Origin of the sequence: Octadecabacter sp. SW4 (assembly GCF_008065155.1) — a bacterium.
Taxonomy (GTDB): Bacteria; Pseudomonadota; Alphaproteobacteria; order Rhodobacterales; family Rhodobacteraceae; genus SW4.
This window is the reverse complement of sequence record NZ_CP042819.1, coordinates 1,530,521-1,587,239: the sequence shown is the minus strand read 5'-3', so window position 1 is coordinate 1,587,239 and position 56,719 is coordinate 1,530,521. Positions and strand designations below refer to the sequence as shown.

The window sequence follows — 56,719 nt, the reverse complement described above, 5'->3', positions numbered from 1 at the left end:
TGCCAGAAAATCAGGGCGATAGGCCATCGGTTTTGGCGCCTTGTCAAAGCGGCGCACCAGTTCTGCGGTGTGTGCATCGCTGCCTTTGATCCAGACCATCAGGCAGTTCTGCGATAGCATCTGCATCAGAGGATCATCATCCGTGCCATTGACCCATTCACAGATCGACCCGCCGGTATCGCAGATGAAATGCGGATAGCCATAAAGCGCGCCCGCACGGTCAATGAAATGCGGTGTGTCATTGAGCGCGGCAATCTCGGCGGCCTGAAACTGCGCCTGGCGCCGCTTGAATTCCGCCATTGGCAGGCCACCTTGGGCCGGATCGCCCGGTTTGCCCAGATAGGTGGACACAGGTGTCAGATTATCAAACGTGATGTTCGAGCCGATATAGATGCTGTCCGACAGCAGCAAATCGCGCAAGAACGGCACCTGCATCGCTTCGCGCTTGGCGTTGTCGGCGATCAATTCGCCCATATAGCGCGTGCCGATCCGGTAATCGACCGAGTAGTGAAACCAATCGCCGCTGGCGCGCAGCATGTTGGACACATGGGTTTTCCCAAGGCCGGACATGCCGAACAAAAGCACCCGCTTTTGCGGGGCATTCAACCAATCGGATGCGGTTTCATAAATCATGCCCGTTAGGTAGCGCGCGCGCCCCAGCCCTGCAACGAAAAAGCCCCGCCGGTTGGGCGGGGCTGATGTTGTGTGATATTGACGTGGCTTAGAAGTTGTAAGCCATCTTGAGGCCTACGGCCACGGCAGTATTGTCGTTAAACACGCCGCCGATGGGTGGCACGGTTACTGCATCACCGATCCAGACGTAACGCAGGCCGCCGGAAATCTCGAGGCCGTTGCCAAGGTCATAGGCCCCACCAAGCTGAAGGCTGGTATAACCGTCCGTTGGCCCCAGATTCCCTGTTGGCGTGCCGGTGCTGCGCTCGTGGCCAATCGAAACCGAGGCCGCGAAATTGTCCGAGAAACGACGCCCAACGCCAACGTTATAAGTGATGACATCGTCAGTATATGACACAATGTCGCCAACGGGCGGGGTGCTGTCGGTCAGTGTCACACCGTCCCAGGCGGCATAGCGGATCGAGCCAAACAAGAGCGTGTCGGCGGCGATACCTGTCTGGAAATCGAGGTTGACGGATTCAGGCATGTTCGCAGTCAGGTCGCCTGCGCTTCCATCGAGCGAAAAATCAAGCGCGCTGGAATAGGTCAGGGCGATGCGCATTGCGATATCCGGACGTTCGTATGCGGCACCGATAACGTAGCCTGTTGCACTATCAGGTGAATAAACCGATGAATAAGCACCTGCGGGCAGTGGGGCAGATGTAATGCCGGTGTATTCACCGCTGGCGGTCACATGACGCACGCCTGCATGGACGCTAAAGTTCTCATTGATCCGGTAACGGCCAATCACCGTTGTTCCTAGGGACTCCACCTTGGCAGAAGACCCCGCAAGAGCATAGCCAGGATCGTCATATGAAACCGACGCGCCAAATGGCTGGTCAAGAATGACCGCAAGCGACAGCGCATCGGACAGATCGGTCTTCAGCGCAAAACCGATTTGCGTATAATCGACGCCGATATTGCCCGAAGCCTGACCGAAGGCTGTGCCGCTGATGCTTGGCGAAACCATCCCAAACGTCAGTTCGACGTAATCGCCGTCTTCAAAGATTGCTGTGATCGGCTGACCAGAACGGTCAATCCCACCCGCGGTGGCCATCGTGGTGGTCGCAAGCAGGGCGGCGCCTGCGGTCATAAACTTGTTCATACTCTCTTCCCTGTGTGTTGCGCGTTGCCTGCGCAGATCCTCGTCCCGGCACCATTGCTAAAGTCCGGATCACGTTTCGGTCAATTCTTTACGCAACGTCAAAGTTGTATTCGCGCCGTAGCGTTACTTTTGCGTTACTAAGGGCGCTTTTGCCTGTCCGAACCGGATGTTGAGGTAGTTGCCGCCAAAGATCAGCGCCGCCCCGACAAACACCAGCGGATCAAGCACTTCGCCGTAGAACTGCGCACCGATCAGGGCGATTACCGGCAGGCGCACGAAATCCATTGGCATCACCACGCTGGCCGGTGCAATCCGCAAGGCCGAGGTCAGGCAGAAATGCGCCAGCAAGCCCGCACAGCCGATCAGCAAAAGCCAGGGCAGTGTTTGCGCGCTTGGCAAGGCCATATCGCCGTCAAATCCCGCAAAGATCAGGCCAAAGACCGCCTGCATCGCCGTGAGATAGAACAGGATACAGGTGATCGTTTCGCTGCGGGTCAAGCGGCGTGTCAGGATGGCCGAAATGGCAAACCCCACGGCGCTGAGCGCGGCGGCGATTACCCCTGCGCCAAGCGGCGTCGCACCGGGCTGGGCAACCAGCAGGATGCCCGTAAAACCGATCAGCGCGGCAATCACGCCGATCCGGGTCAGCCGTTCCCCAAGGATCAGCGGCGAAAGCATGATCACCCAGAGTGGTGTCGTGAATTCCAGCGCGAAAACCTGCGCCAGCGGGATCACGGTGATCGCAAAGAACCACAGATTCTGCCCCGAAAAATGCGCCAGATTGCGGATCAGGTGGATGCCAAGATGGCGGCGGCTGATCTGGCGCAGGGTGCCTGCCGCGCTGGCCACGATCAAGACGATGCCCAGCCCGAACAGGCTGCGGTAGGTCATGATTTCAAAGGTATCAAGGTCGAAGCTGACAGCGCGTCCGGCAATCGCCATCGCCGTGAATGACGCAATTGCGCCGGTCATCCACAGGGCTGCTTGCAGGGTTGGTGACATGGTGGAACCTTGACTGTTTCAAAGCATGTGACACAGCCCGCACATTAAGAAAAGGCTGCGTGGGGGTAGGGGGGCGCTGCCCCCGTCCTCGCGGACTCCCCCGGAGTTGTATTGAACGGAAGACGACCGGGTTATCGCAGCCAGTCCAGCCGATCCGCGGGGGCCATACCGAATGCCCCACCAAGGCTGTAGGCCATCGCGCGGGCAGCATTGAACCACAGCGCCAGCGTTTCGCGCAGGATGATCCGGTGGTTGATCCGCCCCGATACGGGATCGCGCCGCACGGTGTTCGACATGACCAGTGAAATATCGGGCTGGTCGCGCCCCAACTGCCATGCCGCCCAGCGCAGCGATGCCCAGCTACGGGGCAGGTGAAAGCCCTCGCTGACGATGATGATCCGTTGTGCATCACTGATCAGTGGCAGGGAAAACAGGCCGTTTTGTAGCGTCGATTGCGCGCGCCCTTCGACGATCAGATCAGTGGCAGGCACACCATAGTCCTGGGCCAGCGCCGCCATCTGCCCGCCTGCGCTGGGGCCATCGGGACTGGCCGTTCCGCCCGTGGTCAGCACCCTGGGCGCGACACCGGCGGCGTAAAGCTGGGCGCATGTGGCGACCCGGTCAATGCTGGCGGGGGCAAGCGTGCCATCGGGCCGCATCCCCGCACCAAAGCAGATGATCACATCCGCCGGGGCCAGATCAGTGGTGTCCGTTTCGGGCCAGGCCAGCATCCACCCCAGCACCGCCATCAGGGTCAGCGCCCAAATAGCCACTCCGCAGATCAGCAGCCTGCGCAGAAGACGGGCTATTCCCACTCGATCGTGCCGGGGGGTTTGGAGGTGATATCATAGGTGACGCGGTTGATGCCCGGCACCTCGTTGATGATCCGCGTGGCCGTTTCACCAAGGAAATCATGGGAGAACGGGTAATAATCCGCGGTCATCCCATCGACGGATGTGACCGCACGCAGGGCACAGGCAAAATCATAGGTGCGCCCGTCCCCCATCACACCGACCGTGCGCACGGGCAGGATGGCGACAAAGGCCTGCCAGATATCATCATAAAGCCCGTGACGGCGGATCTGGTCGATATAGACCGCATCGGCGCGGCGCAGGATATCAAGCTTTTCGCGGGTGATCTCACCGGGGCAACGGATTGCGAGGCCCGGGCCGGGGAAGGGGTGACGCCCGATGAACGACGGCGGCAGGCCCAGTTCGCGGCCCAGCTCGCGCACCTCGTCCTTGAACAACTCGCGCAGCGGTTCGACCAGTTTCAGGCCCATCTTTTCGGGCAGGCCGCCCACGTTGTGATGGCTTTTGATTGTGACCGAGGGACCGCCGGAAAAGGACACGGATTCAATCACATCGGGGTAAAGTGTGCCCTGGGCCAGAAACTCGGCGCCCGCGATCTGATTGGCGTATTTCTGGAACACATCAATGAACAGGCGGCCAATGATCTTGCGCTTGGTTTCGGGGTCGCTTTGGCCATCAAGCTCGCCCAGGAACAACTCCTGCTCGTCGGCGTGGATCAGGGGCATGTTATAGTTGTCGCGGAACATCGTGACGACTTCCTCGGCCTCGTGCTGGCGCAGCAGCCCGTGATCGACAAAAACACAAGTCAGCTGATCACCGATCGCTTCGTGCAGCAGCACAGCGGCGACCGATGAATCCACACCGCCCGATAGCCCGCAGATGACCTTTTTGTCGCCGACCTGTTCGCGGATCTTGCGGATCGCTTCTTCGCGGTAGGCGCCCATCGTCCAGTCGCCGTGAAACCCGGCGATGCGGACGAAATTTTCATAAAGCTTCGCGCCGTTGGGCGTGTGATGCACCTCGGGGTGGAATTGCACCGCATAGAAATTGCGCGCCACATCGGCAGTGATCGCGAAAGGGGCATTGGGCGAGGTGCCGTAAACCTCGAACCCCGGCGCGATGCGTGAAACATGGTCGCCGTGGCTCATCCAGACCTGTTCCTTGTCGGTCAGAAACCAGCCATCGAGCAGATGCAGCGTGTTTTTCGGCGTGACATAGGCGCGCCCGAATTCAGCCGTGCCGTGGCCGCGTTCCACATGGCCGCCCAGTTGCGCCATCATGGTTTGCTGGCCATAACAGATGCCCAAAACGGGCACGCCCAGTTCAAACACCAGTTGCGGGGCGCGCGGGCTGCCGTCACGCGTCACACTGTCCGGCCCGCCCGACAGGATCACCGCCTTGGGGGCGAAATCGGTCAGAAAGGCGTCGGTGACGTTCTGATAGGGGTGAATTTCACAATAGACGTTGAGTTCGCGAAGGCGGCGCGCAATCAGCTGCGTCACTTGCGATCCGAAGTCGATGATCAAAAGGCGGTCGTGTTGGGCTTGAATATCCATGACGCCTCGTAAATCGGAACTTGGGGTGGTGCAAGATGTGGTGAACATGCGCAATGTCGCTTTTCCCCCCCATGCGCCGCAAATCCGTGCAGGGCGCGGGGGGCGCGGGTGTAGGTTTGCGCAAAACAGATTCTATTGGGATGATCGCCATGACCGAAGCAGCAGCAGAACCAGCACGTGCAGGCCGCCGTGGGCGTGGTGGTGGCGGGGCCGCGCGGCGCGCCGAACGCACCGCCGTGTCAGTGGAAACGGCCAAGTATATCCAGCGCAATATCCCCAACTATGAAATCCTCGACGAGGCGGCGTTGGATGTGATCCAGGCCAACGCCGAACAGATTTTGGAAGAAATCGGCGTGGCATTTGTCGACAATCCAGCCGCGTTGGAACGGTGGAAGGCCGCGGGGGCCGATGTCAGCGGCGAGCGTGTGCGCATTCCCAAGGGGTTGGCACGCAAATTGTGTGAAACCGCGCCCGCGACATTCACCCAGCACGCCCGCAACCCTGAACGTTCTGTTGAAATCGGTGGCAAGAGCCTTGTGCTGGCCCCCGTCTATGGCCCGCCGTTTGTACGCGACGCGACCGGCGGACGCCGCTATGCCACGATCGCGGATTTCCAGAAATTCGTGAAGCTGGGATATATGTCGAAATGGCTGCACCACTCGGGCGGCACGGTTTGCGAACCCACCGATGTGCCGGTGAACAAGCGCCATCTGGACATGTTGCTGGCGCATATGACGCTGAGCGACAAACCCTTCATGGGCTCGGTCACCGAACCCGAGCGCGCGCAGGACAGCATCGAGATGTGCGAGATTCTGTTCGGCAAGGACTTCGTGGCCGACAACACGGTCCTGGTGAACCTGATCAATATCAATTCGCCGATGACGTTTGATGCGACGATGATGGGCGCCTTGGAGGTCTACGCCGCCCATAATCAGGCCTGCATCATTTCGCCGTTCATCGTTGGCGGGGCGATGGCACCGGTATCTGTGGCCGGCACCCTGACCCAGGTCTTTGCCGAAGTGCTGGCCGGTGTCGCCTATTCGCAGCTTATCCGCGCCGGTGCGCCGGTCATTTTCGGGGCTTTCGTGACCTCGATCGACATGAACTCTGGCGCGCCCACATTCGGCACGCCCGAGGCGGCGCATATCACCTATGGGGCCGGGCAGTTGGCGCGGCGCATGGGGCTGCCCTATCGCAGTGCGGGGTCGTTCTGTGGATCAAAGCTGCCAGATGCGCAGGCCGCCTATGAAACCGCGAACAGCCTCAATATGGGGCTGCTGGCGGGGGTGAATTTCATGCTCCATTCCTGCGGCTGGCTCGAAGGCGGCCTTGTCGCCAGTTTCGAGAAATTCGTCATGGATGCCGATCAGCTGGGCACGCTGCACCATCTGGCCAAGGGTGTCGAAATGGACGAGAACGCGCAGGCGATGGACGCGATCCGCGAGGTTGGCCCCGGCGGGCACTATCTGGGATGCGCCCATACGCAAGCGAACTTCAAGACCGCGTTCTGGCGCTCGGACCTGTTTGATTACAAGCCCTTCGAGACATGGGACGAGGAGGGCGCGCGCGACACCCAGGCCCTCGCCAGCGTTCGTGTGCAAAAACTGGTCGATACCTACGTGCAGCCGCCGCTTGATCCCGAAATCCATGCTGCCCTTACCGCCTACGTCGAGGCGAAAAAGGCCAGCATGCCCGACAGCTTTATGTAGCGACGACTGATGGGCGGGACGTGGCGCGCAAGATCCGTGCCTCGCCCATGATGGCGATCAAAAGATCCAGATGGCGGGCGATGCCATACTCGGCCTGTTTGGCTGTGCGTTGCCCGTCCATGACCGATTCCAGCTCTAACAGCATCATCAGCGCCTGTGCCGGGCGGGGCAGGTGATCTGTGCGTAGCACGCGGCGCAAATGCCGCTCGCGGTCATAATCGTCCAAACCAAAACGGGCAGCATTGACCAGCAATTTCGGGCGCTCCAACGCGCCAACCATCCCCAAAACATCCAACATGAGCAGCATCCTTTTGTTTCCAGCCTGTGGACAATTACACAACCTATGCGGGTGTTGCGCAGAGGCAAAAGGTTAAGAACGCAGGGGTTAAGAATGTTTATCTTTTAGAAACAATGATGAACAAACTGCTCATTGTTAACAAATCGGAAACGTTTACAACTTTAGGTTGTGGACAACTTGCGGGTGCATTCAGAAGAACTGTGCATATCACATGGGGACAACATGCGGACTGAACCACGTTTCATGGTCGCGCGGGTGCTGCCTGAATTGGTGCCGCAACCGGTGCGTCACTATCTTGATCACACCGCTGCGGGCACATCCATTCGCGCACTCGCCCGCGCCGCCGAAGTTCATGCCAGCACGATTCTGCGTCAGGTGCGCCGGATCGAAAACCGCCGTGACGATCCGCTGGTCGATGCGGCCCTGCGCCGGCTTTCCGAAAACTCTGATGCAGCTTCGCTTTTGCAACAGGAGCCATGCATGATACAGACCCCCCGCACGCACGCCCACGAGGAACAGCAACGTATCAGCGCCGAGTGCAGCCGCGCCCTGCGCCGTCTGGTTGAAACCGGCGCAGTGCTGGCCGTCGCGCAGGACATGGAAATGGCCGTGGTGGTGCGTGATGCCCCCGATGGCAGCACGACGCGGTCCGCCGTGGTCGGACAGGACGTGGCGCAGGTGCTGGCCCTCAATGACTGGATCGCCACCGACAATCCGGACGCACGGGTGGTGAAATACCGCGTGACGGCGGCGGGGCGCCACCAGTTGCGCGCCTTCATGGCCAGCGATGAAAACCGCGCGACCGGCATGGCCGAAGTGCGCGCCAGCTTTGATCATGCCCGCGCGCTTGCCCCGGCCGAAAGCCCGCTGAACGGGCTGGCACGGCGACGCGACAAGGATGGCAAACCGTTTTTAAGCACCGCATTGGTGCGGGCGGGCGAACGCCTGCGCGAAGATTTCGAGCTGGCGCAGATGGGTCCGCGTGTCACCCAGGACTGGGACAGTTTCCTGACCGCTGGCACCACCCAGACCCACACAAGCGCGCCTGGCAATTCGCCCGCGGCCGCAGATGCGCGCGTCAAGGCGGCCCTGGCCGATCTTGGCCCCGGTCTGGCCGATATCGCGCTACGCTGCTGTTGTTTCCTTGAAGGTATGGAAACAACAGAAAAGCACATGGGCTGGTCGGCGCGTTCGGGCAAGATCGTGCTGCGGATCGCCTTGCAACGCTTGCGGCTGCATTACGACAGTCTGGGGCAGGCGGGCAAGATGATCGGCTAGCCGCCGACCAGCCAGCCAACGCCAAAGGCCACCGCCGCGCACAGCGTCCCGACCGATACGGTTTCACCCATCGTGCGGGCAAGGCGTTCACCTGTCGCGCTCCAGCGCAGCAGGCCAAGCGCGGCAAGGGCAGCCAAAGTCGCCCCGACCGATATCCAGAAGGTGCGATCGGTCGGGGGGAACACAAAATAGGGGACAAGCGGGATCACCCCAAAGGCCAAAAAGGCGACAAACGTGAAACTGCCGTTGATGGCCGGGGTATCGTCGCGCGGGTCGGGTTGGCCAAATTCATAGGTCATCATCAGATCCGCGACCGCCTCGGGATGGTCGCCAAGGGCGGTGGCGGTTTGCGCGGCGATGCCCTGGGGCAGGCCGCGTTCCTGCAAGATCTGCTGCAATTCGCGCAGCTCTTGGGCGGGATTGTCGCGCAGGGCGCGCAGTTCGGTATTGCGGCGCGTATGATACATGTCGCGCGCCGCACGCCCGGAGAGAAATTCGCCCAGACCCATCGACACACCATCGGCAAACAGGTTGGCAAGGCCAAAGACCAGCACCGCCAGCCCGCCGATCTGCGCAACGCCATCGGCCGCCGCCCCCGCAAAACCGGCGACGATCGCAAAGGTCGTGACGATCCCGTCATTGCCGCCGTAAACGATCTGGCGCAGGTATTCCTGCACCGCTGTCTGGCGGTGGATATCGCGGCGGTGGGTCGGCCAGTTGATCGCCATAGGGGTATCCTCTTGTGCTGCGGCGATTATAGCGCGGCGCGCGACGATTGCACATGATGCATGGCGGCATTGCCCCCCTTGGGCTTGCCCAATGGATCACGTAATGTGATCTAGATATCGTTGACGCGGGAGGAGCCACAACATGCGCGATCTGAAAATTCCGGCACAGCGCCACCCCGAAAAGCAGCGCCGCCCCGATAGTGCGCAGCCCAAGAAACCCGACTGGATTCGCGTCAAGGCGCCCGGGGGCGCCGGCTATGCCGAAACCGCCAGGATCATGCGCGACAACAAGTTGACGACGGTCTGCGAAGAAGCAGGCTGTCCCAATGTTGGCGAATGCTGGTCCCAGGGTCACGCGACGATGATGATCATGGGCGAAGTTTGCACGCGGGCTTGCACGTTTTGCAATATCGCCACCGGCAAACCGCCCGAGGATTTGGATATCTTTGAACCCGGGCGCGTGGCCGATGCAGTGAAAAAGCTGGGGCTGAACCACGTCGTCATCACATCCGTTGATCGCGACGATATCGAAGACGGCGGGGCGGAACACTTTGCCCAGACGATCCGCGCCATTCGCAAGCAATCGCCCGACACCACGATTGAAATTCTGACGCCGGATTTTATCCGCTGTGATGCCAGCGCATTGGAGGTCGTTGTTCAGGCGCGCCCTGATGTGTTCAACCACAACCTTGAAACCGTGCCGGGCCTTTACCCCGAGGTCCGACCCGGTGCGCGCTATTTCCACAGCCTGCGCCTGTTGCAGCGCGTCAAGGAACTTGACCCGACCATGTTTACCAAATCGGGCATCATGGTGGGCTTGGGCGAGGACAAACAGGCCGTCACGCAGGTCATGGAAGACATGCGCGCCGCCGACATCGATTTTCTGACCATCGGCCAATACCTGCAACCGACTCCGAAACACCATGCGGTGGACCGTTTCGTCACGCCAGACGAGTTCAAATCCTACGAAAAGACCGCCTATAACAAAGGGTTCTTGATGGTTTCGGCGACACCGCTGACCCGGTCCAGCTATCACGCGGGCGATGATTTCGCGCGCCTGCGGGCAGCGCGGATGGCGAAACTCGGGGCGTGATCACTCCACCGCTGGCACGGCCTTGAGGTAGGCAGCGATCGCGGCGCGGTCGCTTTCGGGCAGGCGCGCGGTATTGGCGATCACGTCGACCATCTCGCCGCCCGCCGTGTCAAACTCGGGTGTGAAGCCGCTGGTCAGATATTCGACGATATCGCCCGCGCTCCAGCTTAATGCGGCGGGGGTGATATTGGGAATGGTGCCTTCGCCGCTGGGGTTGGGCGCACCGGCCAGCCATTGGGCGCGCCGCAGCCCGCCCAGAACATTGCGCGCCGTGTGACATTCGCTGCAATGCCCCAGGGCCTCGACCAGATAACGGCCACGCGCGACATCGTCGGGCAGCGGGTCCGCCAGCGCCCATGCATCGGTGCTGAACAGCAGCTTCCAACCGCCCAGCATCCGCCTGATATTGAACGGAAAACCAACATCATGGGGTTGGTTTTCGACATCGCTGGCGGGCAGGGTGCGCAGGTGCGCGATCAGGTCGACAATATCCTGCGGATCGGCCTTGGCATAGGTGGTATAGGGAAAGGCGGGGTAGTAATGCGCGCCCTCGGGGCCGACCCCGCGCATGATCGCATTGGCCAGATCATAATCGCTCCAGGCCCCGATACCGGCGCTTGGGTCGGGCGAAATATTGGGGGCGATGAAGCGGCCAAAATCACTGGGAAAGGCCCGCCCGCCAGCCAGCACGGGCCGGTCCGACGGGTCACTGTCGGGCGCGGTGTGGCAGGCGGCGCAGCCGGCGGCGGCAAAAACCAGTGCGCCGCGGGTCGCGTCCCCTTGCAGCCCCGCAAGCAGGGCAGGGTCAAGCGACGCGGGGCGGGTCGCAAACCACGCGACCGCGCCGCCGATGATCGCCAGCACAAACCCGGCGCGGATCACCCGCATGCGGTTATTCGTCGCTTTGACGATAGGCGCGGTGGCAGGCACCGCAGGCCCCGCCGACCGGTCCAAAGGCGGCTTTGAGCGCATCAAGACCATCGCCGGCGGCGGCGTCCAGCCCCTGCGCGGCGGCCAGAAGATCGGCCTGATCGGCCACGAAACCGTCCATGTCATCCCAGATTGCGGGCAGGGCGCGGCTCCCCTCGACAGACGTGTCGGACCCTTCGACCCAATAGCCTGCCTGATCAACCGCGGCGAGGGCCGCAAGGTTGCTGGCTGCCGTCATCGCGGCTGCGGCGTCATAGGGGATCTTGTCCTGTGCCATACCGCCCAGCGTGCCAAGGTTGAACGCAAAAAGCGACATATGCGCCTGTCGCGCCTTCATGGATGCGGCGACGGCGGGGTCAATATGTGCTTCGGCAGTGGCGAAACCGGCAAAGGCAATCGACGCCCCGGCAAGCAAAAGGGAAAGTTTGGTCATGACCAGCTCCTAGGTTAACGTTGACCAAGCGTAACACGGGCTGATCGGGGGCAAACAAGTCATTCTTGAACAGAGCCTGTGCATGCGCGCACGATTTTGCCGAAAGCCAACCCTAGCGCACAATCTTTGGGCGTCCGCCCTGCACCGCCATCCAATCGGGAAAGCCGATCCAGCGTTCGATGCCGACAATCACCAGCGAAATCACGATCACGCTGATCACAAGGATCACACGTTTCTGGCTGGGCGGGCGCTTGGCCCAGCGGGCCATACGCAAAAGATGACGCAGTTCTTGCATGGGCGCAGGATGCCAGACACGGACGCAAAGCAAAAGGGCGCAAGATGACCCTGCGCCCTGAAGTCCGAAAACCGGTTTGCTGCGACCTTAAAATTCGTAGCCAACCTCGAAGTTGTAGATCGGATCGTCGCCGCCACTACTGAAGGCCGTGACATCAGCGCGCACATAGGCGCCAACATCGAAAGTATACTGCCCGCCGATTCCATAGATTTCTTCGGCTCCACCACCGCCATCAATCTGCAAGATGGTCAGACCTGCCTCGAAATTGTCATTCACCTGATACTCACCGGTCAGCAATAGGGACGACAGATCAGGGTCAAAGGCCGCATTCATCGTGTATGAGATCAGGCCCGAGAACGGACCATCGGCGTATTTCGTCCCCAGCGAAAAGCGCGTTTCCTCGCCCGGTCCGAATTCGGAAAGGGTTTCAACCAATACGAAAGGTGTGAAATTGCCCGCGTCATAAGACAGGGCGGCACTGCTCAGCGTGACGTCGGCACTTTGGGAATAGTGCAGGCTGAGGCCCACATTGAACTGACCATAGTTGCCATCGTAACGCAGTCCGTAAATGTCCTCTTCATCAAGTGTGAGCAACTCTAAGATGCTGCCAGTGAACGACGACAGAAAAATTCTGAAGCTCGGGTCCTGGCCATAGCGTGGGCTATCGGTAAAATCGGTGATGACCGACTTTGGCCGACCGAACTGCAGGGTGCCGGGCCCAACGTCATACGTAAGACCATAATAGAGCGCATCAATATTGTCTCCAAGGTCGGAGGATTCGGCGAGGCTTTCGTAGTCCAGAAAATATCCAAGCCCCGCGCTGCCTGGGAACTGCCCCTCAAGACTGAAGTCGAGCGTGACATACTCAAAGTCGTCGGTAAAGTCGGTGCTGATGCCATAAGCGATCGCACCCTCGAACATCATATCAGGTCCGCTTTGCGCCGCGACACCCGTGGCGATGCTGGCAAGGCCAGCGCATAATACGATCTTCTTCATTTTCTCACCTCTAATAAGTTACTCTTTTGCGCCCAAATACAGCGCCACTACAGACCCGATACGACAAACAGCCCGTTCATCTGGGCTCATCAAAAAAAGAAATCCGCAAGATACCCCGATCATGCGCCCAATCGCGTCATCTGCCAACAGGCCGATGACCCAAGGTCAGCCAGTGTTGCGGGGCCGCAATGCCCTAGACGAACCTGACCTTGCCGATGAACGGCAGGTTGCGGTTGCGTTGGGCATAGTCAATCCCGTAGCCCACGACAAATTCATCCGGAATTTCAAAACCCAGCCAGTCCGCCCGATAGTCAACTTCGCGCCGCGTGGGTTTGTCCAGCAGGGCGATGGATTTCAGGCGTGCGGGGTGTTTGGTGCGCAGGTATTCGGTCACATGCGCCAGGGTGTGGCCCGTGTCGATGATATCTTCGACCACAAGCACGTCACGGCCTTCGATCTGGCCGCGCAGGTCTTTGAAAATCCGCACTTCGCGGCTGCTTTCCATCCCGTCGCCATAGCTCGAGGCCTCAAGGAAATCGACCTCGACGGGCAGGTCAAGCTCACGCACCAGATCGGCGATGAACACAAACGATCCGCGCAGCAACCCGACCACGACCAGTTTGTCGGTGCCTTTGAATTCGCGCTGGATCTCGCGGGCCAGATCCTCGATCCGCGCGGCAATGGATTTGGCGCTGATCATTTCGTCGATGACATAGGATGAATGGTCGGGCGTGGACATCGGCGTCTCCGGTCAGGGCTTGCGCTTTGTGTGTGTCACAACTCGCGCGGGGTGTGCAATGGGCTGGCGCGGGGGCAAGATTACCGTTAGGTAAACCACACAACCTGTGATAGAGAATTTCGGCATTTGTTAGGGGATGTTATGGCAGATACGGATCCGCTTGGCTTTTTGGTAGCGCCGATTTCGGCGATGATTGAACAGGTTGGGGCCAGTGTCGCTTCGGCCTCGGTTGAACTGAACCGGCAGCAACTGGCTGCCCTGCAAAACTACCCGCCCGAACTGATCGAGGTGGGGCTGACGCCGACGATCTTTCATATGCAATCGGTCGAGGTCGAACTGAAGCTTGCCCTGCACCTGCAACCCGCCAAGGAGACCGAAGACACCCGCGGGATCGGGCGCAAGGCATGGGATTTCATCATCGGCGCCACGCCGGTGAATGCCAATTACCAGAACGGGCAGGAGTTCGATGTGAGCGGTGCGTCCAGCCTGCGGATGCATTTCGCCCCCGGGCCACCGCCCGGCGTTGACGACGCGCTGACTGACCAGTCGGGCGAGGGCCGCTAGCATGGCCAAACGCACAACACCGCCCCCCGGTGATGCCCCGCTTGAGGTGCGCATCGTCGGCCTGTCCGATGACATCATCGCAACCCTGACCGGATTGCAGACCCGGATTGCCGCGCTCGAGGAAAACGACCGCAACTTGCGCGCCCAGATCGCCGCCCTCGAAAGCAAGATCACCGAACAGGCGCGCGGCCCGATGTTCGGGGCGACAGGCCCGGTGCTGCCGCCCCATGCCCAAGCTGATCCCGACACGCAGGTTGTCGCAGCGGGCGAACTGGCCGGGCAACTGGCTAGCGAGATTGCCCGCGCCCATCCCGAAGACGGTGCCTTTAGCCTTGATAACATTGAAATCGACATGGCTGGCGCGCTTGGTAAGGACGCCGACAATGTGATGCTGGGCGTCAACCCGCGTCAAGCCATGACCGGCGATACCGCCACCCGCGTCAAATTCAGTCTGCGGCGCCGCACCCGTATCCAAAGCGTAGATTAGCACAAACCAGATAGGAGAGATCATCATGAGCGTCGGACAGGAACTTCTTAATACGCCATTTCCCGAAATGGTGCAGAAACTGGCCATTGCGGTCGCCGAATCCCAGACCAAACTGGATATGAACTCTACCGCCGTGGCCAGCTATATGGCCGAACAGATGATCACCCTGCCAGACCTGTCAAAACCCGAACAAACCAAATCGTTTTCGCTGGTGTCGATGGGCTTTTTGCCGACATTCTATGCCGTCCAGGAGGCCGAGATCGAAGTGAAGATGGCAATCACGATGGCCAAGACCACCGAAAAAAGCGGCAGTGCCAGCGCCAAGGGGGGGTGGGGGCCGTTCGCGGCTTCGGTCAATGCGTCCTATTCGTCGCGCTATGCTTATTCGCAGGAAGGGGCCAGCACGCTGCGCGTCAAACTTGCGCCCGCCGAACCGCCGATGATCTTGCAGAAATACATGGAGGCGCTGACTGACAAGATGTCGGCGGACCTGCGCGGCGCACTTGACGCAGAAGAACCGACCCCCGAGCCAACCAAACCAACCTAGCATCGCAACACCCGGTTCGATTGCTGCGCGCCGCCCTTGCCACGGGCGGCGTTTTGTCCGACATCAGGGCAACACAAGACGGAACGAACCACATGCCGCATCACGCCGAGACCAAAACGCTGCCCTATACGCCAGAGCAGATGTATGCGCTTGTGGCTGATGTGGCGCGTTATCCCGAATTTCTGCCCTGGACGGCGGCGGCGCGCATTCGCAGCGTCACCGCGCATAGCGATCACAGCGTGATGCTGGCCGATCTGGTAATCAGCTTTAAGGTCTTTCGCGAAAAGTTCGGCAGCCGCGTGACGCTCTGGCCCGCGCTGCATAAGATCGACACCGACTATATCGACGGGCCGTTCAAGCATCTGCACAGCACCTGGGTGTTTACCCCCCATACCGAGGGCTGCACCGTTTCCTTCGAGGTGGATTTCGAATTCCGCAACCGCCTGTTGCAGGGCGCGGCGGGCCTGTTTTTCAACGAGGCGATGCATCGGATCGTGCAGGCCTTTGAAACCCGCGCCGCCGATCTTTATGGGCAGGCCCGCTAGGGCCCGCCCGACAAGTCAGCTGTTCATGTCATAGGCGCGTTCGCCATGCACCGACAGGTCAAGCCCGTTTGTTTCGGCTTCGATATCGGCGCGCAGGGGCGTGATCGCCTTGACGATGAATACCAGCGCGATGGTCACGACAATCGTATAGCCCCCGACAATCGCAAGCCCGCCCAGCTGCGCCGCCCATGATCCAAGGCCGAACACGGCGATCATGATCGACCCGAAAACGCCGCCCACGCCGTGCACCGCGAACACGTCAAGCGTGTCGTCGATCTTGAGGGTGATGCGGATCAGGGTCACCGCCTCCTGGCACAACACGCCCGCGACCGCGCCGATGACCAGCGCCTCGACGGGACCAACGAAACCCGATGCCGGTGTGATGCTGGCAAGGCCTGCAATCGTGCCCGTCACCAGCCCCACGAGCGAGGCGCGCCCGAATTTGATCTTTTCCCAAAGCGCCCATGACAGCGAGGCCGCAGCCGCCGACAGATGTGTCACGGTGATTGCCATCGCCGCGCCGCCGTCCGCCGCCAGTTGCGAGCCGCCGTTAAAGCCGAACCAGCCGACCCAAAGCATCGCCGCGCCGATCATCACCATACCCGGGTTATGGGGGGGCGTGGTCTGGTGACGCCGCGGCCCGAGGAAAATCGCAAGGACAAGCGCGGCCAGCCCGGCCGTTTCATGGACAACAATCCCGCCCGCGAAATCCTTGACACCGACATCGCCAAAAATCCCGCCATCGGACAGAAAACCGCCGCCCCAGATCCAATGCACGATGGGCGCATAGACCAAAAGCATCCAGAGCGCGGAAAACAGCAGCACAAAGCCAAAGCCGATCCGTTCGACATAGGCCCCGACAATCAGTGCGGGGGTGATGATCGCGAATGTCATCTGAAAGGCAAAGAACAGCACTTCGGGCAGGGTGCCTGCCAGCGTGTCCGCGTCAATGCCGTTCAGGAACATCTTGCCCAGACCGCCCCAGATGCCGCTGGTGTCGCTGCCAAAGGCAATCGAATAGCCCGCAACCAGCCACAGCACCGACATCAGGCAGGCGATGGCATAGCAATGCATAAAGACGCTCAGCACGTTGCGCGCGCGCACAAGCCCGCCGTAAAACAGCGCCAGTCCCGGCAATGTCATGAAAAGAACCAGCGCCGTTGCGACGATGATCCATGCGGTATCCGCTCCGTTCATATCCTTGTCCCCTTTGGATGTGTTGGCCGCTTTGGCCACGGCGCGCGCGCAATAAAAAGGCGCAAGGCGCGAAAATGCGCCAAATTTACAGGCAGTTCACAAAGTGCGTGATTTTTAGGCAGACTGACCGGCGTCTGGCGCGCGATTGGGCAGGCTTGAATCGACAGCCTGCTGCAAAATGGAAATGGCATGGTTGACGGCGGCGCGGCGGACATGCGCGCGCCCCAGAGGCCCAAAATCGATGGTATGGGCCGAGGTTTCATCGCCTGTGGCCAGCCCGAAACAGACCCGGCCTTCGGGTTTGTGATCCGATCCGCCGGGGCCGGCGATTCCGGTGATCGACACCGCAATATCGGCCCGCGAGTGCTGACGTGCACCGCGCGCCATTTGCAGCGCGACTTCTTCGCTGACAGCGCCAAAGGCGGCAATCGTGGCCGGATCGACCCTTAGCATCTGCGTCTTGGCGGCGTTTGAATAGGTGATGAAGCCGCATTCGAACACGTCTGAACTTCCTGCGATTTCAGTCATCGCGGCGGAGACCAGCCCGCCGGTGCAGCTTTCGGCGGTGGCGATCATCAGCCCCTTGGCGCGGGCGGCGTCCAGAAGGGCGGCGACGGTCATAGCAAAAACTGATGATACAGCGAGGCCAGCGCCACCACGCCAATCGCCGCGAAAATCCCTGCGATCACATCATCCAGCATCACGCCGGTTGCGTTGTCCTTGCGATCGGCCCAGCCGACAAACCCCGGTTTGGTGATGTCGAACCAGCGAAACAGCGCAAACGCGACAAGCCACCCGGGCCAGAGGCTGAGCGGGGCGGCGCCCGTCACCTGAATACCATAGATCACCGGCAGCAGGGCGATCCACTGGCCGACGACCTCGTCGATGACAATCTCTGACGGGTCGTGATTGTCCTTGCCCGCAGTCATCCATCTGGTCGCATAGTAGCCCTTGATATAGGCGGCGGGGATCGCCAGCGCGAATAACCAGAACCCACCGACCATATAGATTGCCCAAGCCATCGGCAGGGCCACCAGCGACCCCCAGGTGCCCGGCGCGGGCCGCAGGTGGCCGACATAAAACACGGTCGCCGTAAGATGCGCCCACTTATCTTTCATGATTTCACCAATGTTGCTGTGGCCATTGCCGCAATCCCTTCGCCGCGCCCGGTGAAGCCCAGGCGTTCTGATGTCGTTGCCTTGATGCTGATCCGGTCAAGGTCAAGCCCCGTAATGTCAGCCACCCGTGCACGCATGGTGGCGGCGTGGGGGCCGATTTTGGGAAATTCGCAGATCAGCGTGCAGTCGATATGGGTGATGGCAAAGCCCATCTCGCCCGCCAGTTCCACGGCGTGGCGCAGGAAAACATGGCTTTCAACGCCCTTCCATTGCGGATCGGTTGGCGGGAAATGCTGGCCGATATCGCCGCGCGCCAAGGCACCGTAAATCGCGTCTGTGATGGTGTGCAGGCCGACATCGGCGTCCGAATGGCCCTGCAATCCGCGCGCGTGCGGGATCGCCACACCGCAAAGCATCACATGATCGCCCGGCCCAAAGCGGTGCACGTCAAAACCGTTGCCGGTGCGCATATCCATCGTCTGTCCCATCAGCTTTGCGGCGCGCGCGAAATCGGCGGCGTGGGTGATTTTCAGGTTGTCGTCCGCGCCCGCAACAATGGCAACATCCAAACCCGCAGCGCGCGCCACTTCGACATCATCTGCCGCCGTGCCATCATAGGCGCGATGGGCTGACAGGATCGCATGATAATGAAACCCCTGCGGCGTTTGCGCACGAAAAAGCCCGCTGCGGTCTTGCGTGCCCGTGACCAGATGATCCGCGCCCGTCCAAAGCGCATCCGTGACGGGCAGGGCGGGGGCGGCCCCTGTGTGACTGTCCAGCGCGGCGATCACGCGGGCGATCAGGTCAGCACCGACCAGCGGGCGCGCGGCGTCATGGATCAACACATAGTCGGGCGGATCATCGGCCAGTGCCTCCAGCCCCGCGCGCACCGATGCATCGCGGGTGGCACCACCGGCCACGGCGGGCAGGCCCATATCGGTGGCGCGGTGCAGATCATCCGCATGTAGCACCAGGATGATATCATCGACCTGGCCTGCAAAGGCGCGCACCGTGTGCGTGATCACCGGCGCGCCGCTGAGATCCTGCCATTGTTTTGGCTGGTCACCGCCCGCGCGGCTGCCACGGCCCGCGGCGACAAGTATGGCGGTGGTGCGCATCTGATAGCCCCCGTGTGTTCGCGCCATTTGTAACCAGCGTGAACGGCAAGGGAAAGCGCCTGATCGCAGCGCCCAAATTTTAGGCATTTGCTGTTTTGCAGCCGGTTTCTCGCGCGGATTCATTGCGCCTTGCCGCGTTGCCGCGTAAATCAGGTATGCACAAGGATTAAGCAAGTGATCAAATCGCAGGCAAAACCCCAGAATATCACGCTGGACAGCATGGCGCTGGCCCCTGCGATTGCGCTTGCGCCCCTTGCAGGCATAACCGACCTGCCGTTTCGCCAGTTGGTTGCCGGGTTTGGCGCAGGCTGGGTCGTCAGCGAAATGGTCGCCTCGCAGGAAATGGTGCAGGCCAAGCCCGGCGTGCGTGAACGCGCCGAGCTGGGATTTGATCAGGCCAACACGGCCGTGCAACTGGCCGGGCGCGAGGCCCGTTGGATGGCCGAGGCCGCCCGCGTGGTCCAGGGCAACGGTGCGCGGATGATCGACATCAACATGGGCTGCCCGGCCAAAAAAGTCACCAACGGCTATTCGGGGTCGGCGCTGCTGCGCGATCTGGATCATGCGCTGACCCTGATCGAGGCGGTGGTCGCGGCGGTCGACATCCCCGTGACCTTGAAAACCCGCCTTGGCTGGGACGACGATCTGCTGAATGCGCCCGATTTGGCCCGCCGCGCCGAAAATGCGGGCATCCGGTTGATCACGATCCACGGGCGCACCCGATGCCAGTTTTATAAAGGCGCGGCGGATTGGGCGGCGATCCGTGCGGTTGTCGATGCGGTCGATATTCCGGTGATCGCCAATGGTGATATTCTGAACGCCGACGGTGCGCAGGCGGCACTTGATCAATCGGGCGCGCAGGGCGTGATGATCGGGCGGGGGGCGCAGGGGCAGCCCTGGGCGCTGGCGCAGGTGGCACATGCGCTTTGCGGCACACCTGCGCCCGACATACCGCAGGGTCAGGCGCGCGTTGATATGGTCGCGGGGCATTACGACGCGATGCTGTCGTTTTACGGCGCGCCGCTGGGCAGCAAGGTCGCGCGCAAGCATCTGGGCTGGTATATGGATGGGGCTGGGACGCCGCAGGCTTTGCGCAAGCGCGTCCTGACCGGCACCGACCCGCGCGAGGTGCAGACCATGCTGCGCGATGCGGTGGCGGCATGAAGATTGATGCGCCCCTTTGGTATTCGCTGCCCGTGCCGACGCTGCTGCTGTCACCTGATGACATGATCAGCGACAGCAATCCGGCGGCCGAAAATTTCCTGAACCTGTCGTCCAAATCCCTGCTGGGTGCGCTGGTTTGGGACAAGGTGATGATCGATGCCCCGCTGGAAGACGCCTATGCGCGTGCGCGTGATCGCGGCACCATGCTATCGGTCAATGATGTGGATGTGGGCAGCGGCGAGCGCGCGCCGATGCATTGCAACATCCAGTTCGCGCCCTTGCAAGGCAGCGACGGGTTCATGCTGATGATGATCTCGCCGCGCGAAATTGCCGACAGGATCACCCAGCACGCGCAATCCACCAAGGCGGCGAAATCGGCGATCGGGATGGCCGAAATGCTGGCCCATGAAATCAAGAACCCGTTGGCAGGGATCACTGGGGCGGCGCAACTTCTGTCGATGAATTTGAGCAGTGAAGATCAGGAATTGACCGATCTGATCGTCGAGGAATCGCGCCGTGTGGTGAAACTGCTGGAACAGGTCGAACAGTTTGGCAACCTGCGCCCACCCTTGCTGCAATCGGTCAATATCCACGATGTGCTGGACCGCGCGCGCCAGTCTGCGGCCGTGGGCTTTGGCGCGCATATGCTGCTGGTCGAGGATTACGACCCGTCACTGCCCCATACCCTCGCGGACGGCGACCAACTGTTGCAGGTGCTGCTGAACCTGCTGAAAAATGCATCCCAGGCCTGCAAGGACGGCGGCGTCATCCGTCTGCACAGCTATTACGAACCCTCGCTGCGGGTGCGGCGCGCCGATGGCACGATTGCCCGTCTGCCGCTGCAAATCGAAATCATTGACGACGGGCCGGGCCTGCCGCCCGATCTGGCCCCGCACATCTTTGAACCCTTCGTGTCGGGGCGCGAAAACGGCACCGGCCTGGGCCTTGCACTGGTGTCGAAACTGATTTCCGACGTCGGCGGCTGGATCGGCGTTGAATCCACGCCCGGGCGCACGGTCTTTCGTATCTCGCTGCCTGTAGCCCCCAAAGACGCCCCTTACCAATCCGGAGAAGACTGATGGACGGAACCGTTCTTGTAGCTGACGATGATCGCACGATCCGCACGGTGCTGACGCAGGCGCTGACGCGGGCGGGGTGCAAGGTCCATGCCACATCGTCGCTGGTGACGCTGATGCGCTGGGTCGAGGAGGGCAAAGGCGATCTGGTGATTTCAGATGTTGTCATGCCAGACGGGAACGGGCTCGAACAGCTGCCAAAGATCAGCGCCGCGCGTCCGGGCCTGCCGGTGATCGTCATCTCGGCGCAAAACAACATCATGACGGCAATTCAGGCCGCCGAGGCCGAGGCTTATGATTATCTTCCCAAACCCTTTGACCTGCCCGATCTGATGAAACGCTCGGCGCGCGCGCTTGAGGTCAAGCGCCGTGTCACGCCCGCGCGCACCGATGTGCAAACCGATCACGATGAATTGCCGCTGGTCGGGCGCACACCGGCGATGCAGGCGCTGTATCGGTTGGTGGCGCGGGTGATGAACACGGCCCTGCCGGTGCTGATCACCGGCGAAAGCGGAACCGGCAAAAGCCTGATCGCCCGCGCGGTGCACGATTTCTCTGATCGGCGGTCTTTGCCGTTCGTGGTGGCAAGTGCGGTCGATTTGCAGGGGATGGATGGCCCGTCCACGTTGCTGGCGCGCGCCAAGGGCGGCACGCTGGTGTTTGACGAAATCGCCGATCTGCCAGATGACGCGCAGGCGCGGATCGTGCGCATGTTGGATGCCTTGGGCGATCATGCGCCCCGTATCATGGCCACCTCGCAGGTCGATTTGACGGCGCGCATGGAGGACGGCGCGTTTCGCGAGGATCTGTTCTATCGGATTGGTGGCGTGACCATCACCGTGCCGTCGTTGCGCGAAAGGGTCGATGACATCCCGCTTCTGGCCGAGCATTTTCTGCTGCGCGCCGAACGCGATGGCGGATCGCTGCGTCGCCTTGCGCCCGGCGCTGTCGATCTGGCGCGCAACTACAGCTGGCCCGGTAACGTGCGGCAGTTGGAAAACGCGATTCGCCGCCTTGTCGCCACCGCAACCGAAGATGAAATCACACTGGGCGAAATCGAGGCTGTGCTGGGCAATCAACCGGCAATGGAACCGCTGCGCGGCGCGGCGGGCGAGGGCGACAAACTGTCGGCCAGTGTCGCCAAACACCTGCGCCGCTATTTTGATCTGCATGGCGGTGCTTTGCCGCCACCGGGCCTTTATCAGCGGATTCTACGCGAGGTCGAAGCCCCGATGATCGAAATCGCGCTGGACGCGACGGGTGGAAATCAGGCGAAATGCGCTGATCTTCTTGGGATAAATCGCAATACCTTGCGAAAGAAGATCACCGAACTCGATATGAGCGTGACACGGCGCCGTAAGTTGATGTAAAACCGCAACATAAGCGTGGCCGGCTTGCCGCAGACACAGTCTGTCGCACTCAGGACCACTCGGCGGTAACGGGGCAACGGCCCCACATATAAGGGCGTGCAGGTGCAACGGTCCCTTCTGGGTATCAGTTTGGCAAGGTTCAGTCGCTGGCGGCGCATGAAGCCTGTGCAAAATGCAACGACCTTGGGGTTGGTGCTGCTTGGGCCAATCCTTGCGGGGCTGACGATCACGATTTTGGGGCCGCTGGACCAGACCGCGACGGCCCCGTCCCTGCGCCTGATCCTGCTGGCCGATCTGGTTTATATTCTGGTCATTGCGGCGCTCGTCTTGCAGCGGGTGATCGGGCTGATCATGGCACGGCGCGCGCGTTCGGCCGGATCGCGATTGCATTTGCGCCTGACGGGGGTGTTTGCGCTGCTGGCGCTGATCCCCACGGTTCTGGTCGCTGTCTTTGCGGTGCTGTCGATCAACGTGGGCCTTGAAGGCTGGTTCAGTGAACGGGTGCGCAATGTGGTTGGCAATTCCCTGTCCGCCGCCGAAGCCTATGAAGAAGAACACCGCAAGGAGTTGCGCCGCGATGGCTTGGGCCTTGCGGGGTTCCTCAATACCGAACGGGCCAAGACATTTTTCATGAGTGACGGCGAAGTGCGGCAGGTGCTGGGCGCTGTTCAGCCGCAGATCGAACGCACGCTGGCCGAGGTGTTCGTGATTGACGGCGCGGGCGAAATCAAGGCGCGCGGCGCGCGGTCGTATGAATTTGGCTTTGAGCAGCCCAGTGCCGAACAGATTGGGCAGGCCCGGGCGGACGGTGTCGTGATCATCGAGGATTGGGACAATAACGAATTTCGGGCGCTGATCCCGCTTGACGCCTTTGTGGACCGCTATCTGTTCGTCACCCGTCAGGTCGATGGATCGGTGCTGTCGCTGCTTGATGAAACGCAGGAAACCGTGGCGCTTTATGAGCAGCTGGAATCGGATCGTGGGCGGCTTTTGTTCGAATTTGGCCTGATATACCTGGGCTTTGCGGTGATCCTGATCCTTGCGGCGATCTGGCTGGGGATCTGGTTTGCCGAACGTCTGTCGCGCCCGATTGGTCGCCTTGTGGGCGCGTCACAGCGGGTTGGCGGCGGTGATTTGAACGTGCGCGTTCCCGAAGAACAGGGCGATGATGAAATCGCGCAACTGGGCCGCTATTTCAACCAGATGACAACGCAGCTCAAGGGGCAGCGCGAGGAATTACTGGATAACACCCGCCAGATCGAACGCCGCCGCCGGTTGTTCGATTCCGTGCTGTCGTCGGTGTCCTCGGGTGTTGTGGGGCTTGATGCTGATGGCACGGTGGCCTTTGTGAACCGCTCGGGCGGGCGGCTATTGGACATGGCGCAGGATCAGGGCGATGTCGCGATTTCCGTCGCCGTGCCGGAATTCGCGCCGCTGTTTGATCAAATGCGCGCAAGCGGGCGCGATGCGGTGCAGGATCAGGTCAATCTGGTGCGTGGCGGGCAACAGGAAAGCCTGCTGGTGCGCATGGCCCCACGGCGCCGCGATGATGGCACGCTTGAAGGTTATGTTGTCGCCTTTGATGACGTGACCGATCTGGTCAGTGCACAACGCATGGCCGCATGGGGCGACGTGGCGCGCCGGATCGCCCACGAGATCAAGAATCCGCTGACGCCGATCCAGCTGAGTGCCGAACGCATCAAGCGCAAGTTCGCGGCACAAGTGGGCGATGACCACGAAGTTCTGGAGCAGATGACAGATGTTATTATCCGTCAAACCAACGACTTGCGGCGCATTGTTGACGAATTTTCCAAATTCGCGCGGATGCCCGAACCCGAACGCATGACCCATGATCTGACCGCGCTGGTGCGCGATGCGGTCGTATTGCAGCAATCGGGCCAGCCCGATGTGAACATCACCGCCGATTTGCCGGATCGTCCGGTGATGGCCGATCTGGACAGCACGATGATCTCTCAGGCGTTGACGAACCTGATTAAGAACGCGGGCGAAGCCACTGAAACAATGCAGGAAAATGGCGCGCCGGATGGCTATGAACCGCAGGTGCGTGTCGCGATGGACGTGACCCCAGGCGGGGCGCATATCACCATCAGCGACAACGGTGTGGGGCTGCCCGAAGACCGCGCGCGCCTGTTCGAACCCTATGTAACGACCCGCGAAAAGGGCACCGGGTTGGGCCTGCCGATCGTGAAAAAGATTATCGAAGAACATGGCGGCACCCTGCAATTGCAGGACGCAGAGGCCTTTGACACAACACATCATCGCGGGGCGATGGCGGTGATCGACCTTCCGGTCCTGACCGCCGCCGCCCTGCCACATCAAGAAACTGCATGAGGACCACAATGGGCGATATCCTGATTACCGACGACGAACGCGATATCCGCGAGCTGATCTCGGATATTCTCGAGGACGAGGGGTTCAGCACACGGCTGGCAGGCAATTCCGATCAATGCATGGCGGAAATCGCCAAGGAATCACCGGCGCTGATGATCCTTGATATCTGGCTCAAGGACAGCCAGATGGACGGGATCGATATCCTCAAGGCCGTGAAACGGGACCACCCCGACATACCGATTGTGATCATTTCCGGCCACGGTAATATCGAAATTGCCGTCGCGGCGATCAAGCAGGGCGCGTATGATTTCATCGAAAAACCCTTTAATATCGACCAGTTGATGGTTGTCATTCGTCGGGCGATGGAAACATCGCGGCTGCGGCGCGAGAACCTGCAACTCAAACGCGGTGACAGCGCGGGGGCGGACATGCTGGGCGACAGTGCCGCGTTCCGCACCCTGAAATCGCAGCTCGACAAGGTTACGAAATCCAACGGGCGGGTGATGTTGACCGGGCCTGCGGGCGCGGGCAAGGAAATCGCCGCGCGCTACATTCACGCCAATTCAAACCGCGCGGCGGCCCCGTTCGTGACGGTCAGTTCGGCCTCGATTGAACCGGACCGGATGGAGGACGTGCTGTTTGGGCGCGAAAGCCCCGAACGCGGCGTTGAAAAGGGTCTGCTTGAGGAAGGGAATGGCGGCGTCGTCTATTTTGACGAGGTCGCGGATATGCCGCTTGGCACCCAGTCGAAAATTCTGCGGGTGCTGGTGGATCAACAGTTTCAACGGGTGGGCGGCACTGGCAAGGTGCAGGTCGATCTTCGGGTTATTTCAAGCACGAACAAGGACTTGGCAGCCGAAATTGAAGCGGGAACCTTCCGTCAGGAATTGTATCATCGCCTGAATGTCGTGCCGATCCATGTGCCCAGTCTGGAAGAACGGCGCGAGGATATCCCGATGCTGGCCGAGCATTTCATCGGCGTGTTCAACAAGGTGCAGGGCTTGCCGCTGCGCAAGCTGGCCGATGATGCACGCGCGCTATTGCAGACGATGCTGTGGCCCGGCAATGTCCGCCAGCTGAAGAACGTCGTGGAACGTGTTTTAATCCTTGGAGAAAACACTGACGAGATTACCGCCAAGGAGCTGCCTTCTAATGAGGAACCCAGCAGTGGCGAGGACCGGGTGCTGCTATCAGGTGGCCTTGCGACGCTGCCTCTGCGTGAGGCCCGCGAGCTGTTTGAACGTGAATACCTGCTCACCCAGATCAACCGCTTTGGTGGCAACATCAGCCGCACCGCCAGCTTTGTCGGGATGGAGCGCAGCGCGCTGCACCGCAAGCTGAAATCGCTGGGGGTGGTAACCTCGAACAAGGCTGGCGCAAGAGTGGCCCACATCGAACCGGTAGCCGAGGATGCAAGCGATTGACCGTGCCCGCACGATCAGGCACCACAGGCCAAGCACATGAGGGGCTGACATGAAGGTTATCATTTGCGGCGCAGGGCAGGTCGGTTGGCAGATCGCGCGCCATCTGTCCGGAGAACGCAACGATGTCACGGTCGTGGATCACAACCCCGATCTGGTGCGCCGCGCCACCGATACGCTGGATGTGCAGGGCGTTGCGGGCCATGCAAGCTATCCCGATATTCTGGAACGGGCGGGCGCGCGCGATGCGGATATGATCATCGCCGCCACTCACAGTGACGAGGTCAATATGGTGACCTGTCAGGTGGCCCATTCGGTTTTTGCGATCCAGCGCAAGATCGCGCGCCTGCGCGCGCAAAGCTATCTTGATGCGATCTATTCCGACCTCTACCGCCGCGATCATCTGCCCATTGATGTGGTCATTTCCCCTGAAAAGGAAGTGGCCGAGGCCGCCTTGCAGCGCCTGTCGGCCCCCGCAGCCTTTGACACCGAAAGCTTCCTTGATGGCAAGGCGCAGCTTTTGGGGATCAACATCGCGCCCGATTGCCCGGTGATCAACACGCCGCTGCGCCAGTTGACCGATCTGTTTTCCACATTGCAGGCCATTGTCGTCGGGATCCGGCGCGATGGCACCCTGTTTGCCCCCGGCGCGGGCGACCAGATTTTTGCCGGTGACGAGGTGTATTTGTTCACCCGCACCCAAGATATGACCCGCACGCTGGAGATTTTCGGCAAGACGAACGAAAAACAGGAACGGATCGTGATTATCGGCGGCGGCAACGTCGGCTTGGCTGTGGCACGCGCGCTGGAACAGCGCACCGACCGCGTGCGCGTCCGCGTCATCGAAAAGAACCGCAAGATCGCCGAAGACGCCGCAGATGCGCTGGAACGCACGATCGTTCTGAACGGCGACGGGTTGGATGTGAACCTGCTGGCCGAGGCCAATATCGCCGGGGCCGATGCGGTGCTGGCTGTCACGGATGACGACAAGACCAATCTGCTGGCGGCCGTGCGCGCCAAGGGGATGGGCTGTCCGATGGCGATTTGCCTGACCAATGATCCGTCGCTTGTGCCGCTGATGGCGCCGCTTAATATTGACGCCTATATCAACCCGCGCGCCACCACAGTCAGCAGCATCCTGCGCCATATCCGGCATGGCCGTGTGCGCGGCGTCTATTCCATCGGTGACGCCGAGGCCGAAGTGATCGAGGCGCAGGTGCTGTCCACATCACCGATTTCCGGCCAGCGCATTCGCGACATCGATTTCCCCGAAGGCGTGCTGGTGGGCGCGGTCCTGAAAGGTGACAAGCTGGTCAAGCCCACGGCCGCGTTGCGGATCGAAGAAGGCGATGTCATCGCGATCTTCTGCATGGCCGATGACGTGAGCGAGGTCGAACGCCTGTTGCAGGTCTCGATCGACTTTTTCTGATGAAGCTGCGCCTGGCCGAGTATCCCTTTATCGTCCTGTTGATGGCCATCGCCGCCCTCGCGATGCTGGTGCCGGCGATCTATGCGTTTACCCTTGGGGATTTTGCCGGGGCGCGGGCGTTTTTCTATAGTGCAATCCTGTTCACCTTGCTGTCGATCCTGCTGGCCATTGCGACCCAGCATTATCGCCCCGCCAGCATTGCCCGCAGCCAGTTGATCGCCTTGCTGGCGGCTTTTTCGGTGTTGCCGCTGATGCTGGCCGTGCCCTTCTACGAGGCGCTTGGCACCGTCTCGTTTCGTGATGCCTGGTTTGAAATGGTGTCAAGTTTCACCACCACGGGCGCGACGCTTTTTGACAATCCGCGCAGCTTGACCCGCCCGCTGCACCTGTGGCGGGCACTCGTGGGCTGGATGGGTGGCCTGCTGATCTGGGTGGCGGCGGCGTCGATCCTTGCGCCGATGAACCTTGGCGGCTTCGAGGTGCGCGCCACGGCAACCGCGGGGCAGGGTGCCAATGATTTCCGCCAGATCGCGCGGATTGCCGACCCCTCCGAACGGCTGACCCGTTTTGCCGCCAAGCTGGTGCCGCTTTATACGGCGTTGACCCTGCTGCTTTGGCTGGGGCTGACCATGCTGGGCGAGGTGCCGTTTGTCGCGCTGAGCCATGCGATGTCGGTGATGGCGACCTCGGGGATATCACCGGTGGGGGGGCTGTTTTACAGCGGCGCGGGGGTGTTTGGTGAAATGCTGATCTTTGTTTTCATGCTGTTTGCCCTGTCACGGCTGACCTTTGGGCGCGGATTGATGGGCGAGGACCGCAAAGGCGTGTTCTACGACCCCGAATTTCGCCTGGGCATGACCTTGGTCGTAATCTTGCCCGCCTTGTTGTTCCTGCGCCACTGGATCGGCGCAACCGAGGCCAGCACCGGCATCGGCGACGTGCAATCGGGCCTGCGCGCGCTTTGGGGCAGTATCTTTACGGTGATGTCTTTCCTGACCACCACGGGGTTTGAATCCGCTAGCTGGCTGGGGGCGGCGAACTGGTCGGGTCTGCCGACACCGGGGTTGTTCCTTGTGGGGCTGTCAATGATCGGTGGCGGCGTTGCGACGACGGCGGGGGGCGTGAAACTGCTGCGGGTCTATGCGCTTTATAAACACTCGGAACGGGAACTTGAACGGCTGGTGCATCCCAATTCGGTGGGCGGGGCGGGGGCCGACGCGCGCCGTATCCGTAAACAAGGGGCTTATATCGCGTGGATCTTTTTCATGCTGTTTTCCATGTCCATTGCTGCGGTCATGGTCCTGCTCTCCCTGACCGGCGTGCAGTTCGAGACGGCGATGGTGCTGGCGGTCGCGGCGCTGTCCACCACCGGGCCATTGGCCGATGTCGGGGCCGAAGCGCCGATTTCCTATGCCGGTCTCACCGCTTTTGCGAAATACGTGCTGGCAGCGGCAATGGTCGTCGGGCGCCTTGAAGCACTGGCGATTATCGCGCTTTTGAACCCTGAATTCTGGCGCCGCTGAGCCGCTTATTTTTCCTCTTTAATCTCGGGGCGGGGCGCGACATACTCGGGCCGATGGGAATGGCCGGTGCGCGGCCGCAAGAATAGAAGGGTTAGGCAATGGCCTCAGATAAACAGAACCTTCAGGATGCGTTCCTGAATCATGTCCGCAAGGTGAAGGTTCCAGTCACGATCTTCCTGATCAACGGCGTGAAACTGCAAGGTGTGATCACCTGGTTTGACAGCTTTTGCGTGCTGCTGCGCCGCGATGGCCAAAGCCAGCTTGTCTATAAAAGCGCGATCAGCACCATCATGCCGGCCCAGCCGATCAGCCTTTATGATGGCGAAGAAGGCTAACCATGTCCGAGGATGAACGGTCCGCGATGCGGGCCTATGTCCTGCACCCCGAACTCAAGGTTGCCGGATCAAAGCGCAGTTCAGAACCTGCGCTGGCCGAAGCCGTTGCGCTTGGCGATGCCCTGCCTGACCTTGACGTTGTCGGCGCGGAAATCGTCCGCTTGCCGAAACTGCATCCGGGCATGTTGTTTGGCAAAGGCAAGATCGCCGAACTGAAACAGCGCATTCACGACGCCGAGGCGGGTTTGGTGCTGATCGATGGCCCCGTGTCCCCCGTGCAGCAACGCAACCTGGAAAAGGAGTGGGGCGTCAAACTGCTGGATCGCACCGGGTTGATCCTGGAAATCTTCAGCGACCGTGCGCGCACCAAGGAAGGTGTGTTGCAGGTCGAAATGGCCGCTTTGACCTATCAGCGCACGCGGCTGGTGCGGGCCTGGACCCACCTTGAGCGCCAGCGCGGTGGTTTGGGCTTTGTCGGTGGTCCCGGCGAAACCCAGATCGAGGCGGACAGACGCGCGATCGACACGCAGTTGAACCGGTTGCGCGCCCAGCTTGCCAAGGTGCAGAAAACCCGCGCCCTGCACCGTGCGGGCCGTGCCAAGGTGCCCTATCCGACCGTGGCCCTGGTCGGCTATACCAACGCGGGCAAATCGACGCTGTTCAACAAGATGACGGGGGCGGATGTCTTCGTCAAAGACATGCTCTTTGCCACGCTTGACCCGACCATGCGCAAGATCGAATTTCCCACGGGTGAAACCGTGATCTTTTCTGACACGGTGGGCTTTGTCAGTGACCTGCCGACCGAACTGGTCGCCGCCTTTCGCGCCACCCTAGAAGAGGTGCTCGAGGCGGATGTGATCCTGCATGTGCGCGATATCAGCCATCCGCAAAGTCAGGATCAATGGGCCGAGGTCGTCACCATTCTGGGCGTGCTGGGCGTGTCCAAGGACACGCCGCAGATCGAGGTCTGGAACAAGATCGACAACCTGCCCGCGGACGAAGCCGAAGCGCAACGCATCATTGCCAAACGCACCGGAAAATACGTTACATCGGCGATCACCGGCGAGGGGGTTACCGAGTTACTGGATCACGTGCTGGCCGAAGTGACCGATCCCAAAACCCACGAAATGCTGCAAATCGGCTGGGACGACGCGGCCTCGCACGCATTTCTGCACCAAATGGGTGTGGTCGATGACAGCCGCGAAAACGCCGAGGGCTGGCAGGTTGATGTCACATGGTCCCGGCGCGACCGCGACCGGTTCCATAAGAAACGGCGCGACCGGCGTTAGGGTCGGGGTGTGCCCGGCTCCAGCACCGTCACGCCCACCGCAGCGGCCCGCGCAAGTGCGGGATCAAGCGACATGGGGATATATTCGCCGCGCCGCCACAGTTCGCTCAGGTCGTCGTAATAGCGTGACAGCGGGTGGCCGGACTGCCCCGTGGCCGTCACAAAAACCGAACTATCAGGGTCGGCGAAATCATAAACTCCGCGATAGCCTGCGGCGTGAACGTTCTGGAACGGCGTGGGATCAACCCCCGAGGTGCGCCCCCGTTGTAGCGTATTGTCGCCGCCGCTGGTGGACTGGCGAATGTTGACGAACCAGTTGAGCACCGCAACCTTGCCCAACACCGGGTGATCCTGGGTGGCCTGATGGGCATCACCCCAACGCAGGCTTTCCAGCGCCGTGCCCTGATTTTCAGCGATCCATAACAGGGCGTCGTCAAGGGCCAGACGGGCGATATCGGTGCAGGTTTCGACAGGGGCCGATTGCAGCACATCACACCAGCGTGCAGCACCATCCACGTCACGATACACGCGTTCGACGAAAACCGGGTCCAACTGGGTAAATTCGCGCGATAGCCCGCCCAGTTCATCGCGGATCAGACGGTCCTGCAAGGCGCGCATCCAGGCGGCATAGATCAGCGGCTCTGGCAGATGTTCGTTCATTTCGCCGTTCCATTCGCTCAGCATTTGCAGGGCAAGCTGGCGCTGGCGTTCGGGGGTGCCTTCGGGCGCGGCCTCGCCGGTGAACCACAGATCGGCCCCCACAAGCGGCAGCAGGGCGCGAGCGGTATAGCTGACGGTGTCCAGTTGCGCTTCGATGAAGCTTTCGCGGGTATGGACCTCGCGGACCTGCATTAGACGGCGCCAGCGGTTGATGCGCTGGGTGTCGCCCCAGTCAAAGGTCACATGGTTTGGAAAGGGGCGATCAACGATCTTGTTGTTGGTATTGCCGACGATCCCGCCTGCGGGGTTCACGAATTCGGGGTTGTCGGCGTAAGGCAGGACCCCTTGCCATTGGTTGGTGGGAATATAGCCATAGGTTGGCATCCGGCCCTGGGATTGATGGGCCGGATCGCGGGCGGGCATGGCCCCGATCAGTTTCATGGCGATCCCGTTGCGGTCGGCCAGTGTCAGCACCTGCGACGGCGCGATATAGGATTGCGCAGCGGCAATCGCCTGGCGGACATTGCGCGCGCGCATCAGGCCCATCGCCGCCGATATGGTTGTATCTTCACGCGACAGGGCCGTCCATGACAGGGCGGTCACATGGCCGGGCGGGCGGATCGTGCCCAGATCAAACTGGTCGGGCGGGATCACGGGGCCGTTTTGGGTCCATTGCAGTTTGACCGTCACGGCGGCGCTGTCGCGCACGGTGATGATACTGTCACGGGTTTCAAAACTGGCCCAGCCATCGGCGGTGCGATACTGGGTTGGATCCTGGGCGTTGACCTCTTCGATAAAGACATCCTGATCATCCAGATAAGACGATGTCTGCCCCCAGCCAAGATCGGCGCTGCGCCCAACCATGACCAGCGGCACGCCGGGGATCGTGCCGCCAATAACGCCGCCTGTTTCCAGTTCAAGCCGTGCGAGATACCATTGGGTCGGGGCGGTCAATTGCCCGTGGGGGTCGTTGGCCAGCAAGGTCGATCCGGTTGCCGAGCGGCTGATCCCTGCCGCCCAGGCGTTCGAGGCACCTGCCAATTGGCGCGGGCGCAGGGGCGAGAGCGGATCAAAGGGCATGCGTGTGTTTTGTGCATAGCGCGTCGTGCCTTCGATCAGGCTGGCGTATTCGGGCAGGGCGGCGGTGGGTGCGCCGGGGGCATCGGGCAGGATGTCGTTGACCCGTTCATCCCCCAAAATCAGCGAAGTGCGCGCGCGCAGCACTTCGTTTTCGATCTGGCCTGACTGCTGCAGGGCCATGAGTTTGATCACAGCAATGGAATCGGCGGGTTGCCACGGGGCCACGGGATGGTTGAACAGCCACATTTCCGGCGCGCCGCGCCCGCGCGCACCGGCATTGACCTCTGCCAGCCACGCGTTGACGCCTGCGGCATAGGCCTCAAGTGCCTGGGTGGTGGGGGCATCCTGCGCCGCCACGGACTCGCGCGCGGCCCCGTAAAGATCAAGGCGGCGCATCAAGGTGTCGATGCGCAGGGTGCGTTCACCAAAAAGTTCTGACAAACGCCCCTGCACCGTGCGGCGCAACATTGTCATTTGCCACAGGCGATCCTGGGCATGGGCGTAGCCAAGGGCAAAGTAGACGTCGGCGTCCGTTTCGCCGAAAATATGTGGCACATTGGCATTGTCCCGCACGATTTCCACGGGCGCGGAAATGCCGCTGACCATGAACGTTCCCGCATAATCGGGCAGAGACCGTGCGGCAAAGTAATACGCCAGCGCGATGGCGGCCACGATCAGCACAATCAGGGCCGAAGCAAGCCGCATGAGCCAGCGAAACAAACGCGCCATAAATGCTGTGTCCTTATGAGTTGACGGACCCGTGGTGTGGGTATCATGGTCTGATTTCCACAAACCACGCGAGAGGGCAAGAGATGGCAAGGATTGGTTTTCTGGGATTGGGTGTCATGGGCGCGCCAATGGCCGGGCATTTGCAGGCTGCGGGCCACGATGTGACGGTCTACAACCGCACGCCAGCCAAGGCCGCAGCATGGATCGCGACGCATGGCGGCGCGATGGCGGCGACGCCTGCACTGGCCGCCAAAGAGGCCGATTTCGTCATGGCTTGCGTGGGCAATGACGACGATCTGCGCGGCGTTTGCCTGGGTAAGGATGGCGCCTTTGCGGGCATGGCGGCGGGCACTGTGTTTGTTGATCACACGACCGTCTCGGCGACAGTCACGCGCGCGCTTTACGATACGGCGGCAAAGGCCGGGATCAGCTTTGTCGATGCGCCCATTTCGGGCGGGCAGGCAGGCGCGGAAAAGGGAGTGCTTTCCGTGATGTGCGGTGGCGATGAAGCCGCCTATCAGCGCGCCGCCCCGGTCATCGACGCCTATGCCAAGATCTGCAAGCGGCTGGGCGAAAGCGGGGCCGGGCAACTCACCAAAATGTGTAACCAGATCGCCATTGCCGGGCTGGTGCAGGGCCTCGCGGAATCGCTGCATTTCGCGCAAAAGGCGGGCCTAGACGGCGCGGCCGTGGTCGAGGTGATCAGCCAGGGCGCGGCGGGAAGCTGGCAAATGGCAAACCGCTATCAGACCATGCTGGCGGATCAGTTTGACCACGGCTTTGCCGTTGACTGGATGCGCAAGGATCTGGGGATTGTGCTGGACGCGGCCGATGACGCCGGCGCAAGCCTGCCCGTCACGGCATTGGTCGATCAGTTCTACAAGGATGTGCAGCGCATGGGCGGCGGGCGTTGGGATACCTCGAGCCTGATCAAACGCCTGTCCAGTTTGGACTGACCCGTTGATGGGGGCGCTGCCCCCGTCCTGCGGACTCCCCCGGAGGTATTTCAGAACAGAAGAAGCCCTACTTTTCGGGGATCAATCCGCGGGGGCTGAACCTGAGCACCAGGAGCAACACCACACCCATCGTCAGCAGGCGCATTTGCGCCGCGGCCTCTTGCAGGTGGTCCTTGAGCCAGTATCCATCGGTCATGCCGGCGGTAATCAGCCCCATCAGGGCGCGCCCCAGCGGTTCGACCTGAATCCACAGGAACCAGATCAGAAAACCGCCCAGCACGGCACCAAAGTTGTTGCCTGATCCGCCGACGATCACCATCACCCAGATCAGGAAGGTAAAGCGCAGCGGTTGATAGGTGCCCGGCGTCAACTGCCCGTCCAGCGTTGTCATCATCGCACCGGCAATCCCGCAGATCGCCGAGCCAAGGATGAAGATCTGCAGATGCCGCGCGGTGACGTCCTTGCCCATTGCCTCGGCGGCGACCTCGTTGTCGCGGATCGCGCGCATCATCCGGCCCCAGGGGCTGTTGAGCGCCTTTTGCGCCAGCCACAGCAACACGATCAGCACGATCGCAAAAAGGATGCCATAGGCGAATTTGACGTAAAGCGTCGAGGCCGTTGTGGGATCAAGCCCAAGGCTTGCGGCGCGGTCGATAAAGCCGGGATCCTGTTGCAGATCGACCTCGTAGGGGACGGGCCGGGGGATGCCGATCACGTTTTTCACGCCGCGCGCCAGCCAGTCTTCGTTCTTCATTACGGCGATGATGATTTCCGCGATCCCGAGGGTGGCAATCGCCAGATAATCGCTGCGCAGACCCAGCGCTGTCTTGCCGATGATCCATGCCGCCCCGGCGGCCAGCACACCGCCCACGGGCCACGCGATGATCACCGGCAGGTTCAACCCGCCAAGGTATCCTGTCGAGGCGGGATCGACCGCTTCGATGGCGTCCACGGCCCCGTCAAAGACGTAGCGAAACAGAAAAAACCCTGCCACAAGCACGGCCAGCGTCGCCCAGTTGCGCGCGCGCCCCGGCACGCGGGTCCATGTCAGGATCGCTGCCGCGATCGTGCCTCCCCCAAGCGCCAGCCCCAGCACCACACGCAAGCCGCCTGCCGCCCAAGCCTCGCCTGTTGGCGGCATGGAAACGATCACCGCCGCCAGCCCGCCAAGCGCCACAAAGCCCATCACACCGATGTTGAACAGCCCCGCAAACCCCCACTGCAGGTTCACCCCCAGCGCCATGATCGCGCTGATCAGCCCCATGTTGAAAATCAGCAGCGCCGAGTTCCAGCCCTGCACAAACCCGGTGCCGATAATCAGCAGGGCGACGACCCCGAAAAGGGCGATATTGCGCATATTCACGGTCATACGGATTGTCCTTTGAAAAGCCCCGTGGGTTTGAACAACAACACGATAATCAGGATCGCAAAGCTCACGGCGAATTTGTAATCGGTTGACATCAACTGCACGAGGCTGTCGGGCGCAAGGCTGTCAGGCAGCCAATAGCCCAGCACCTTTTTCCACGCATAGGTAATCGTGACCTCGCTAAAGGCGATCACGAAACCGCCGGCGATGGCACCAAGCGGATTGCCCAGACCGCCGACAATGGCACTGGCAAAGATCGGCAGCAGAAGCTGGAAATAGGTGAAGGGTTTGAAGGACTTGTCCAGCCCGTAAAGAACGCCCGCAATGGTCGCCAGCCCCGCCACGATCAGCCATGTCACCATTACCACCCGTTCGGGATTGATACCCGAGAGCAGCGCAAGGTCTTCGTTGTCAGAGAATGCGCGCATGGATTTGCCCGTGCGCGTCTTGTTGAGGAACCAGAACAGCAGCGCCACGACAACCACAGCTGTCAGCACGGTCAACCCCTGCGAGGTGCGGATCGCCAGACCTTCATTCAGGCCGGTCAATTCCTTGAAGGTGCGCGCGTTGATGATGAACCTTTCGCCATCGAGAAAATTGCGATCCTCGGTGCCGATAAAGAAGCGCACGATGCCGTTCATCACGAACATCACGCCCATTGATACGATCACGAGGATCACGGGGGCGGCCTTTTGCTGGCGGTAGAATTTGTAGATCAGCCGGTCGGTGCCCAGCAGCAACAGGGCCGTGCCCGCAATGCCAAAGGGCAGGGCGAGCAGGGCAGTGGGCAGCGGCCCAAGACCCAGCCCAAGGTTTTGAAACAGGACCGTAAAGGCGATGGTGACCATCGTGCCAAAGGCCATCGTATCGCCATGCGCAAAGTTGGAAAACCGCAGGATGCCATAGATCAGCGTCACCCCAAGCGCGCCAATCGCAAGTTGCGCGCCGTAGGCAAGGCCCGGCACGAAGACAAAATTGCCAAAGGTCACAAGGCCGTTCAGAAAATCCATGAGGCGGTCCGTTCTGTTGTCGCGCGGGTCACTACGGGTTGCCCTCGGTGCAGGTGCCAGTCAGCGTGTAGGTCGAAATACCGGACCCGCCCGCCATATGGCCGACAAATTCGGCTGCGCCATTGGGGGCGAATGTCATGATTTCGGTGCCCGCGGCGTTGACGAAGTAAAAGTGGATCAGCGATCCGCTTTCGCGCAGGAACCCTGTGGCCGAAAAACTGCCGTTTTCGTAAAGGCCGGTCTGGGAATCGAGATCAAGGGTAAAGGTGTAGTCGGGTCGCGAGGCCGTGTCGCAATCGCCGTTGCTATAGCATTGTGTTGGGAAAACGCAATTTTTTACAATGGTTTGCGCCTGCACGGCAAATGGCGCGAAGATCAGGGCCAAGGCAATAGTCGGGGCTTTCATCATCATCCTCCCAGGAAACTCGCGCGCACTTCGGGATCCGCAAGCAGCTCCTTGCCGGTGCCTGTGTGGCCGTTGCGTCCCTGCACCAGAACATAGCCCTGATCGGCGATTTCCAGCGCCTGACGCGCGTTCTGTTCAACCATCAGGATCGGGATGCCGGTGCGGGCGACCTCGATGATGCGATCAAACAATTCATCCATGACGATGGGGGACACGCCGGCGGTGGGCTCGTCCAGCATCAGCACCTTGGGCTGGGTCATCAGCGCGCGCCCCACGGCAACCTGCTGGCGTTGCCCGCCCGACAGTTCACCTGCCGCCTGATGGCGCTTTTCCTTGAGGATCGGAAACAGGTCATAGATTTGCGTCATGGTGTCGCGGAAATCGTCGCGCCGGATAAAGGCGCCCATTTCCAGATTTTCCTCGACGGTCAGGGAGGTGAAAATATTGGAGGTCTGCGGCACAAACCCCATGCCCTTGACCACCCGGTCCTGCGGCGACAGCGATGTGATGTCTTCGCCGTCCAGGCGCACCGACCCGCCGCGCATGTTCAACATCCCGAACACGGCCTTCATGGCGGTGGATTTGCCTGCGCCATTGGGGCCGACGATCACGGCAATTTCGCCCTTTTCCACAGCAATCGTGCAGTCGTGCAAGATATCGGGGCCTTTGCCGTAGCCTCCCGTCATGCTGTCACCGATCAGGAAGGGGCCACCGGCGGCGGGCGTGGCGCGCCCCATGCGATCACTGCCTTCCGCGGTGCTACGCGGGCCCTGTTTGGCGATGCTGGCATCCTTGTTGCCACGCGCGTCGTGATAGGGGTTGTCGCTCATACCGCTGCCACCTGATCCTTGTTTTTCAGCCCGGTGCCAAGATAGGCCTCGATCACCTGTTCGTTGGCCTTGATTTCGTCAAGCGTGCCTTCGGCCAGCACGCGGCCCTCGGCCATACAGATCACCGGATCGCAGAGGCGGCCGATGAAATCCATGTCGTGTTCGATCACGACGAATGTATAGCCGCGTTCCTTGTTGAGGCGGATGATCGCATCACCAATCGTGTTGAGCAGGGTGCGGTTCACGCCCGCGCCGACTTCGTCGAGGAACACGATCTTGGCGTCGACCATCATGGTGCGGCCCAGTTCAAGCAGCTTTTTCTGCCCGCCGGACACTTGCCCGGCCTTGTGATCGGACAGATGCTCGATGGTGAGGAATTCCAGCACCTCGTCGGCGCGGGCCGCAAGGGCACGTTCCTCGTCGGCGATCCGCTTGCGCCCGAACCATGTATTCCAGAGCGTTTCGCCCGCTTGCCCGCCCGGCACCATCATCAGGTTCTCGCGGCAGGTCATCGAGGAAAACTCGTGCGCGATCTGAAAGGTGCGCAGCAGCCCCTTGTGAAACAGCGTGTGCGGCGGCAGGCCGGTGATATCTTCGCCATCCATCGTGACACGGCCCGACGTTGGATTAAGAACGCCCGCGATCACATTGAAAAGGGTTGTTTTTCCGGCGCCGTTCGGGCCAATCAATCCGGTAATCGAATTGGGCTGGATGGTCAGGCTTGCGCCATCAACAGCGTGGAAGCCGCCAAAATGTTTGTGCAGATCCTCGACGACAATCATGCGCGTTCCCCTGTGCGCCCTGATGGGCGTCCCCTGTTGCAAACGGCCCGAGGCGAAAACCCCGGGCCGCGCAGTATCAATCCTAGCAGATCCTAGCGGAAACGCACCGTGTTGATCGCACCGTCGCCGATTTCGATCTCGCGGTAGTTGCCGGCACTTTCGCCAGCACCGATCAGTTCCACAGCCGTGGCGCCGACATAGTCAATTTCGCCTCCACCGGCGAGGATTTCGATCGCCTTGGCCAGCTCGCCGGGGAAAATTTCTTCGCCCGGTGCGTTGGCCACGTTCATCACCTCATCCTTGAAGTCAGCCGAGGCAGACGAGCCAGCCGCTGCCATTGACAGCATGATCAGCGCCGCTGCGTCATAGCTTTCGGGTGAAAACGCGCCGGTGCCGTCGAAACCGGCGGCTTCGGCCAGACCCAGGAAGATTTCCGCGCCGTTGCTGTCAGTGCCCGGGAACTGCCCGAACGAGCCGTCCAGCGCCGAACCGATATCGTCAACCAGCTGCTGGCCAACCATGCCGTCGGGCAGAACGAACGTGTCGAACGCGCCGGTATCGAGCGAGGACTGGATGATGCCCTTGCCGCCCTGATCGGTGTATCCGGCCACGACCAGCACTTCACCACCAGCCGAGGCCAGCGCGCCGACTTCAGCCGAATAGTCGGCCTTGCCGTCTTCGTGGGCGGCGTTGATCGTCACGGTGCCGCCCGCTTCGGTAAAGGCCGCCTCAAAGCTGTCGGCCAGACCCTTGCCATAGTCGTTGTTGGTGTAGGTCAGCGCGACTTCGGAAATGCCGCGATCCATCAGGATTTGCGTCATCACGACACCCTGACGGGCATCAGAGGGCGCGGTGCGGAAGAACAGACCGTCATCTTCGGCGGTCGACAGGCCGGGCGATGTGGCGGAAGGCGAAATCATCACAACACCATTGGGGCGCGCCACGTTTTGCAGGATCGCGCCTGTCACACCGGAACAGTCGGCGCCCATGATGGCGTTGACGTTGTCGGATGTGACCAGACGTTCGGCCGCAGCCGTGGCCGCAGCCGCGTCAATACATGTGCTGTCAGCGCGCACGGGCGTGACGGTTGCGCCGCCCAGCAATGTGCCCGCTTCGTTGACTTCGGCGATCGCAAGTTCAGCGCCAGCACCCATTGCGGGCGTGATCGATTCCAGCGGGCCGGTAAAGCCGAGGATGATGCCGATTTTGACTTCTTCGCTGTGACTTCCGGCGAAGGCCGTGCCTGTCACAAGTGCGGTGGCCGCAGTGGCCAGCAGCAGTTTTTTCATTGATCGTCTCCCTATTGGACTTTGGTATCCAGAGGTCAGACTACGCAGCGATTCGCAAAAAGGGAAGGCGCTACGCTGGGGCATTTGGCGTGAAAATCGGGGCTTTTCAGGCCAATCGCCTGCGCACCCGGCCCAAAACCCCGCAATTCGCGCCTAGATTGAGAGCCGCGCAGCCTGCGCGCCACGTTCGCGGTAAGGGGTGGTGTTGTAATGCGCGCGGTAGCATTTTGAAAAATGCGAGGGCGAGGCAAAGCCGCAGGCCAGTGCCACGTTGATCACGCTCATATCCGTCTGCATCAGCAGGTTGCGCGCTTTTTGTAGCCGCAGTTCCATGTAGTAGCGCTTCGGCGAGCGGTTGAGGTAGCGCCGGAACAGCCGCTCCAACTGGCGCGTGGACATGCCCACGTCCTTGGCCAGCACCGAAGGGCTGATCGGTTCCTCGATGTTTTGTTCCATCGCCTGAATGACGCGCGACAGTTTCGGGTGGCGCACGCCGATACGGGTCGGGATCGACAGGCGCTGGGTGTCCTGATCGGTGCGGATGCTGGAATAGATCAGCTGATCGGCCACGGCATTGGCCAGATCCTCGCCGTGATCATCGGCGATGATTTTCAGCATCAAATCAATGGACGCGGTGCCACCCGCCGTCGTGATCCGGTTGCCATCCACCACGAAGATGGATTTGGTCAGGGTCACGTCCTCGAATTCTTCGGCGAAACTGTCCTGATTTTCCCAGTGGATCGTGGCCTTTTTCCCGTCCAGCAGCCCCGCCTTGGCCAGAGAATAGGCAGCGGTGCACAGCCCGCCCATGACAACGCCGCGCCGCGCCTCGCGCCGGATCCAGCTCAGGACTTTTTTGGTGGTAGCTGATTGCACGTCGATGCCGCCGCAGATCATTACCGTGTCGTCGCGGTTCAATTCCCCAAGGTCGGCCTGCAGTTTGAATTCGGTGCCGTTGGAACAGATGATCGTATCGCCGCCTTCGCCGATCAGCGTCCAGCTATATAGATCCTGGCCCGACATGCGGTTGGCGATGCGCAGGCTTTCAAGGGCGCTGGCAAAGCACAGCATCGTAAAGTCCTGCAACAGGACAAACACAAACCGGCGCGGTTTTTTCCCGGCGGTATCGACTTCGACGATTTGTTGCTGGATATCCATTTGCGACTCTTTGGTGCGCTTTCGGGCGCGCGTTTCGATCGACCTGATCAGGTTTGCAGGCCCATATCAAGCGCCAAGCGCTGAAATCCTGTGCAATCGCGTAACCTTTTGCCATTGGCCCTTGCGCCATGTCTGGCTATAAGCAGGGCCTGATACCGCTAACCGATGCGGCTAACTTGATACATACGGAGCAAACCAATGGCGGAATGGCAGAAATCGGACTGGCGCAAAAAGCCCCGGATCCAGATGCCCACATACACGGATGATGCAGCACTGAAGGCTGTCGAGGCCAAGCTGTCGTCCTATCCGCCGCTGGTGTTCGCAGGCGAGGCGCGCCGCCTGACGGCACACCTTGGCGAGGTATCGCGCGGCGAGGCGTTCCTGCTGCAGGGCGGTGATTGCGCCGAAAGTTTTTCCGAATTCAGCGCTGACGGCATTCGCGACACCTTCAAGGTGATGCTGCAAATGGCGATGGTGCTGACCTATGGTGCCAAGGTGCCGGTGGTCAAGGTGGGCCGCATGGCGGGGCAGTTCGCCAAGCCGCGCAGCGCCGACATGGAAGCCAAGGATGGGGTGGAGTTGCCCAGCTACCGTGGCGACATCATCAACGAACTTGCCTTTACGCCCGAGGCGCGAATTCCCAATCCTGACAAGATGTTGCAGGCCTACCTTCAAGCGGCTGCAACCCTGAACCTGCTGCGCGCCTTTTCCACGGGCGGGTATGCGGATGTGCACAAGGTCCACGCCTGGACACTGGGGTTCACCGAGGCCGACGAGGCCGAGAAATACCGCGAGATGGCGAACCGGATCAGCGACACGCTTGATTTCATGGAAGCGGCGGGCATCCGGTCCGAGGCGTCCCATGCGCTGGAGACCGTCGAATTCTACACCAGCCATGAAGCGCTGCTGCTGGAATACGAGGAAGCGCTGACACGGCTTGATTCCACATCCGGCAAGTGGCTGGCCGGGTCGGGCCATATGGTCTGGATCGGCGATCGCACCCGCCAACCGGACGGCGCGCATGTGGAATTCTGTGCCGGTGTGCAGAACCCGATTGGTCTGAAATGCGGGCCAAGCATGACCACCGGCCACCTCAAGGCGCTGATGGCAAAACTGAACCCGCAAAACGAGGCGGGCCGGTTGACCCTGATCGCGCGCTTTGGGGCGGGGCAGGTGGGCGAACACCTGCCGCGTCTGGTCAAGGCCGTGCAGGAAGAAGGCGCCAACGTGGTTTGGACCTGCGATCCGATGCATGGCAACACGATCAAATCGTCGTCGGGATATAAAACCCGTCCGTTCGAGAGCGTGCTGCGTGAAGTGCGCGAATTCTTTGGCGTGCACAACGCCGAAGGCACCGTGCCCGGCGGCGTGCATTTCGAAATGACCGGCGCGGATGTGACAGAATGCACCGGCGGTGTGCGTGCAGTCACGGACGAAGATCTGTCAGATCGGTATCACACGGCCTGCGATCCACGTTTGAATGCCTCGCAGTCGCTTGAGCTGGCGTTCCTCGTGGCCGAAGAACTCTCGGCACGCCGCAGCGCGATGGCCAAGGCCAAAGCAGGCTAGACGTCGTTATCGACCACCAGTTTCAGGGCCGGCCGCTGCGATGTGGCCGGCCTTTTGCGTGGTGCATCACCGGCGACCTCGGCCAGTTGCGGGCGCTGGTCAATGGGTTGAAACCGGCGCGCGCCCGCCGCGATTTCAAAGCGGCGCGGACCACGCCCCAGATCGCCCTGCACCCACAGCGCCCCCAGTGCGCGGCTTACCTGCCCCTGATCATCGGCCAGTGGCAACAACAGCAGCCGCCCGCGCAACAACCGCCGCCCGATACTGCGCGGAGACGCGATTGGCAATTCCACAAGGGCAGGGGTCATGAACATCTGTTCCAGCGCGCGGGTCAGATCGGCGCGCGCATGGGGCAGAAAGAATGTTGACAGCGGCATGCCCTGCGCATCCATCCCCAGCCAGGCATTGACCCGCTGGCCCGACACGCGCAACCGCGCAACCCCCGGCGCCACCCGCTGCACCAGAAACGTCGATGGCAGGGCGTGGTCAATCGCCACCGGGTCCACATCGCGCCGCAGCGGCAGGTGGCTGGCGCGAAACAGGGCGTTCCAATAATCCTCGATCGTGTTCAGACAGGCCCGACCCGCGTCGTCGCTGTCGTTTTTGGTGGTCAGATCAAGCATGGCGGTCCTTTCGACGCGGCCCTGTGCCGCATACATTAACACAGTGTTAACATCGCAGTTTTGTCTCCAATTTTCATCAACCAAAGTCTTAAAAGGTTAATCGCGGGCGGCTTTGGCGGGTGTGGGGCTTGCCCCGTGGCGGTCATTGGCATTAGGTGCAGGCAGCAGAAGCGAAAGGCCGTGCCCGTGATCAATTCAATGACCGCATTCGCCAGTCAACAGGGGACCGACGGGGCCGTCAGCTGGAGCGCCGAAGTGCGCGGCGTCAATGCCCGCGGCTTTGATCTGCGCCTGCGCCTGCCCGAAGGGTTTGCCGCGCTTGAAACGACCCTGCGCAAGGATATCGCGGCCCGTGTGGCCCGTGGCAATGTCACGTTGAACCTGCGTTTGACCCGCGAAGATGATGCAAATGCCCTGCAGGTCGACGCCGCCCAGCTTGACCGCGTATTGGCCGCACTTGATCAGGTGCAGGAACGTGCCTTTGACATGGGCGTGACCCTGGGCCAGCCCACGGCGGCGGATGTCTTGGCGCAGCGCGGTGTCGTGACCCAAGCGCGCGGCGAGGAAACAGATAACACGGCGTTGATCGCGGTGCTGAGCGAAAACCTGACCCGGATGCTGGATGATTTTACCGCGATGCGCGCCGCCGAAGGGGCCGCCTTGAAGGGCATCATCATCGCCCAGCTTGACCAGATCGCCGATCTGACCGAGGCCGCAGCCAAGGCCGCGCAGGATCGCCGCCCCGAGGTGCAAAAGAACCTGACTGCCGCCCTGAAACGGGTGATGCTGGACGCTGACGATATCGATGATGCCCGCGTGGCGCAGGAACTTGCGCTGCTCGCCGTCAAGGCGGATGTGACCGAAGAAATCGACCGGTTGCGCAGCCATGTGGCGGCGGCACGTGATCTGGTAGGCGCAAAAGGCCCGTCGGGGCGCAAGCTTGATTTTCTGGCACAGGAATTCAACCGCGAGGCCAACACCCTGTGTTCCAAGGCGCAGTCAAGTGCGCTGACGGCCATTGGTCTTGACCTGAAAGCGGTGATCGACCAGATGCGCGAACAAATCCAAAACGTGGAGTAACCCGATGAAAAGACGTGGCTTATTGATCATCCTTTCGTCGCCCTCGGGGGCAGGAAAATCGACGATGGCCAAGATGCTGCGCAGATGGGACGACACGATCGCGTTTTCGGTATCCGCCACGACCCGCCCGCCGCGCGCGGGCGAAAAGGACGGCCGCGAATACCATTTCCGCACCCCTGAACAATTCCGCGACATGGTTGCAACCGGCGAAATGCTGGAGCACGCCGAGGTGTTCGGCAATCTGTATGGCAGCCCCAAAGCACCGGTAAAGGCCAACATGGGCGCGGGGCAGGACACGCTGTTTGACATCGATTGGCAGGGCGGGCAGCAAATCCGCAACTCCTCGCTTGGTAATGATGTGGTATCGATCTTTCTTCTGCCCCCGTCGATGGAGGCCCTTGAAAAACGCCTGCGCGATCGCGGTCAGGATAGCGACGAGGTGATCATCAACCGCATGGCGCAAAGCCTGGACGAGGTCAGCCACTGGGCGGAATACGATTACGTGCTGGTCAATGATGACGTTGAACGCTGCGCTGATGATGTGCGCGCGATCCTTGTGGCTGAACGCCTGCGCCGCGAACGCCAGGAGGGGTTGAACGATTTTGTGCGCGAGCTGCAAAACGAATTCGAGGGGCGGGGATGACACTCTATGCCCTTGGCGATGACGCCCCGCAAATTGACGCGACCACATGGATTGCGCCGGATGCCAATCTGATCGGCAAGGTCACCTGCGCGCCCGACAGTTCGGTCTGGTTTGGCTGCACCCTGCGCGGTGATAACGAAATGATCACGGTCGGCGCAGGTAGTAATGTGCAGGAAAACAGCGTGTTACACACCGATATGGGGTTCCCGTTGACCATCGGCGCGGGCTGCACGATTGGCCACAAGGCGACGCTTCACGGTTGCACAATTGGCGACAATTCCCTGATCGGCATGGGGGCGATGGTGCTGAACGGCGCGGTGATTGGCAAAAATTGCCTGATCGGGGCTGGCGCTCTTGTCACCGAGGGCAAGGTGATTCCCGATGGCAGTCTGGTGCTGGGCGCGCCGGGCCGTGTGGTGCGCGAGTTGGACGCCGCGGCGATCAACGGCCTGCGCGACTCCGCCCTTGGGTATCAGGAAAACGCGCGCCGGTTTTGCGCCGGTTTGCGCGCGCTTTAGGGGGTCAGCACCCCGTCATTCAGCACCAGCACATCAAAGTCGATGTCGGGGCAGGCCGCGCAGACTTCGCGGCAGACGGCCTCGGGGTTGGGCAGATCGGTGGCCAAAGCGCGCAGGCGCCCGGCAAACCCCAGCGCCGTTAGCCGTTCGGCCAGATCAATCGCATCGAACCCGTCCCCCATCAGGGCGCACAGCACCACATCAGGTGCGATCCGCCTCAGCGTCTGCGCCGTCACATCGCCAAACCCCAGAAAATGAAACCCCGGCATATGCGGCACGTCGCGCCCCGCGCCGGTCCAGGCATTATAACGTCCGATCACCAGCATCACCGGTTTTTGCGTTTCAAATGTGGTCACACCCCCAATTCCCCTGTTCGTGTGATTGTGCCTTGGAACTGTTGCAAACAATTGAAAGATGAGAACAATCAGAACTTTCCGGCGAAACATACGATTCAAAAAGAGACACTTGCCGTATGGACCCTGTAAATGCGTAGTAATGCAACCCTGTTTCATCCAAGTTGTGGGCCATGAATCCTTTACAAATGATTAACGCCTTCGTTCTGCCTGTTATCGTTATCAACGAAGGTGACCGTATCGCAGCGATGAATCACCCGGCACAGGCGATGCTGGGGACGGATTGCACGGGCCTGCATTACATCACGGCGCTGCGCCAGCCGGCACTGCTGGATGCAATCGAGGGGGTGCAGCGCGATGGCGATGCCCGCACGACCCGCTACCTTGGCAACAGCCACGGGGCAGACACCACCTTTCGCGTTCATGTGGCGCGCGCCGGCTCCCAGGTGGTCCTGAGCTTCGAGGATACCACCGCGCTAGAGGCCGCAGGTCAGATGCGGCGCGATTTCGTGGCCAATGTCAGTCACGAGATGCGCACGCCCCTGACCGCGATTTCGGGCTTTATCGAAACCCTGCGTGGCCCCGCCCGGGACGATGTTGGCGCGCGCGACCGCTTTCTTGGGATGATGCAACAAGAGGCCGGACGCCTGCAACGGCTGGTGGATGATCTGCTGTCGCTGGCCCGTGTTGAAGACAGTGAACGCGACCGCCCGCTGGGCCGTGTGGACCTGACCGATTTGTGCCGCCGCACCGTTGCGGAAATGGCGCCTCACGCGCAGGGCAGCACGCTGGCCTTTACGGCCCCTGATGACGACATCTCGGTGCAGGGGGACGCCGACCAGTTGCGCCAGGTGCTGGTCAACCTGATCGAGAACGCGCTGAAATATGGCGGCGCGCAGGTTGACGTCACCCTGCATTCCCCCGCCACCGAGGCGCGCTTGCGCGGTATGGGCGTGCGTTTGGAGGTGCGTGATGACGGCGCGGGGATCGACTCGCACCACATTGCCCGCCTGACCGAACGGTTTTACCGCGTCGATTCCCATCGCGCGCGCGATGTCGGTGGCACGGGGCTGGGGCTGGCGATTGTGAAACACATCCTGAACCGGCATCGCGGGCGGTTGCTGATCGCCAGCGAGGTCGGGCAGGGCAGCGTTTTTACAGCAATTTTGCCGGTCTGATCGCGGCCTGCGCGATTTATTTTCGCACCGCACGCGCCGTGTCATGAAACTTTTACATAAACGTCACAAAAGCGTTTTGTGCGGGGCCTAGCAGGTGCGCAAGGTCATCACGCGATGACCAGGACTGACAAACAGGAGTTGCCCATATGTCATTCGCGAAAATCACCGTCTCTACACTTGCAATCGTTACGGCTGGCGCCGCCTCTGCCCGCGAGTATGTCCAGATCGCTGGATCATCGACCGTGCTGCCCTATGCCTCGATCGTGGCCGAAGCCTTTGGCGAAAACTTTGATTTCCCCACACCGGTCGTTGAATCGGGTGGATCGTCCGCTGGCCTTGCGCGGTTCTGCGAAGGCGTCGGTGAAAACCAGATCGACATTGCCAATGCCTCGCGCGCGATCCGCGAAAAGGAAATCGTCGCCTGTGCCGAAAACGGCGTAACCGACATCATCGAAGTGCGGATCGGCTATGACGGGATCGTCTTTGCCTCGGATATCAACGGTGCGGCATTCGAATTTAGCCAAAGCGATTGGTTCCGCGCCCTGTCACCGATGGTCCTGATCGATGGTGCCGTGGTCGAAAACCCCTATACCATGTGGAACGAAGTGAACCCTGATTTCCCCGCCCAAGAGATCACGGCCTTTATTCCCGGCACCAAACACGGCACCCGCGAAGTGTTCGAAGAAAAAGTGCTGGCCGTGGGCTGCGAGGAAACCGGCGCGTTTGACGCCATGATCGCGGGCGGCATGTCCGAGGATGACGCCGAGGATGCCTGCATCGCCGTGCGCACCGATGGTCTGTCCGTGGACATCGACGGGGATTACACCGAAACGCTGGCCCGCATCAGCGCAAACCCCAACGGGATCGGCGTGTTTGGTCTGGCGTTTTATGAAAACAACACCGACAAGCTGCAGGTTGCCACGATGGCGGGCGTCGAACCCACCGTGGACAGCATCTCGACCGGTGAATACCCGGTATCACGCCCGCTGTATTTCTACATCAAGGCGGCGCATATCGGCGTCATTCCCGGCCTCAAGGAATATGCGGCGTTCTTCGTCTCTGACGAAATCGCCGGGGCCTGGGGGCCGCTGGCGCAATATGGTCTGGTATCCGATCCGGCCCTTGCAGAAACGCAGGCTATGATCGAAGCTGAACAAACGATGGGCAACTAAGCCTTTGAATGCGGGCGGCATTGCGCCGCCCGCATATTCGCTGCCAGAACTGGAATACAAATGCACGCCTTCTGGATCGCCCTGATTGTCCTTGCCCTTGCGGCGATCTGTTTCGTGCTGGGCCGGGGGCGGGCGCTGGCATCGGCGGATGGCAACATCCGCAACCTTCATTCCCTGCCAAGTTATTACGGCTGGAACGCCGCGATCTGGGCCGCTGGCCCCGCCATTCTGGTGCTGCTGGTCTGGCTGATAGCCCAGCCAGTGATGATCAACCGCGCGGTCGCGCCCTTGATGGTCACTGACGCCGCCAGCGCCGGTTCGGGCGAATTGGGCCTGCTGATGAGCGATGTGCGCCGCGTGGCCGACGGGTTGGACCGGCTTGTCGCAACCGGAACGATAGCCGCGGGCGCGGTGTCGGCGCTGGATGTCACAACAACCGACCTGCGCACGACCCTTGCAGGCGAGGGTGTGGCCCTTGGCACGGATGTGTCAGCCGCGACCCTGTCGGCGGCGCTGGAATACCGCAGCCAAAACGCGCGCTGGTCGCTGTGGCGCATGATCGTGGTCATCGCTGTGGCCGTGCTGGGCGGGCTTTGGGCGCTGCGCAACACCAGCCGCGACTACCGCGCACGCAACAGCGTTGAAACGGCCCTGCGCGGCGTGCTGGTCGCGGCCGCCTCGCTTGCGATCCTGACCACGGTTGGCATCGTCTTTGCACTGATCTTCAACACCGTGGAATTTTTCCGTCTTTACCCCGCGGCCGAGTTCTTTTTCGGCACCGTTTGGTCGCCCAGCTTTGGCGGCGGGTCGTCGCTTGGCATTCTGCCGTTGCTTTGGGGCACACTCTATATTTCGCTGATCGCGCTGCTGGTCGCCGTGCCTATCGGGCTGTTTGCCGCGATTTATCTGTCCGAATACGCGGGCCCCAAGGTGCGCGCCTTTGCCAAACCGATGCTTGAGGTTCTGGCGGGGATTCCGACCATCGTTTACGGGCTGTTCGCGCTGCTCACAGTCGGACCGCTACTGGTTGCGGCCTTTGGCGCAGGCGGCGCATTGGGCGTGTCGTGGATGCAGGGCGGCACGGCGGTGATGACGGCCGGTCTGGTCATGGGGATCATGTTGATCCCGTTTGTGTCTTCGCTGTCGGATGACATCATCAACGCGGTGCCCCAAGCCATGCGCGATGGGTCGCTCGGGCTTGGGGCGACGAAATCGGAAACTATCCGCCAGGTGGTTCTGCCCGCTGCCTTGCCCGGCATCGCGGGCGCAATCCTGCTGGCCACCTCGCGCGCGATTGGCGAAACGATGATTGTCGTTCTGGGGGCAGGGGCGGCGGCGCGCCTGTCGATGAACCCGTTTGATGCGATGACCACGGTGACCGCCAAGATTGTCAGCCAACTGACGGGGGATGCGGATTTTTCATCCCCCGAAGCCCTGGTGGCGTTTTCGCTGGGCATGACCCTGTTCGTGATCACGCTGGGGCTGAACATCTTTGCGCTGTGGATCGTGCGCAAGTATCGGGAGCAATATGAATGACCGTGAATACCTCGCTTCTGACCATTGATGCGCGCACCCGTAAACGCAACGCCGCAGAGACCCGTTTCAAGGCCTATGGGATCGCCGCGCTGGCCGTGGGCCTGCTGTTTCTGATTGCCCTGCTGACGGCGATCATCAGCAACGGCACGGGTGCCTTCAAGCAGACGTTCATCACGCTGCCGGTGGAACTGCGCGCCGATATTCTGGACAAGGACGGCACCGGCGACCCCGAAGTGATCGCCAAGGTTTCCACTTTCGGCTATGCGCCGCTGATCGGCATGGCGCTGGAGCGGGCCGTCAACGAAACAGGGGTTGAAACACCTTTGCCCCCGCAGGCCATGCTGCAAATGGTCTCGGCCAGTGCCGCGGCGCAGATCCGCGACTTCGTGCTGGAAAACCCTGACCGGATTGGCGACACGGTCGAATTTCGCCTGCTCGCAGCTTCGCGCGTGGACGGCTATTTCAAGGACCGGGTGAGCCGCGAAAGCCTGGCGCGCGATCGCAACCTTGCACCTGAACATCTGGACGTTGTCGATGCGTTGCAGGATGCGGGAGTGATCGAGACATCGTTCAATGCGGCGTTCATCTTTGGCGCCGATGCATCCGAATCCCGTCCCGAACAGGCGGGCCTTGGCGTGTCGATGCTGGGATCGCTGTTCATGATGCTGGTGGTGCTGCTGCTGTCGCTGCCCATCGGCGTGGCGGCCTCGATCTATTTGGAAGAATTCGCACCCACCAACCGCTTTACCGACTTTATCGAGGTGAATATTTCCAACCTCGCCGCTGTGCCCTCTATTGTGTTTGGTATTCTTGGTTTGGCTGTCTTCATCCAGTTCATGCACCTGCCGCAATCGGCCCCGCTGGTCGGCGGGCTGGTGCTGACGCTGATGACCCTGCCGACGATCATCATTTCCACGCGCGCCTCGCTGAAATCGGTGCCGCCCAGCATCCGCGATGCGGCCCTTGGGGTCGGGGCCTCGAAGATGCAGTCGGTGTTCCATCATGTTTTGCCGCTGGCGATGCCCGGGATTTTGACCGGCACGATCCTGGGCCTTGCACAGGCGCTGGGGGAAACCGCGCCACTGCTGTTGATCGGCATGGTCGGCTATATCGCAACCAATACGCCCGACGGGCTGGCCGAGGGGTTTCTGTCGCCCAATTCGGCCATGCCCGCGCAGATTTATGAATGGGCGAAACGGGCCGATCCGGCCTATTATGAACGCGCATGGGGCGGGATCATCATCCTGCTGGTGTTCCTGATGGTGATGAACATCATCGCGATCCTGCTGCGTCGCCGCTTTGAACGCCGATGGTAGGGGCAAGCAAATGAACGATATGCGATTGATAAATAAGGCCGATGCCATGACCGATACGAAAATCTCAGCCAGGGGCGTCGATGTCCATTATGGCGACACCCACGCGATCACGGCGGTGGATGTTGAAATCGCCGACAAGACCGTCACGGCCTTTATCGGGCCATCGGGCTGCGGCAAATCCACCTTTCTGCGCTGCCTGAACCGGATGAACGACACGATTGATATCTGCCGCGTGACTGGCGACATCCGCATCGATGATGAAGACATCTACGACAAGCGGGTGGATCCGGTGCAGCTGCGCGCCAAGGTCGGGATGGTGTTCCAGAAACCCAACCCCTTTCCGAAATCCATCTATGACAATGTGGCCTATGGCCCCCGGATCCACGGGCTGGCCCGCGGCAAGTCGGACATGGATGATATCGTGGAACGCGCCCTGCGCCGCGGCGCGATCTGGGACGAGGTCAAGGACCGCCTGCACGCCCCCGGCACCGGCCTTTCGGGCGGGCAACAGCAACGCCTGTGCATCGCCCGCGCTGTCGCGACCGAACCCGAAGTCCTGCTGATGGACGAACCGTGTTCTGCCCTTGATCCCATCGCCACCGCGCAGGTCGAGGAACTGATCGACGAATTGCGCACGCAATACTGCGTCGTGATCGTCACCCACTCGATGCAGCAGGCCGCCCGCGTCAGCCAGCGCACCGCCTTTTTCCACCTGGGCAGTCTTGTGGAATACGGCCCGACCGACAAGATTTTCACCAATCCCGAAGACCCCCGCACGGAAAGCTATATTTCCGGCCGGATCGGTTAGGAGCACCGCCATGACCCAACATATCGCCTCTGCCTACGACCGTGACCTCGAGGAAATCCAGGCGCTGATCATGAAGATGGGCGGCCTTGTCGAAGCGGCCATTCTCGACGGCGCGCAAAGCCTTGAAACCCACGATGTCGCACTGGCCGAAAAGGTGCGGGCAGGGGACAAGGTGATTGACGACCTTGAAGAACAGATCAACGAGGCCGCCGCCCGCGTCATCGCCCTGCGCGCGCCAGTATCCAAAGATCTGCGTGTGCTGCTGGTAACGATGAAGCTGGCCGGCAGCCTTGAACGGGTCGGGGATTATGCGAAAAACATGGCCAAACGCACCGCCGTGCTGGCCGAAATGCGCGCCGTGGACGGGACCGAGTCCTCCTTGCGCCGGATGGCGCGCGAAGTGCGCGGGATGCTGAATGATACGCTTGATGCCTATCTGCGCGGCGATGCGGACCTGGCCGAATCCGTGCGCCAGCATGATCAGGACGTGGACCAGATGTATAACGCGCTGTTTCGCGAATTCCTGACCTTCATGATGGAAGATCCGCGCAATATCACGGCTTGCATGCACTTGCATTTCATCGCCAAGAACGTCGAACGTATGGGCGATCTGGTGACGAATATGGCCGAGCAGGTGATCTATCTGGAAACCGGCGTCATGCCCGAGGAAGCCCGCCCCAAGGGTGACAATACCTCGGTCACGCTGATTGACGACGAAGGTGTCTAGGTGTCCCGGCCCCATATCCTGATTGTCGAAGACGAGGCGGCGCAGCGTGAAGTGCTGCGCTACAACCTTGAATCCGCAGGGTTTCGTGTCAGCCTGGCCGAAGACGGCGAGCGCGCGCTTGACCGCATCGCCGAAGACCGGCCCGATGTGATCGTGCTGGACTGGATGTTGCCGCATGTGTCGGGGATCGAGGTCTGCCGCCAGATCAAGGCGCGTTCGGGCACGCGCGATGTCGCGGTGATCATGCTTTCGGCCCGTTCGGAAGAAGGCGACAAGGTGCGCGGCCTTGAAACCGGTGCCGATGACTATGTGGTCAAACCCTATAGCGTCACCGAATTGATGGCCCGGGTGCGCGCGCAACTGCGCCGCGTGCGTCCCACGGCGGCGGGCCAGGTGTTGACGTTTGACGACATCACACTGGACGGCGAGACCCACCGTGTGACCCGCGGCGATCATGTCCTCAAGCTTGGCCCCACCGAATTTCGCTTGCTTGCCACCCTGATGGAAAAGCCGGGGCGGGTGTATAGCCGCGACCAACTGCTCGATCTGGTTTGGGGCCGCGACATCTATGTGGATACGCGCACTGTGGACGTGCACGTGGGACGTTTGCGCAAGGTTCTGACCGCCAATGGTGGCGGCGATCCGCTACGCACCGTGCGTGGTGCCGGTTACGCGCTGGGGTAGGGCGCTTTCTGGCTGGATTTGGCGCGCCGCTTGCGCCAACCTTTCCCAAGAACAGGGAACGTCACACCATGCCAAGCACCCGCACGAGCCCGTCCTTTCTGGACGATGAGTATTACGCCCGCATCGCCAAGACCCGCGCCGCGATGGACAGGGCAGGTGTTGACACGATCATTGTGTCCGACCCGTCGAACATGGCCTGGCTGACCGGTTATGACGGCTGGTCGTTCTATGTGCATCAGGCGGTGATTTTGGGGATGGAGGGCGACCCACTGTGGTGGGGCCGTGCGATGGACGGCGCCGGTGCCCTGCGCACGGTTTACATGCCCGAAGACTGCGTGCACGGCTATGACGATACCTATGTGCAAAACCCCGACAAACACCCAATGGAGGATCTGTCGCGGCGACTGGCCGGTATGGGTTGGGACACCGGCACCATAGGTGTTGAAATGGATAATTATTACTTTAGCGCAGCAGCTTATGGGACGCTGTTGAAGCATTGCGCGAAGGCGCAGTTCAGCGACACAACCGGGCTTGTGAACTGGCAGCGCGCGATCAAAAGTCCGACTGAAATCACCTATATGCGCCGCGCGGCGGAGATCGTCACGGCCATGCACGCCCGGATCGTCGAAATTGCCGAACCGGGTCTGCCGAAAAACAAACTGGTCGCGGAAATCTATCATCAGGGCATCAGCGGCGCAGGTGGCCATTGGGGCGATTACCCGGCGATCGTGCCGATGGCACCGTCAGGATTGGACGCGACCGCGCCGCATTTGACATGGGATGACACGCCCATGCGCACGGGCGAGGCGACCTTTTTCGAGATCGCGGGCGCGCATCGCCGCTATCAATGCCCGCAATCACGCACATTGTTCCTTGGGACGCCGCCGCAGAAATACCTTGATGCGGAAAAGGCCGTGGCTGATGCGACCGAGGCCGCGCTGGACCAGGCAAAGCCCGGAAACCAGTGTCAGGACGTCGCGCGCGCCTTCAATACCACGCTGGCCAAACACGGCTTTGAAAAGGACAGCCGCTGTGGTTACGCCATCGGCATCAGCTATCCACCAGACTGGGGCGAGCGGACGATGTCATTCCGCAGCGGCGATACATCGGTGATGCAGGACGGGATGACGTTCCATTTCATGCCCGCACTTTGGCTTGATGATGGCGGGATCGAGATCACAGAACCAATCCTGATCACCGCGACAGGGCATGAACGGCTATGCAAGACACCAGCGGGACTTGTGGTGAAATCTTAGGAACGGCCTGTAACGCCATGGTAGGGCAGAGTTTTGACAAGACTGTTCGCGGGTATTTTTTGGATAGATAAATACGCATAATCAGTATTATGTTAAATAATGAACACCACGAGACCCCGCCGTATTACAATTTGCCCGCACCCGATTTAATGTTAGGTTCCCCTTACGTTACCTTGGATGGGACCAGTTATGACCGCTTTTGTCGATCACCTCGATGCGCTGACCAATGCGCAAAACGTCGAAGACCTTTGGGCACTGCACACCGAAAAGATGGCGACCTATGGGTTTGATCGGTTGATCTATGGCTTTAGCCGCTACGTGACGTCAAATTCACTCGGCGATCCGCAGGATTGGGTGATCATGACGAACCACGGCGACGACTACATGAACGTCTTTATCGACCAGGGTCTGTATTGGCATGCGCCGATGCTGCGCTGGGCGCTGGAGAACGATGGTGCCTGCAGTTGGCGCTGGATGGCGACGCCGGGAAATCTGACAGCCGACGAAGAACGCGTGGCGCAGTTCAACATCAAGATGGGTGTGACGGCGGGCTATACGATGAGTTTCCGGTCCGTGTCGCAGCGCGCCAAGGCCGCGATGGCGATCACCGCCAAGGAAGGCATGACGCAGGACGCCGTGGAACAGGTCTGGGTGCGGCACGGCACGGAAATTGCAGTGATCTGCAATGTGTTTCACCTCAAGCTGCTGACCCTGCCCCATGCCTCGCGCAAGCTGACGAGCCGCCAGCGCGAGGTATTGCAATGGGTTGGTGATGGCAAAACCACCCAGGACATCGCGGTCCTGCTTGAACTGACACCCGCAACGGTGGAAAAACACCTGCGCCTGGCGCGTGAGGCGCTGGACGTGGAAACCACGGCGCAGGCCGTTCTCAAGGCCGCGTTCTACAATCAGATGTTCATCATCGACATTGACTGAACCCGGCGGTGACGAAGCTTTGTAATTATTCCCCTGGCGTCACACGAAAGAATATGTCGCAGAGGTAGGGAATTCCTGACTGTCTTTCCCCTACGTCAGATGCAAATATAATCATGTTCCGTGAGTGGTGGCCTAAGGCCGGGAACAGCGGGTGAAACCCTTGTGATTTCAGGGCTCTTCACCCGCAACACTAAACTGACCGGGCGGGGTTTTCCTGACCCGTCCCGGTCAGCCCTCGTGCACGTGCTGCCAATCCTTATCCCTGGATGTAGCACAGTTTGGAGCGGCACCGCGTTCTCCCGATGTGGTGCCGCTCCAAATTCCCCTTATGATCACAGCGCGGCGCGGAATTGCCGAAAATGCGAATTTCATGCTACCCTATATGGCATGAAATTATATCTATTATCTTCAATGATTTACCTCATGGCCACGGCTGCATGGGCCGATGATGCGGCCCGTTGTGGCGATACGACCCTTGCTTCTGATGACCGGATTACGGCCTGCGAAGCGGCCGTGGAAAAGGCGACAGACCGGCCCGAAGCCTTGGCGGCACTGGGTGCGGCACTGCTTGATGCGGATCGCGGCGCAGAGGCGATCGCCCCACTTAGCGAAGCCTTGGCGCTGCGGCCTGATTACATATATGCGCTGGAACGGCGCTCGGTCGCATTCAATTCAATAGATCAAAACGCTGATGCTGTGCAGGATCTGGACCGTCTTGTCGCCCTCGACCCAGCCGAGGATTGGTATCATTACCGCATTGGTGTTTCCCGCAATCGTATGCGGGATGCGCCCGGCGCTTTGACGGCCCTCGAAACGGCCATCGCATTGAATTCAAACTATTTCTGGTCGCAGTTCGAGCTTGGCAAGACGCTCG

At 60.9% G+C, this 56,719-nt stretch carries 57 protein-coding genes (2 of these 57 cut by a window edge); 31 read left to right on the top strand and 26 right to left on the bottom strand.

Annotated features, from left to right (window positions below; all coding sequences use genetic code 11):
• From FTO60_RS07815 to guaA, 5 genes are all read right to left on the bottom strand, one after another.
• Positions 1-633: the 5' portion of an ATPase gene (locus tag FTO60_RS07815; RefSeq protein ID WP_148055432.1), read on the bottom strand. 219 nt of this gene lie to the left of the window's left edge; the window shows 633 of its 852 coding nt (coding positions 1-633); the start codon lies at positions 631-633; the stop codon falls past the left edge of the window.
• Between the two features lie 88 nt (positions 634-721).
• Positions 722-1,777, bottom strand: a complete 1,056-nt coding sequence (locus FTO60_RS07810; protein ID WP_148055431.1) for an outer membrane protein transport protein — start codon at positions 1,775-1,777, stop codon at positions 722-724.
• Between the two features lie 123 nt (positions 1,778-1,900).
• Positions 1,901-2,779, bottom strand: a complete 879-nt coding sequence (locus FTO60_RS07805) for a DMT family transporter (RefSeq protein ID WP_148055430.1) — start codon at positions 2,777-2,779, stop codon at positions 1,901-1,903.
• A 131-nt stretch (positions 2,780-2,910) separates the two neighbouring features.
• Positions 2,911-3,552, bottom strand: coding sequence for a YdcF family protein (locus FTO60_RS07800; RefSeq protein ID WP_148055429.1), 642 nt, complete (start codon positions 3,550-3,552; stop codon positions 2,911-2,913).
• A gap of 32 nt (positions 3,553-3,584) precedes the next feature.
• Positions 3,585-5,147, bottom strand: coding sequence for a glutamine-hydrolyzing GMP synthase (gene guaA, locus FTO60_RS07795; protein ID WP_148055428.1), 1,563 nt, complete (start codon positions 5,145-5,147; stop codon positions 3,585-3,587).
• A 149-nt stretch (positions 5,148-5,296) separates the two neighbouring features.
• Between guaA and FTO60_RS07790 the strand changes: the two genes are divergently transcribed.
• Positions 5,297-6,856, top strand: coding sequence for a trimethylamine methyltransferase family protein (locus tag FTO60_RS07790; protein ID WP_172623843.1), 1,560 nt, complete (start codon positions 5,297-5,299; stop codon positions 6,854-6,856).
• Here FTO60_RS07790 and FTO60_RS07785 read toward each other — a convergent pair.
• Entirely contained in the window at positions 6,849-7,154 is a 306-nt protein-coding gene (locus FTO60_RS07785) for a DUF6477 family protein (RefSeq protein WP_148055427.1), read from the bottom strand. The two genes, FTO60_RS07790 and FTO60_RS07785, sit on opposite strands and share 8 nt — an antisense overlap.
• A gap of 222 nt (positions 7,155-7,376) precedes the next feature.
• On the opposite strand from FTO60_RS07785, the gene FTO60_RS07780 reads away from it, so the two are divergent.
• Positions 7,377-8,432, top strand: a complete 1,056-nt coding sequence (locus tag FTO60_RS07780) for a DUF6456 domain-containing protein (RefSeq protein WP_254696926.1) — start codon at positions 7,377-7,379, stop codon at positions 8,430-8,432.
• On the opposite strand, the gene FTO60_RS07775 is transcribed toward FTO60_RS07780, so the two are convergent.
• On the bottom strand, positions 8,429-9,160 hold the full coding sequence (locus tag FTO60_RS07775) for a VIT1/CCC1 transporter family protein (protein ID WP_148055426.1): 732 nt from the start codon (positions 9,158-9,160) through the stop codon (positions 8,429-8,431). The genes FTO60_RS07780 and FTO60_RS07775 overlap by 4 nt on opposite strands.
• Before the next feature lie 142 nt (positions 9,161-9,302).
• Between FTO60_RS07775 and lipA the strand changes: the two genes are divergently transcribed.
• Positions 9,303-10,253 carry a lipoyl synthase gene (lipA, locus tag FTO60_RS07770; RefSeq protein ID WP_148055425.1) on the top strand — a complete coding sequence of 317 codons (951 nt, stop codon included), beginning with the start codon at positions 9,303-9,305 and terminating at the stop codon, positions 10,251-10,253.
• On the opposite strand, the gene FTO60_RS07765 is transcribed toward lipA, so the two are convergent.
• From FTO60_RS07765 to hpt, 5 genes are all read right to left on the bottom strand, one after another.
• Positions 10,254-11,141, bottom strand: a complete 888-nt coding sequence (locus tag FTO60_RS07765) for a cytochrome c (RefSeq protein ID WP_148055424.1) — start codon at positions 11,139-11,141, stop codon at positions 10,254-10,256. It abuts the gene before it with no gap.
• A 4-nt stretch (positions 11,142-11,145) separates the two neighbouring features.
• A complete protein-coding gene (locus FTO60_RS07760) occupies positions 11,146-11,616 on the bottom strand; it encodes a cytochrome c (protein ID WP_148055423.1) in 471 nt (156 codons plus the stop codon).
• A 112-nt stretch (positions 11,617-11,728) separates the two neighbouring features.
• A complete protein-coding gene (locus tag FTO60_RS07755) occupies positions 11,729-11,911 on the bottom strand; it encodes a hypothetical protein (protein WP_148055422.1) in 183 nt (60 codons plus the stop codon).
• A gap of 87 nt (positions 11,912-11,998) precedes the next feature.
• Entirely contained in the window at positions 11,999-12,907 is a 909-nt protein-coding gene (locus FTO60_RS07750) for a porin (protein ID WP_148055421.1), read from the bottom strand.
• Positions 12,908-13,100: 193 nt separating this feature from the next.
• Positions 13,101-13,646, bottom strand: a complete 546-nt coding sequence (gene hpt, locus FTO60_RS07745; protein ID WP_148055420.1) for a hypoxanthine phosphoribosyltransferase — start codon at positions 13,644-13,646, stop codon at positions 13,101-13,103.
• A 141-nt stretch (positions 13,647-13,787) separates the two neighbouring features.
• Between hpt and FTO60_RS07740 the strand changes: the two genes are divergently transcribed.
• The 4 genes from FTO60_RS07740 to FTO60_RS07725 all read left to right on the top strand — a co-directional run bounded on the left by FTO60_RS07740 (position 13,788) and on the right by FTO60_RS07725 (position 15,789).
• Positions 13,788-14,210 (top strand): hypothetical protein, encoded by a 423-nt coding sequence (locus FTO60_RS07740; protein WP_148055419.1) that lies wholly within the window; start codon positions 13,788-13,790, stop codon positions 14,208-14,210.
• Between the two features lies 1 nt (position 14,211).
• The gene (locus FTO60_RS07735) at positions 14,212-14,697 is read left to right on the top strand and encodes a hypothetical protein (RefSeq protein ID WP_148055418.1); all 486 of its coding nucleotides are present in this window, start codon (positions 14,212-14,214) and stop codon (positions 14,695-14,697) included.
• A gap of 25 nt (positions 14,698-14,722) precedes the next feature.
• Positions 14,723-15,244 carry a hypothetical protein gene (locus FTO60_RS07730; protein ID WP_148055417.1) on the top strand — a complete coding sequence of 174 codons (522 nt, stop codon included), beginning with the start codon at positions 14,723-14,725 and terminating at the stop codon, positions 15,242-15,244.
• 92 nt (positions 15,245-15,336) lie between these two features.
• A complete protein-coding gene (locus tag FTO60_RS07725) occupies positions 15,337-15,789 on the top strand; it encodes a type II toxin-antitoxin system RatA family toxin (protein ID WP_148055416.1) in 453 nt (150 codons plus the stop codon).
• A 15-nt stretch (positions 15,790-15,804) separates the two neighbouring features.
• Here the strand turns inward: FTO60_RS07725 and FTO60_RS07720 are convergent, their stop codons facing one another.
• From FTO60_RS07720 to FTO60_RS07705, 4 genes are all read right to left on the bottom strand, one after another.
• Positions 15,805-16,986 (bottom strand): ammonium transporter, encoded by a 1,182-nt coding sequence (locus FTO60_RS07720; RefSeq protein ID WP_148055415.1) that lies wholly within the window; start codon positions 16,984-16,986, stop codon positions 15,805-15,807.
• 114 nt (positions 16,987-17,100) lie between these two features.
• On the bottom strand, positions 17,101-17,607 hold the full coding sequence (locus FTO60_RS07715; RefSeq protein WP_148055414.1) for a CinA family protein: 507 nt from the start codon (positions 17,605-17,607) through the stop codon (positions 17,101-17,103).
• Positions 17,604-18,104, bottom strand: coding sequence for a phosphatidylglycerophosphatase A (locus FTO60_RS07710; RefSeq protein ID WP_148055413.1), 501 nt, complete (start codon positions 18,102-18,104; stop codon positions 17,604-17,606). The genes FTO60_RS07715 and FTO60_RS07710 overlap by 4 nt, the downstream gene beginning before the upstream one ends.
• Positions 18,101-19,222 (bottom strand): bifunctional 2-C-methyl-D-erythritol 4-phosphate cytidylyltransferase/2-C-methyl-D-erythritol 2,4-cyclodiphosphate synthase, encoded by a 1,122-nt coding sequence (locus tag FTO60_RS07705; RefSeq protein WP_148057092.1) that lies wholly within the window; start codon positions 19,220-19,222, stop codon positions 18,101-18,103. Before FTO60_RS07705 ends, FTO60_RS07710 begins: the two co-directional genes overlap by 4 nt.
• A 219-nt stretch (positions 19,223-19,441) precedes the next feature.
• Between FTO60_RS07705 and dusB the strand changes: the two genes are divergently transcribed.
• The 9 genes from dusB to hflX all read left to right on the top strand — a co-directional run bounded on the left by dusB (position 19,442) and on the right by hflX (position 31,181).
• Entirely contained in the window at positions 19,442-20,386 is a 945-nt protein-coding gene (dusB, locus tag FTO60_RS07700) for a tRNA dihydrouridine synthase DusB (protein WP_148057091.1), read from the top strand.
• A complete protein-coding gene (locus FTO60_RS07695; protein ID WP_148055412.1) occupies positions 20,383-21,465 on the top strand; it encodes a nitrogen regulation protein NR(II) in 1,083 nt (360 codons plus the stop codon). Before dusB ends, FTO60_RS07695 begins: the two co-directional genes overlap by 4 nt.
• On the top strand, positions 21,465-22,832 hold the full coding sequence (locus FTO60_RS07690; protein ID WP_148055411.1) for a response regulator: 1,368 nt from the start codon (positions 21,465-21,467) through the stop codon (positions 22,830-22,832). Before FTO60_RS07695 ends, FTO60_RS07690 begins: the two co-directional genes overlap by 1 nt.
• 156 nt (positions 22,833-22,988) lie before the next feature.
• On the top strand, positions 22,989-25,184 hold the full coding sequence (locus FTO60_RS07685) for a PAS domain-containing sensor histidine kinase (RefSeq protein ID WP_148055410.1): 2,196 nt from the start codon (positions 22,989-22,991) through the stop codon (positions 25,182-25,184).
• Positions 25,185-25,192: 8 nt separating this feature from the next.
• The gene (locus FTO60_RS07680) at positions 25,193-26,608 is read left to right on the top strand and encodes a sigma-54 dependent transcriptional regulator (RefSeq protein ID WP_148057090.1); all 1,416 of its coding nucleotides are present in this window, start codon (positions 25,193-25,195) and stop codon (positions 26,606-26,608) included.
• A 49-nt stretch (positions 26,609-26,657) separates the two neighbouring features.
• On the top strand, positions 26,658-28,034 hold the full coding sequence (trkA, locus tag FTO60_RS07675; RefSeq protein WP_148055409.1) for a Trk system potassium transporter TrkA: 1,377 nt from the start codon (positions 26,658-26,660) through the stop codon (positions 28,032-28,034).
• Positions 28,034-29,557, top strand: a complete 1,524-nt coding sequence (locus tag FTO60_RS07670; protein WP_148055408.1) for a TrkH family potassium uptake protein — start codon at positions 28,034-28,036, stop codon at positions 29,555-29,557. The genes trkA and FTO60_RS07670 overlap by 1 nt, the downstream gene beginning before the upstream one ends.
• A 98-nt stretch (positions 29,558-29,655) precedes the next feature.
• Positions 29,656-29,892: an RNA chaperone Hfq gene (gene hfq, locus FTO60_RS07665; protein ID WP_148055407.1), complete on the top strand. Its 237-nt coding sequence runs from the start codon at positions 29,656-29,658 to the stop codon at positions 29,890-29,892.
• Positions 29,893-29,894: 2 nt separating this feature from the next.
• Positions 29,895-31,181, top strand: coding sequence for a GTPase HflX (gene hflX / locus FTO60_RS07660; RefSeq protein ID WP_148055406.1), 1,287 nt, complete (start codon positions 29,895-29,897; stop codon positions 31,179-31,181).
• Here hflX and FTO60_RS07655 read toward each other — a convergent pair.
• Positions 31,178-33,649, bottom strand: coding sequence for a penicillin acylase family protein (locus FTO60_RS07655; RefSeq protein WP_148055405.1), 2,472 nt, complete (start codon positions 33,647-33,649; stop codon positions 31,178-31,180). The two genes, hflX and FTO60_RS07655, sit on opposite strands and share 4 nt — an antisense overlap.
• An 83-nt stretch (positions 33,650-33,732) precedes the next feature.
• On the opposite strand from FTO60_RS07655, the gene FTO60_RS07650 reads away from it, so the two are divergent.
• Positions 33,733-34,605, top strand: a complete 873-nt coding sequence (locus tag FTO60_RS07650; protein ID WP_148055404.1) for an NAD(P)-dependent oxidoreductase — start codon at positions 33,733-33,735, stop codon at positions 34,603-34,605.
• Positions 34,606-34,672: 67 nt separating this feature from the next.
• Here FTO60_RS07650 and FTO60_RS07645 read toward each other — a convergent pair whose 3' ends face one another.
• The 7 genes from FTO60_RS07645 to FTO60_RS07615 all read right to left on the bottom strand — a co-directional run bounded on the left by FTO60_RS07645 (position 34,673) and on the right by FTO60_RS07615 (position 41,446).
• Positions 34,673-35,974, bottom strand: a complete 1,302-nt coding sequence (locus FTO60_RS07645; protein ID WP_148055403.1) for a branched-chain amino acid ABC transporter permease — start codon at positions 35,972-35,974, stop codon at positions 34,673-34,675.
• Positions 35,971-36,981 (bottom strand): branched-chain amino acid ABC transporter permease, encoded by a 1,011-nt coding sequence (locus FTO60_RS07640; protein WP_148055402.1) that lies wholly within the window; start codon positions 36,979-36,981, stop codon positions 35,971-35,973. Before FTO60_RS07640 ends, FTO60_RS07645 begins: the two co-directional genes overlap by 4 nt.
• Positions 36,982-37,012: 31 nt before the next feature.
• Positions 37,013-37,393, bottom strand: a complete 381-nt coding sequence (locus tag FTO60_RS07635) for a hypothetical protein (protein WP_172623842.1) — start codon at positions 37,391-37,393, stop codon at positions 37,013-37,015.
• A complete protein-coding gene (locus tag FTO60_RS07630; protein WP_172623841.1) occupies positions 37,390-38,217 on the bottom strand; it encodes an ABC transporter ATP-binding protein in 828 nt (275 codons plus the stop codon). Before FTO60_RS07630 ends, FTO60_RS07635 begins: the two co-directional genes overlap by 4 nt.
• Positions 38,214-38,999, bottom strand: a complete 786-nt coding sequence (locus tag FTO60_RS07625) for an ABC transporter ATP-binding protein (RefSeq protein WP_148055400.1) — start codon at positions 38,997-38,999, stop codon at positions 38,214-38,216. The genes FTO60_RS07630 and FTO60_RS07625 overlap by 4 nt, the downstream gene beginning before the upstream one ends.
• A gap of 92 nt (positions 39,000-39,091) precedes the next feature.
• Entirely contained in the window at positions 39,092-40,288 is a 1,197-nt protein-coding gene (locus FTO60_RS07620; protein ID WP_148055399.1) for an ABC transporter substrate-binding protein, read from the bottom strand.
• Positions 40,289-40,441: 153 nt separating this feature from the next.
• Positions 40,442-41,446, bottom strand: a complete 1,005-nt coding sequence (locus FTO60_RS07615) for a GlxA family transcriptional regulator (RefSeq protein WP_148055398.1) — start codon at positions 41,444-41,446, stop codon at positions 40,442-40,444.
• 198 nt (positions 41,447-41,644) lie between these two features.
• Between FTO60_RS07615 and FTO60_RS07610 the strand changes: the two genes are divergently transcribed.
• Positions 41,645-43,015 (top strand): class II 3-deoxy-7-phosphoheptulonate synthase, encoded by a 1,371-nt coding sequence (locus tag FTO60_RS07610; protein WP_148055397.1) that lies wholly within the window; start codon positions 41,645-41,647, stop codon positions 43,013-43,015.
• Here FTO60_RS07610 and FTO60_RS07605 read toward each other — a convergent pair.
• The gene (locus FTO60_RS07605) at positions 43,012-43,638 is read right to left on the bottom strand and encodes a PAS domain-containing protein (protein WP_172623840.1); all 627 of its coding nucleotides are present in this window, start codon (positions 43,636-43,638) and stop codon (positions 43,012-43,014) included. The two genes, FTO60_RS07610 and FTO60_RS07605, sit on opposite strands and share 4 nt — an antisense overlap.
• Before the next feature lie 186 nt (positions 43,639-43,824).
• On the opposite strand from FTO60_RS07605, the gene FTO60_RS07600 reads away from it, so the two are divergent.
• The 3 genes from FTO60_RS07600 to FTO60_RS07590 are packed head-to-tail and all read left to right on the top strand — an operon-like array spanning position 43,825 to position 45,879.
• Positions 43,825-44,718: a YicC/YloC family endoribonuclease gene (locus FTO60_RS07600; protein ID WP_254696925.1), complete on the top strand. Its 894-nt coding sequence runs from the start codon at positions 43,825-43,827 to the stop codon at positions 44,716-44,718.
• Between the two features lie 4 nt (positions 44,719-44,722).
• Positions 44,723-45,361: a guanylate kinase gene (gmk, locus tag FTO60_RS07595; RefSeq protein WP_148055395.1), complete on the top strand. Its 639-nt coding sequence runs from the start codon at positions 44,723-44,725 to the stop codon at positions 45,359-45,361.
• Positions 45,358-45,879 carry a gamma carbonic anhydrase family protein gene (locus FTO60_RS07590; RefSeq protein WP_148055394.1) on the top strand — a complete coding sequence of 174 codons (522 nt, stop codon included), beginning with the start codon at positions 45,358-45,360 and terminating at the stop codon, positions 45,877-45,879. Before gmk ends, FTO60_RS07590 begins: the two co-directional genes overlap by 4 nt.
• On the opposite strand, the gene FTO60_RS07585 is transcribed toward FTO60_RS07590, so the two are convergent.
• Positions 45,876-46,235, bottom strand: a complete 360-nt coding sequence (locus FTO60_RS07585; protein ID WP_148055393.1) for a hypothetical protein — start codon at positions 46,233-46,235, stop codon at positions 45,876-45,878. The genes FTO60_RS07590 and FTO60_RS07585 overlap by 4 nt on opposite strands.
• 185 nt (positions 46,236-46,420) lie before the next feature.
• Between FTO60_RS07585 and FTO60_RS07580 the strand changes: the two genes are divergently transcribed.
• From FTO60_RS07580 to FTO60_RS07535, 10 genes are all read left to right on the top strand, one after another.
• Positions 46,421-47,410 (top strand): ATP-binding protein, encoded by a 990-nt coding sequence (locus FTO60_RS07580; protein WP_254696924.1) that lies wholly within the window; start codon positions 46,421-46,423, stop codon positions 47,408-47,410.
• 146 nt (positions 47,411-47,556) lie between these two features.
• Entirely contained in the window at positions 47,557-48,582 is a 1,026-nt protein-coding gene (locus FTO60_RS07575) for a substrate-binding domain-containing protein (protein WP_148055391.1), read from the top strand.
• A gap of 60 nt (positions 48,583-48,642) precedes the next feature.
• Positions 48,643-50,118, top strand: coding sequence for a phosphate ABC transporter permease subunit PstC (gene pstC / locus FTO60_RS07570; protein WP_148055390.1), 1,476 nt, complete (start codon positions 48,643-48,645; stop codon positions 50,116-50,118).
• Entirely contained in the window at positions 50,115-51,434 is a 1,320-nt protein-coding gene (pstA, locus tag FTO60_RS07565; protein WP_148055389.1) for a phosphate ABC transporter permease PstA, read from the top strand. Before pstC ends, pstA begins: the two co-directional genes overlap by 4 nt.
• A gap of 10 nt (positions 51,435-51,444) precedes the next feature.
• Positions 51,445-52,242 (top strand): phosphate ABC transporter ATP-binding protein PstB, encoded by a 798-nt coding sequence (gene pstB / locus FTO60_RS07560; RefSeq protein ID WP_148055388.1) that lies wholly within the window; start codon positions 51,445-51,447, stop codon positions 52,240-52,242.
• Positions 52,243-52,252: 10 nt separating this feature from the next.
• Positions 52,253-52,969, top strand: coding sequence for a phosphate signaling complex protein PhoU (gene phoU, locus FTO60_RS07555; RefSeq protein WP_148055387.1), 717 nt, complete (start codon positions 52,253-52,255; stop codon positions 52,967-52,969).
• Positions 52,970-53,653 carry a phosphate regulon transcriptional regulator PhoB gene (gene phoB, locus FTO60_RS07550; protein ID WP_148055386.1) on the top strand — a complete coding sequence of 228 codons (684 nt, stop codon included), beginning with the start codon at positions 52,970-52,972 and terminating at the stop codon, positions 53,651-53,653. It begins immediately after the preceding gene.
• Positions 53,654-53,721: 68 nt separating this feature from the next.
• Entirely contained in the window at positions 53,722-54,909 is a 1,188-nt protein-coding gene (locus FTO60_RS07545) for a M24 family metallopeptidase (RefSeq protein ID WP_148055385.1), read from the top strand.
• 189 nt (positions 54,910-55,098) lie between these two features.
• Positions 55,099-55,845, top strand: coding sequence for a LuxR family transcriptional regulator (locus FTO60_RS07540; RefSeq protein WP_148055384.1), 747 nt, complete (start codon positions 55,099-55,101; stop codon positions 55,843-55,845).
• Positions 55,846-56,232: 387 nt separating this feature from the next.
• On the top strand, positions 56,233-56,719 hold the start of the coding sequence (locus tag FTO60_RS07535; protein WP_172623839.1) for a tetratricopeptide repeat protein. It continues 962 nt past the right edge of the window; 487 of the gene's 1,449 nt are visible here — the first part of the coding sequence; the start codon lies at positions 56,233-56,235; its stop codon lies off the right edge, out of view.

Coding starts and splice junctions, on each gene's coding strand:
- FTO60_RS07810 (WP_148055431.1), bottom strand. CDS start 1,777: ATGAACAAGTTTATGACCGCAGGCGCCGCCCTGCTTGCGACCACCACG.
- FTO60_RS07805 (WP_148055430.1), bottom strand. CDS start 2,779: ATGTCACCAACCCTGCAAGCAGCCCTGTGGATGACCGGCGCAATTGCG.
- guaA (WP_148055428.1), bottom strand. CDS start 5,147: ATGGATATTCAAGCCCAACACGACCGCCTTTTGATCATCGACTTCGGA.
- FTO60_RS07790 (WP_172623843.1), top strand. CDS start 5,297: ATGACCGAAGCAGCAGCAGAACCAGCACGTGCAGGCCGCCGTGGGCGT.
- FTO60_RS07785 (WP_148055427.1), bottom strand. CDS start 7,154: ATGTTGGATGTTTTGGGGATGGTTGGCGCGTTGGAGCGCCCGAAATTG.
- FTO60_RS07780 (WP_254696926.1), top strand. CDS start 7,377: ATGCGGACTGAACCACGTTTCATGGTCGCGCGGGTGCTGCCTGAATTG.
- FTO60_RS07775 (WP_148055426.1), bottom strand. CDS start 9,160: ATGGCGATCAACTGGCCGACCCACCGCCGCGATATCCACCGCCAGACA.
- lipA (WP_148055425.1), top strand. CDS start 9,303: ATGCGCGATCTGAAAATTCCGGCACAGCGCCACCCCGAAAAGCAGCGC.
- FTO60_RS07765 (WP_148055424.1), bottom strand. CDS start 11,141: ATGCGGGTGATCCGCGCCGGGTTTGTGCTGGCGATCATCGGCGGCGCG.
- FTO60_RS07760 (WP_148055423.1), bottom strand. CDS start 11,616: ATGACCAAACTTTCCCTTTTGCTTGCCGGGGCGTCGATTGCCTTTGCC.
- FTO60_RS07755 (WP_148055422.1), bottom strand. CDS start 11,911: ATGCAAGAACTGCGTCATCTTTTGCGTATGGCCCGCTGGGCCAAGCGC.
- FTO60_RS07750 (WP_148055421.1), bottom strand. CDS start 12,907: ATGAAGAAGATCGTATTATGCGCTGGCCTTGCCAGCATCGCCACGGGT.
- hpt (WP_148055420.1), bottom strand. CDS start 13,646: ATGTCCACGCCCGACCATTCATCCTATGTCATCGACGAAATGATCAGC.
- FTO60_RS07740 (WP_148055419.1), top strand. CDS start 13,788: ATGGCAGATACGGATCCGCTTGGCTTTTTGGTAGCGCCGATTTCGGCG.
- FTO60_RS07735 (WP_148055418.1), top strand. CDS start 14,212: ATGGCCAAACGCACAACACCGCCCCCCGGTGATGCCCCGCTTGAGGTG.
- FTO60_RS07730 (WP_148055417.1), top strand. CDS start 14,723: ATGAGCGTCGGACAGGAACTTCTTAATACGCCATTTCCCGAAATGGTG.
- FTO60_RS07725 (WP_148055416.1), top strand. CDS start 15,337: ATGCCGCATCACGCCGAGACCAAAACGCTGCCCTATACGCCAGAGCAG.
- FTO60_RS07720 (WP_148055415.1), bottom strand. CDS start 16,986: ATGAACGGAGCGGATACCGCATGGATCATCGTCGCAACGGCGCTGGTT.
- FTO60_RS07715 (WP_148055414.1), bottom strand. CDS start 17,607: ATGACCGTCGCCGCCCTTCTGGACGCCGCCCGCGCCAAGGGGCTGATG.
- FTO60_RS07710 (WP_148055413.1), bottom strand. CDS start 18,104: ATGAAAGATAAGTGGGCGCATCTTACGGCGACCGTGTTTTATGTCGGC.
- FTO60_RS07705 (WP_148057092.1), bottom strand. CDS start 19,222: ATGCGCACCACCGCCATACTTGTCGCCGCGGGCCGTGGCAGCCGCGCG.
- dusB (WP_148057091.1), top strand. CDS start 19,442: ATGGCGCTGGCCCCTGCGATTGCGCTTGCGCCCCTTGCAGGCATAACC.
- FTO60_RS07695 (WP_148055412.1), top strand. CDS start 20,383: ATGAAGATTGATGCGCCCCTTTGGTATTCGCTGCCCGTGCCGACGCTG.
- FTO60_RS07690 (WP_148055411.1), top strand. CDS start 21,465: ATGGACGGAACCGTTCTTGTAGCTGACGATGATCGCACGATCCGCACG.
- FTO60_RS07685 (WP_148055410.1), top strand. CDS start 22,989: ATGAAGCCTGTGCAAAATGCAACGACCTTGGGGTTGGTGCTGCTTGGG.
- FTO60_RS07680 (WP_148057090.1), top strand. CDS start 25,193: ATGGGCGATATCCTGATTACCGACGACGAACGCGATATCCGCGAGCTG.
- trkA (WP_148055409.1), top strand. CDS start 26,658: ATGAAGGTTATCATTTGCGGCGCAGGGCAGGTCGGTTGGCAGATCGCG.
- FTO60_RS07670 (WP_148055408.1), top strand. CDS start 28,034: ATGAAGCTGCGCCTGGCCGAGTATCCCTTTATCGTCCTGTTGATGGCC.
- hfq (WP_148055407.1), top strand. CDS start 29,656: ATGGCCTCAGATAAACAGAACCTTCAGGATGCGTTCCTGAATCATGTC.
- hflX (WP_148055406.1), top strand. CDS start 29,895: ATGTCCGAGGATGAACGGTCCGCGATGCGGGCCTATGTCCTGCACCCC.
- FTO60_RS07655 (WP_148055405.1), bottom strand. CDS start 33,649: ATGGCGCGTTTGTTTCGCTGGCTCATGCGGCTTGCTTCGGCCCTGATT.
- FTO60_RS07650 (WP_148055404.1), top strand. CDS start 33,733: ATGGCAAGGATTGGTTTTCTGGGATTGGGTGTCATGGGCGCGCCAATG.
- FTO60_RS07645 (WP_148055403.1), bottom strand. CDS start 35,974: ATGACCGTGAATATGCGCAATATCGCCCTTTTCGGGGTCGTCGCCCTG.
- FTO60_RS07640 (WP_148055402.1), bottom strand. CDS start 36,981: ATGGATTTTCTGAACGGCCTTGTGACCTTTGGCAATTTTGTCTTCGTG.
- FTO60_RS07635 (WP_172623842.1), bottom strand. CDS start 37,393: ATGATGATGAAAGCCCCGACTATTGCCTTGGCCCTGATCTTCGCGCCA.
- FTO60_RS07630 (WP_172623841.1), bottom strand. CDS start 38,217: ATGAGCGACAACCCCTATCACGACGCGCGTGGCAACAAGGATGCCAGC.
- FTO60_RS07625 (WP_148055400.1), bottom strand. CDS start 38,999: ATGATTGTCGTCGAGGATCTGCACAAACATTTTGGCGGCTTCCACGCT.
- FTO60_RS07620 (WP_148055399.1), bottom strand. CDS start 40,288: ATGAAAAAACTGCTGCTGGCCACTGCGGCCACCGCACTTGTGACAGGC.
- FTO60_RS07615 (WP_148055398.1), bottom strand. CDS start 41,446: ATGGATATCCAGCAACAAATCGTCGAAGTCGATACCGCCGGGAAAAAA.
- FTO60_RS07610 (WP_148055397.1), top strand. CDS start 41,645: ATGGCGGAATGGCAGAAATCGGACTGGCGCAAAAAGCCCCGGATCCAG.
- FTO60_RS07605 (WP_172623840.1), bottom strand. CDS start 43,638: ATGCTTGATCTGACCACCAAAAACGACAGCGACGACGCGGGTCGGGCC.
- gmk (WP_148055395.1), top strand. CDS start 44,723: ATGAAAAGACGTGGCTTATTGATCATCCTTTCGTCGCCCTCGGGGGCA.
- FTO60_RS07590 (WP_148055394.1), top strand. CDS start 45,358: ATGACACTCTATGCCCTTGGCGATGACGCCCCGCAAATTGACGCGACC.
- FTO60_RS07580 (WP_254696924.1), top strand. CDS start 46,421: ATGATTAACGCCTTCGTTCTGCCTGTTATCGTTATCAACGAAGGTGAC.
- FTO60_RS07575 (WP_148055391.1), top strand. CDS start 47,557: ATGTCATTCGCGAAAATCACCGTCTCTACACTTGCAATCGTTACGGCT.
- pstC (WP_148055390.1), top strand. CDS start 48,643: ATGCACGCCTTCTGGATCGCCCTGATTGTCCTTGCCCTTGCGGCGATC.
- pstA (WP_148055389.1), top strand. CDS start 50,115: ATGACCGTGAATACCTCGCTTCTGACCATTGATGCGCGCACCCGTAAA.
- pstB (WP_148055388.1), top strand. CDS start 51,445: ATGAACGATATGCGATTGATAAATAAGGCCGATGCCATGACCGATACG.
- phoU (WP_148055387.1), top strand. CDS start 52,253: ATGACCCAACATATCGCCTCTGCCTACGACCGTGACCTCGAGGAAATC.
- FTO60_RS07545 (WP_148055385.1), top strand. CDS start 53,722: ATGCCAAGCACCCGCACGAGCCCGTCCTTTCTGGACGATGAGTATTAC.
- FTO60_RS07540 (WP_148055384.1), top strand. CDS start 55,099: ATGACCGCTTTTGTCGATCACCTCGATGCGCTGACCAATGCGCAAAAC.